46 protein-coding genes (1 of these 46 only partly in view) are annotated in these 57,671 nt (G+C 66.1%); 25 read left to right on the forward strand and 21 right to left on the reverse strand.

Translation table 11 applies throughout. The annotated features are described in order from the left end of the window. Positions 1 to 201: the final stretch of a hypothetical protein gene (locus tag HMPREF9710_RS08105; RefSeq protein WP_005665476.1), read on the forward strand. 657 nt of this gene lie to the left of the window's left edge; the window shows 201 of its 858 coding nt (coding positions 658-858); the start codon falls outside the window, past its left edge; its stop codon occupies positions 199 to 201. Between the two features lie 29 nt (positions 202 to 230). Here HMPREF9710_RS08105 and HMPREF9710_RS08110 read toward each other — a convergent pair whose 3' ends face one another. From HMPREF9710_RS08110 to HMPREF9710_RS08125, 4 genes are all read right to left on the reverse strand, one after another. Continuing rightward, entirely contained in the window at positions 231 to 1,004 is a 774-nt protein-coding gene (locus HMPREF9710_RS08110) for a Crp/Fnr family transcriptional regulator (RefSeq protein ID WP_005665477.1), read from the reverse strand. Positions 1,005 to 1,021: 17 nt separating this feature from the next. After that, the gene (locus HMPREF9710_RS08115; protein ID WP_229409744.1) at positions 1,022 to 1,330 is read right to left on the reverse strand and encodes a VanZ family protein; all 309 of its coding nucleotides are present in this window, start codon (positions 1,328 to 1,330) and stop codon (positions 1,022 to 1,024) included. Between the two features lie 65 nt (positions 1,331 to 1,395). Next, entirely contained in the window at positions 1,396 to 2,637 is a 1,242-nt protein-coding gene (locus HMPREF9710_RS08120) for a tetratricopeptide repeat protein (protein WP_005665481.1), read from the reverse strand. Continuing rightward, entirely contained in the window at positions 2,634 to 4,463 is a 1,830-nt protein-coding gene (locus HMPREF9710_RS08125) for a CHASE2 domain-containing protein (RefSeq protein ID WP_229409745.1), read from the reverse strand. The genes HMPREF9710_RS08120 and HMPREF9710_RS08125 overlap by 4 nt, the downstream gene beginning before the upstream one ends. Before the next feature lie 306 nt (positions 4,464 to 4,769). On the opposite strand from HMPREF9710_RS08125, the gene HMPREF9710_RS08130 reads away from it, so the two are divergent. From HMPREF9710_RS08130 to HMPREF9710_RS08155, 6 genes are all read left to right on the forward strand, one after another. Continuing rightward, positions 4,770 to 6,137 carry a FecR family protein gene (locus HMPREF9710_RS08130; protein ID WP_005665485.1) on the forward strand — a complete coding sequence of 456 codons (1,368 nt, stop codon included), beginning with the start codon at positions 4,770 to 4,772 and terminating at the stop codon, positions 6,135 to 6,137. Between the two features lie 376 nt (positions 6,138 to 6,513). After that, the gene (locus HMPREF9710_RS26490; RefSeq protein WP_005665487.1) at positions 6,514 to 8,805 is read left to right on the forward strand and encodes a DUF4214 domain-containing protein; all 2,292 of its coding nucleotides are present in this window, start codon (positions 6,514 to 6,516) and stop codon (positions 8,803 to 8,805) included. A 272-nt stretch (positions 8,806 to 9,077) separates the two neighbouring features. Then, complete coding sequence (locus HMPREF9710_RS26495; protein WP_005665489.1) at positions 9,078 to 11,348, forward strand: DUF4214 domain-containing protein; 2,271 nt, start codon at positions 9,078 to 9,080, stop codon at positions 11,346 to 11,348. 275 nt (positions 11,349 to 11,623) lie between these two features. Continuing rightward, positions 11,624 to 13,447, forward strand: coding sequence for a type I secretion system permease/ATPase (locus HMPREF9710_RS08145; protein ID WP_005665491.1), 1,824 nt, complete (start codon positions 11,624 to 11,626; stop codon positions 13,445 to 13,447). Positions 13,448 to 13,479: 32 nt separating this feature from the next. After that, entirely contained in the window at positions 13,480 to 14,832 is a 1,353-nt protein-coding gene (locus tag HMPREF9710_RS08150; RefSeq protein ID WP_005665492.1) for an HlyD family type I secretion periplasmic adaptor subunit, read from the forward strand. Between the two features lie 3 nt (positions 14,833 to 14,835). Continuing rightward, on the forward strand, positions 14,836 to 16,185 hold the full coding sequence (locus HMPREF9710_RS08155; protein WP_005665493.1) for a TolC family outer membrane protein: 1,350 nt from the start codon (positions 14,836 to 14,838) through the stop codon (positions 16,183 to 16,185). Here the strand turns inward: HMPREF9710_RS08155 and HMPREF9710_RS08160 are convergent. Beyond that, entirely contained in the window at positions 16,182 to 17,525 is a 1,344-nt protein-coding gene (locus tag HMPREF9710_RS08160) for an acyltransferase family protein (RefSeq protein WP_081589865.1), read from the reverse strand. The genes HMPREF9710_RS08155 and HMPREF9710_RS08160 overlap by 4 nt on opposite strands. Positions 17,526 to 17,585: 60 nt before the next feature. Here HMPREF9710_RS08160 and HMPREF9710_RS08165 point away from each other — a divergent pair, with 60 nt between their 5' ends. Next, positions 17,586 to 18,188, forward strand: a complete 603-nt coding sequence (locus tag HMPREF9710_RS08165; protein WP_005665495.1) for a DUF4214 domain-containing protein — start codon at positions 17,586 to 17,588, stop codon at positions 18,186 to 18,188. Positions 18,189 to 18,254: 66 nt separating this feature from the next. On the opposite strand, the gene HMPREF9710_RS08170 is transcribed toward HMPREF9710_RS08165, so the two are convergent. After that, the gene (locus HMPREF9710_RS08170) at positions 18,255 to 19,136 is read right to left on the reverse strand and encodes a sulfurtransferase (protein WP_005665496.1); all 882 of its coding nucleotides are present in this window, start codon (positions 19,134 to 19,136) and stop codon (positions 18,255 to 18,257) included. 304 nt (positions 19,137 to 19,440) lie between these two features. Between HMPREF9710_RS08170 and HMPREF9710_RS08175 the strand changes: the two genes are divergently transcribed. Together HMPREF9710_RS08175 and dnaE are read left to right on the forward strand one after the other, a co-directional pair. Next, positions 19,441 to 20,097 carry a PEP-CTERM sorting domain-containing protein gene (locus HMPREF9710_RS08175; RefSeq protein ID WP_005665497.1) on the forward strand — a complete coding sequence of 219 codons (657 nt, stop codon included), beginning with the start codon at positions 19,441 to 19,443 and terminating at the stop codon, positions 20,095 to 20,097. 438 nt (positions 20,098 to 20,535) lie between these two features. Beyond that, positions 20,536 to 24,030 carry a DNA polymerase III subunit alpha gene (gene dnaE / locus HMPREF9710_RS08180; protein WP_005665498.1) on the forward strand — a complete coding sequence of 1,165 codons (3,495 nt, stop codon included), beginning with the start codon at positions 20,536 to 20,538 and terminating at the stop codon, positions 24,028 to 24,030. Between the two features lie 34 nt (positions 24,031 to 24,064). Here dnaE and HMPREF9710_RS08185 read toward each other — a convergent pair whose 3' ends face one another. Continuing rightward, the gene (locus HMPREF9710_RS08185) at positions 24,065 to 24,892 is read right to left on the reverse strand and encodes a glycosyltransferase family 2 protein (RefSeq protein WP_005665500.1); all 828 of its coding nucleotides are present in this window, start codon (positions 24,890 to 24,892) and stop codon (positions 24,065 to 24,067) included. Positions 24,893 to 24,975: 83 nt separating this feature from the next. On the opposite strand from HMPREF9710_RS08185, the gene HMPREF9710_RS08190 reads away from it, so the two are divergent. Together HMPREF9710_RS08190 and msbA are read left to right on the forward strand one after the other, a co-directional pair. After that, positions 24,976 to 26,232, forward strand: a complete 1,257-nt coding sequence (locus HMPREF9710_RS08190) for an O-antigen ligase family protein (RefSeq protein ID WP_229409746.1) — start codon at positions 24,976 to 24,978, stop codon at positions 26,230 to 26,232. After that, positions 26,222 to 27,946: a lipid A export permease/ATP-binding protein MsbA gene (gene msbA / locus HMPREF9710_RS08195; RefSeq protein WP_005665503.1), complete on the forward strand. Its 1,725-nt coding sequence runs from the start codon at positions 26,222 to 26,224 to the stop codon at positions 27,944 to 27,946. The genes HMPREF9710_RS08190 and msbA overlap by 11 nt, the downstream gene beginning before the upstream one ends. A 27-nt stretch (positions 27,947 to 27,973) precedes the next feature. On the opposite strand, the gene HMPREF9710_RS08200 is transcribed toward msbA, so the two are convergent. Further along, positions 27,974 to 30,235, reverse strand: coding sequence for a family 1 glycosylhydrolase (locus HMPREF9710_RS08200; protein WP_005665504.1), 2,262 nt, complete (start codon positions 30,233 to 30,235; stop codon positions 27,974 to 27,976). A gap of 287 nt (positions 30,236 to 30,522) precedes the next feature. Here HMPREF9710_RS08200 and HMPREF9710_RS08205 point away from each other — a divergent pair, with 287 nt between their 5' ends. Continuing rightward, a complete protein-coding gene (locus tag HMPREF9710_RS08205; protein ID WP_040775231.1) occupies positions 30,523 to 30,759 on the forward strand; it encodes a hypothetical protein in 237 nt (78 codons plus the stop codon). A 39-nt stretch (positions 30,760 to 30,798) separates the two neighbouring features. On the opposite strand, the gene HMPREF9710_RS08210 is transcribed toward HMPREF9710_RS08205, so the two are convergent. Beyond that, entirely contained in the window at positions 30,799 to 32,298 is a 1,500-nt protein-coding gene (locus tag HMPREF9710_RS08210) for a class I adenylate-forming enzyme family protein (protein ID WP_005665506.1), read from the reverse strand. Positions 32,299 to 32,493: 195 nt separating this feature from the next. On the opposite strand from HMPREF9710_RS08210, the gene HMPREF9710_RS08215 reads away from it, so the two are divergent. From HMPREF9710_RS08215 to HMPREF9710_RS08230, 4 genes are read left to right on the forward strand one after another with little or no spacing between them, the layout of a single operon-like run. After that, entirely contained in the window at positions 32,494 to 33,378 is an 885-nt protein-coding gene (locus HMPREF9710_RS08215) for a formate dehydrogenase accessory sulfurtransferase FdhD (protein WP_051205034.1), read from the forward strand. Next, on the forward strand, positions 33,379 to 34,086 hold the full coding sequence (locus tag HMPREF9710_RS08220; protein ID WP_005665510.1) for an ABC transporter permease: 708 nt from the start codon (positions 33,379 to 33,381) through the stop codon (positions 34,084 to 34,086). Continuing rightward, complete coding sequence (locus HMPREF9710_RS08225; protein WP_005665511.1) at positions 34,083 to 34,736, forward strand: energy-coupling factor ABC transporter ATP-binding protein; 654 nt, start codon at positions 34,083 to 34,085, stop codon at positions 34,734 to 34,736. The genes HMPREF9710_RS08220 and HMPREF9710_RS08225 overlap by 4 nt, the downstream gene beginning before the upstream one ends. Positions 34,737 to 34,767: 31 nt before the next feature. Continuing rightward, positions 34,768 to 35,571: an ABC transporter substrate-binding protein gene (locus tag HMPREF9710_RS08230; RefSeq protein ID WP_005665513.1), complete on the forward strand. Its 804-nt coding sequence runs from the start codon at positions 34,768 to 34,770 to the stop codon at positions 35,569 to 35,571. A 7-nt stretch (positions 35,572 to 35,578) separates the two neighbouring features. Here the strand turns inward: HMPREF9710_RS08230 and HMPREF9710_RS27770 are convergent, their stop codons facing one another. The 11 genes from HMPREF9710_RS27770 to HMPREF9710_RS08285 all read right to left on the reverse strand — a co-directional run bounded on the left by HMPREF9710_RS27770 (position 35,579) and on the right by HMPREF9710_RS08285 (position 47,564). Next, complete coding sequence (locus tag HMPREF9710_RS27770) at positions 35,579 to 36,544, reverse strand: zinc ribbon domain-containing protein (RefSeq protein ID WP_005665514.1); 966 nt, start codon at positions 36,542 to 36,544, stop codon at positions 35,579 to 35,581. Between the two features lie 113 nt (positions 36,545 to 36,657). Then, positions 36,658 to 39,069 (reverse strand): catalase, encoded by a 2,412-nt coding sequence (locus HMPREF9710_RS08240; RefSeq protein WP_005665516.1) that lies wholly within the window; start codon positions 39,067 to 39,069, stop codon positions 36,658 to 36,660. Between the two features lie 322 nt (positions 39,070 to 39,391). Continuing rightward, positions 39,392 to 40,855 carry a ribonuclease G gene (gene rng, locus HMPREF9710_RS08245; RefSeq protein ID WP_005665517.1) on the reverse strand — a complete coding sequence of 488 codons (1,464 nt, stop codon included), beginning with the start codon at positions 40,853 to 40,855 and terminating at the stop codon, positions 39,392 to 39,394. 69 nt (positions 40,856 to 40,924) lie between these two features. Then, on the reverse strand, positions 40,925 to 41,542 hold the full coding sequence (locus HMPREF9710_RS08250) for a Maf family protein (RefSeq protein WP_005665518.1): 618 nt from the start codon (positions 41,540 to 41,542) through the stop codon (positions 40,925 to 40,927). 67 nt (positions 41,543 to 41,609) lie between these two features. Next, positions 41,610 to 42,080 (reverse strand): 23S rRNA (pseudouridine(1915)-N(3))-methyltransferase RlmH, encoded by a 471-nt coding sequence (gene rlmH, locus HMPREF9710_RS08255; protein WP_005665520.1) that lies wholly within the window; start codon positions 42,078 to 42,080, stop codon positions 41,610 to 41,612. An 8-nt stretch (positions 42,081 to 42,088) separates the two neighbouring features. Then, entirely contained in the window at positions 42,089 to 42,805 is a 717-nt protein-coding gene (gene rsfS / locus HMPREF9710_RS08260; RefSeq protein ID WP_005665521.1) for a ribosome silencing factor, read from the reverse strand. After that, complete coding sequence (locus tag HMPREF9710_RS08265; RefSeq protein ID WP_005665522.1) at positions 42,805 to 43,491, reverse strand: nicotinate-nucleotide adenylyltransferase; 687 nt, start codon at positions 43,489 to 43,491, stop codon at positions 42,805 to 42,807. The genes rsfS and HMPREF9710_RS08265 overlap by 1 nt, the downstream gene beginning before the upstream one ends. Continuing rightward, positions 43,488 to 44,399 carry an oxygen-dependent coproporphyrinogen oxidase gene (gene hemF, locus HMPREF9710_RS08270; protein ID WP_005665523.1) on the reverse strand — a complete coding sequence of 304 codons (912 nt, stop codon included), beginning with the start codon at positions 44,397 to 44,399 and terminating at the stop codon, positions 43,488 to 43,490. Before hemF ends, HMPREF9710_RS08265 begins: the two co-directional genes overlap by 4 nt. A 131-nt stretch (positions 44,400 to 44,530) precedes the next feature. Continuing rightward, entirely contained in the window at positions 44,531 to 45,796 is a 1,266-nt protein-coding gene (purD, locus tag HMPREF9710_RS08275) for a phosphoribosylamine--glycine ligase (RefSeq protein WP_005665524.1), read from the reverse strand. Between the two features lie 12 nt (positions 45,797 to 45,808). After that, positions 45,809 to 46,534: a YebC/PmpR family DNA-binding transcriptional regulator gene (locus tag HMPREF9710_RS08280; RefSeq protein WP_005665525.1), complete on the reverse strand. Its 726-nt coding sequence runs from the start codon at positions 46,532 to 46,534 to the stop codon at positions 45,809 to 45,811. Positions 46,535 to 46,736: 202 nt separating this feature from the next. Further along, positions 46,737 to 47,564: a DUF2182 domain-containing protein gene (locus HMPREF9710_RS08285; RefSeq protein ID WP_005665526.1), complete on the reverse strand. Its 828-nt coding sequence runs from the start codon at positions 47,562 to 47,564 to the stop codon at positions 46,737 to 46,739. Positions 47,565 to 47,941: 377 nt separating this feature from the next. Between HMPREF9710_RS08285 and HMPREF9710_RS08290 the strand changes: the two genes are divergently transcribed. From HMPREF9710_RS08290 to HMPREF9710_RS08310, 6 genes are all read left to right on the forward strand, one after another. Beyond that, the gene (locus HMPREF9710_RS08290; RefSeq protein WP_051205035.1) at positions 47,942 to 48,361 is read left to right on the forward strand and encodes a methylglyoxal synthase; all 420 of its coding nucleotides are present in this window, start codon (positions 47,942 to 47,944) and stop codon (positions 48,359 to 48,361) included. A 20-nt stretch (positions 48,362 to 48,381) separates the two neighbouring features. Further along, a complete protein-coding gene (locus HMPREF9710_RS08295; protein ID WP_005665529.1) occupies positions 48,382 to 49,359 on the forward strand; it encodes a quinone oxidoreductase family protein in 978 nt (325 codons plus the stop codon). Further along, positions 49,356 to 49,517: a hypothetical protein gene (locus HMPREF9710_RS28220; protein ID WP_005665531.1), complete on the forward strand. Its 162-nt coding sequence runs from the start codon at positions 49,356 to 49,358 to the stop codon at positions 49,515 to 49,517. Before HMPREF9710_RS08295 ends, HMPREF9710_RS28220 begins: the two co-directional genes overlap by 4 nt. Then, entirely contained in the window at positions 49,517 to 50,443 is a 927-nt protein-coding gene (locus tag HMPREF9710_RS08300) for a TIGR03571 family LLM class oxidoreductase (RefSeq protein WP_005665533.1), read from the forward strand. The genes HMPREF9710_RS28220 and HMPREF9710_RS08300 overlap by 1 nt, the downstream gene beginning before the upstream one ends. Before the next feature lie 63 nt (positions 50,444 to 50,506). Further along, positions 50,507 to 51,568, forward strand: coding sequence for a LacI family DNA-binding transcriptional regulator (locus HMPREF9710_RS08305; protein WP_005665535.1), 1,062 nt, complete (start codon positions 50,507 to 50,509; stop codon positions 51,566 to 51,568). An 85-nt stretch (positions 51,569 to 51,653) separates the two neighbouring features. After that, a complete protein-coding gene (locus HMPREF9710_RS08310) occupies positions 51,654 to 53,006 on the forward strand; it encodes an enolase C-terminal domain-like protein (protein ID WP_005665537.1) in 1,353 nt (450 codons plus the stop codon). A 115-nt stretch (positions 53,007 to 53,121) separates the two neighbouring features. Here the strand turns inward: HMPREF9710_RS08310 and HMPREF9710_RS08315 are convergent, their stop codons facing one another. Further along, positions 53,122 to 53,769 (reverse strand): DUF4136 domain-containing protein, encoded by a 648-nt coding sequence (locus tag HMPREF9710_RS08315; RefSeq protein WP_005665538.1) that lies wholly within the window; start codon positions 53,767 to 53,769, stop codon positions 53,122 to 53,124. Positions 53,770 to 53,954: 185 nt separating this feature from the next. On the opposite strand from HMPREF9710_RS08315, the gene pepN reads away from it, so the two are divergent. Together pepN and HMPREF9710_RS08325 are read left to right on the forward strand one after the other, a co-directional pair. Further along, positions 53,955 to 56,612 (forward strand): aminopeptidase N, encoded by a 2,658-nt coding sequence (pepN, locus tag HMPREF9710_RS08320; RefSeq protein ID WP_005665540.1) that lies wholly within the window; start codon positions 53,955 to 53,957, stop codon positions 56,610 to 56,612. Between the two features lie 28 nt (positions 56,613 to 56,640). Further along, positions 56,641 to 57,642, forward strand: coding sequence for a class 1 fructose-bisphosphatase (locus tag HMPREF9710_RS08325; RefSeq protein ID WP_005665542.1), 1,002 nt, complete (start codon positions 56,641 to 56,643; stop codon positions 57,640 to 57,642). Positions 57,643 to 57,671: the final 29 nt, after the last annotated feature.

A 57,671-nucleotide genomic window follows, 5' to 3' on the forward strand; every position in this document is an offset into this window, starting at 1 on the left:
CAGACGTCGGACGAGGCACGGGCCGCCAAGGCGCGGGAAAGCAGGATCGCACGGTTGAACGCGACGCTGACGACCTTGGACCTTGAGTACAAAAGCAAGAGCGACCCAGATAGAAGTTCGCCTGCTGGGCTCAAATTAGTAGAAAGAATTAACGCGGTGGCCGATGCGCTGGAGGCGGAAATCATCGCCAAGTCCCCGTGACACCGGCGCCGTGCCGACGAATCGGCCGGTCAAGCGCCCTGCGCCAGCCTCTGCAGCCCATCCGGATCGAGAATAACGAGCCGGTGCGCATCCTTCTGCACGATCCCCTGCTGGGCCAGCACCAGCAGCGCCCGGGTGACGGTCTCGCGGCTGGTATTGATCATATTGGCGATGTCCTGGTGGGTCGGCAGGTTCTCGACCACGCGCCGCCCATCCTTGTCCTCGGTCTGCTGCATCAGCGCGATATAGGTGTAGATGCGGCGCGTCGTATTGTTAATGCTGAGCAGGGCGCGGAATTCGGAATCGCGCTGGATCTTCTGCGCCAGGTGGCCGAGCATCTTGTGCGCCACCGAGGGAGAGTGCGAGAACAGGTGCAGGGCGGTCGAGGCCGGCAAGAAGGCGACCAGCACCTCGGTGGTGGCGACCACCGAGGCCGAGCGGGTCGAGCCGTTGATCAGGGCGATCTCGCCGAAGAAGTCGCCGGCCGCGAGCATGCGCAGGCCGACCGCGCGCCCGTCTTCGGTGACGTCGATCACCTGCAGCTGGCCCGACAGCAGGAACAGCAGGGCGTCGCCGGTGCCGCCCTTGTGCAGCACGACCGAGCGCTTCGGGAAGTGGCGGTAGCGCATCTCGCCCTTGACCTTGATGATTTCTTCGTCGCTCAGGTCCGACAGCAGGGGAATCTTGCGCAGGTGGACCTGGATCTGGCGTTCCTGGAGCTGGGGCGCGGCCCCGGCGGCCGCCTCGGAAGGCGGCGGCGGAGGGGCGGAGGCGCGGGTGGAAAGCTTGGTGCTGGAACTCATCGATTCGTACGGTCTCGTCAAAAATGCCCGGCCATGAGGACGGCCAGTGCGGCGCTGCCGATGCCGGCGGCATTGGCGCCGATATCGCGCCAGCAGAAGCGGCGGTCCGGCACCAGCGCCTGCAGGCACTCGATCAGCCAGCCGCCGACCAGCAGGCCGGCCAGCCACCATGCCGCCTCCACGCCGGTCTGCGCGATACGCAGCGCCAGCACGGTGAGCAGTGCATAGGCGGCGAAATGCAGGAATTTATCGTTGGGCAGGGGAGGCAACCAGCGGTTCGGCACCAGGCACCCGATGCACAGCCCGAGGGCCGCGCAGGCAAACAAGATCGCATCCAGGCCCATCTCTACCTACCGCTTCTACATTCAGGACAGCGATTGTACTGCCTGCGTCAGGGAATATGCCACTGCCAGCTCAGCTGTAACTGGCGGTTATTGTACTGAAAGAGCGAAATGTTCTCGCGGTTACGTACCGCGCGTGCTTCCAGCACAACACTCTGCTGCTTGCCGATCGGATAACTCAGCGTGGCGCGCATCACTTGCGTGCGCTGGGCGCGCACCTCGTCGATCAGCAGTTCGGGCGAGTATGGCGTGGCGCTGTTCCAGGTCTGGCGCGTGTACGCCAGTTCGGCCGTCACGCCCCAGGCGATCGGCTGGCGCAGGTTCAGGCTCAGGTAATTGCCATGGCGGTTGCCGCCCGGCCGGTCGTTGAGCGCGCGGTCGGTCAGCAGGCCGGCGCTGACGTTGGTGCTGAACGATCCCGTGTGGTGGCTGAGCAGGACGCGGGCCTCGAACATGCTTGAATCGAAGGCGTCCAGGCTGGCATAGTCGTTGCGGGTGGCGGCGCCGATCAGGTGCAGCTGGGTGCGCGGCGGCAACGGCAGGGGCGGGGTCACCCGTACCTGGGCCTGGGCCTGGCGCTGGTACAGGTGGCCGCCCATGCCGGACACGCCCAGCGAACCGGTGGTGCGCAGCAGCCACTGCCTGAAGCGCCAGGGCGATTCGACGCCGGCATACAGCGCCGCGGTATCGTAGTCGCGCAACTGGTCATAGCGCCGGCCCTGGAATTGCAGGAAACCCAGGGTGCCGTTGGCGGTCACGTCGCGCACGTAGTCGGCGCTCACTTGCGTGTACTGGTCGCGCTTGGGCAGGAAGTCTTCCAGCAGCGGCAGTTCGACCGCGCCATCCGGGCCTTCGACGATGAAGGACGAATTGCTGGCGCCCTGGTTGACGTTGTCGTCCACGCCGCGGGTGAGGCTGATCGCGGTGGAACTGGCCGGGGTCCAGCTCACGCAGCCGGTGTCGCGCGCCTCGGCGATCAGTTCCAGGATTTCACGCCGCGGGTTGAAACGGGTCTCGACGCTGGCGAACAGGCGCTCGGCCTCGTCGCCCTGGCCCAGGCTGCACTGGATCAGCGCCAGGTCGAGCCAGGCGCCGGCGTGCTGCGGCACCATGCCGATCAGGCGCGTCATCTGTGCCGAGGCGTCGTTCTTGCGGCCTTCGGCCAGCGATTGCAGGGCTTCCTGGTACAGCGCTTCTTCCGGTCCGGCGTCGGGCGCCGGGGCGTCGGACTGGGCCAGCGCCCAGCAGGGCGCCAGCGCCAGCGCCAGGCAGGCGGACAGGCGCGCGCTCATGCCGGCGCTCCCGGGGTGAGGTGGGCGCGGCTGCGCAGGTCGGAACGCGGCTGATCCGCAGTGATATCGAGGGTAAACAGAGGAGTTGCTCTTTCCTTGCCACGCAAGAGACGCTCGCCCAGGGCGAGAAAACGATGGCGCCGGCTGCGCTCGACCGTGCCGGGTCCGATGATGACGTCATGCGAAAAATCGCGCGCCACCTGTTCCAGGCGGGCGGCGGTGTTGACGCTGTCGCCGACCGCAGTATAAATGCTGCGGAACGAAGTGCCAAAGTCGCCCGCCATGGCGGCGCCGCTTTCGATGCCGATGCGCACCCGCAGCGGCTTGTGGCCGCGCGCCACGCGCGCGGCGCTGAGGGCGGCCACGCGGCGCGTCATCTCGTGGGCGGCGTCCAGCGCCAGGTCGGCGTGCTGCTCGAGCGGCAGCGGCGCGCCCCAGAAGGCCATCATGCCGTCGCCCGTGTACTTGTCGAGGGTGCCCTGGTGGGCGATCACGGGGCCGGTCAGGCAGTCGAGGAAGTCGCGCGTCAGGGTCGCTGCCTCTTCCACCGGCAGGGTCTCGACCTGGCTGGTATAGCCCTCCATGTCGGCCACCAGCGTGGTGACGTCGCGCCGGCGCGGCCGCAGCGGATCGTTCTCCTCGCTGCGCAGCAGTTGCTCGACCACGGCCGGCGCCACGTACTGGCGCAGGGTCTGCAGCAGATGGCGCGAACGGCGCTGGGCCAGCTGCCACTGGTAGGGCACGGCCACCGCCAGCAGGAACAGGTTGGTGCCAAGCGGGCCGACCGGCGCGAACACCGGGTCGTGCGGCGCCGCCGCATAGGCGACCAGGAGCCACAGCGCCGAACTGGCGCCCAGCAGGGCCACGCCGGCGGCGGCCGACAGGCGCGGGAACAGCAGGGTGCAGGCCACGCTCGAGCCCAGCGCGAACAGGCAGGCGATCAGGCGCCCCGGCCAGGGCGCGGGCAGCGTGCCCTGCTGGCGGTCGAGCAGGGCGGACAGGATCGTGGCCTGCACGCCCAGGCCCGGCCGGTTGGCGGCAAGCGGAGTGGAAACGCGGTCGCCCATGCCCAGCGAGGACGAGCCGACCAGCACCAGGCGGCCGCTGGCGCTCTCGGGGACGATGCGCTGCTCGAGGATGTCGGCGGCGCTCACCACGGTATAGGCGCGCCAGTCGCGCCGGTAGGGGATGCGCATCAGGCCGGTGTCGTCCAGCGCCAGCGGCGCCTGGCCGGTGCAGCAGTTGACCAGGGCCAGCCCCAGCGCCGGGTAGGCCTGGCCGCCGAAGCGGGTGACCAGGGGCACGTGGCGCAGGGCGCCGTCGGGATCGGGAATGAAGCCGATCGCGCCGATATGGGGCGCCGCGGCCAGCGCGGGGTAGTTGCCGATATAGCCGGTGGCCGGCACGCCGCCCGCATAGCCTTTGACCGCGCCGCCCAGCTTGCCGTCGAGGACGGGCTGGGGCCGGTTGCCGGCGAAATCGAAGTCGAAGGCCTGGGCCGGCACCAGCGGACCGTGGGCGGCCAGCAGCGCCAGGCGGGCATCGCCCGGCGCGTCGGTGGGCGCCGGCAGCAGGATGTCGAGCGCCACGCCGCGCGCGGCGTAATTGGCGAGCAGGATTTCGACCAGGTGGGCCAGGCGCTCGCGCGGCCAGGGCCAGGGGCCGAGTTCGGTCAGCGAGGCTTCGTCGATGTCGACCACCAGGATGCGCGGCTCGGGGGCATCGCTCACCTGCAGCCGCAGGAAAGCGTCGCGCAGCCATTCGTTGGGTAGAAACGACACCTGGTTGAGCGCAACCCGCATCCAGCTGTTGTCGGAAAGCGACAAAGGAGCCTGGATACCGTATTGCGACCATACGGTCACGGCGAAGGCAAGCGCAGCGATGACCCAGCGGCCGCGGGGTCGTGCTTGTGTTCTCGGGTCAGCCACGCACTGCGCTCTTGAAATGGATGGGTCGGTCGTCGGAAAAGTGATCAAGTATAACGTTAGGGTTGCCCGATTGCATTGTTTTTATTGAAATGTCACGAACTGTATCCCCGATGGGTAGCCGAGGGTCTTTGCGCTAAAATGTGATAGTTGTCACAGAACCCTGTCTTGACGGCAAGGTACAGTGAAAGCGAAAGGGGACCCATCTTGCAAAAATTACTCATCACCGCAACGCTCGCATGCGCGGCGCAGTTCGCCCATGCCGCCGACGCGGGCAAGATCATTTTCGTCGCCGGGGCCGCCAAGGCCGGCGACCGTCCCGCCGTGGAAGGCAGCCAGGTGCAGGAAGGGCAGATGCTCAGCACCGGCGCGGATGGCTATATCTATGTGAAGACGGCCGACAACGGCCTGTTCATCCTGCGGCCGCAGACCGAGGCGCGCATCGTCACCTACCGCATCGACCAGCGCAACCCGGCCAACACCCGCGTCAAGTTCGAGCTGATCAAGGGCACGGCGCGCAGCAAGTCGGGCGAGGCGGTCAAGCACGCGCGCCAGAACTTCCGCTTCAATACGCCGGTCGCGGCCATTGGCGTGCGCGGCACCGATTTCACCGTCGTCACCGACAACGACACCTCGCGCATCTCGGTGTTCTCGGGCGGCGTGGTGGTGAGCGGCTTTGCCGGCGCTTGCCGTCCGGACGGGGCCGGACCGTGCGAAGGCGCGACCAGCCGTGAACTGAGCGCGGCCCAGCGCGGCCAGCTGGTGCAGGTGACGCGCGGGCAGGCGGCGCAGGTGGTCGAGGAAAGCGCGCCTGGCGCCGGTCATCCGGCGCCCGCGCGTCCGGACGAGCCGCTGAGCAAGAATGACGGCGACGAGGCGAAGGTCAGCGTCGAGGTGGCGAAGAACCTCGGACTGAATACGGCCATCGATGCGGTCGTGAAGCCGGGGCCCGGCATTCCCATCGACCCGGGCACGGGCAATCCCGGCACTGGAACGCCGGTGCCGGTCCCTGAGGATCCGGTCGTCAAGCCGCCGGTGGTCGTGGTGCCGGAACTCCCGGAGCGCCAGGCCATCTGGGGCCGCTGGCAACAGGTCGGCCTGTCGGCGCCGACGCTGGATTATTCGGCCGAAGGGAAAAAGAACGAGCTGATCGCGCTGAACGGTTATTTCGCGCTATTTCGCACGCCTGGCAAGGAATATGTCGCGCCGAATAACGGCGTCATCGGATTCAGTTTGCGCGGCAGCGAGGCTTATCTCATTACGGAATATGGCGGCGGTGCGGTAACCACCAGTAAGGCGAGCCTGGCGAATGGCGTGCTCAACGTCGATTTCGGCAAACGCAGTTTCATGACCGGGATGGACGTGATTACCAAGGACGATACCGTCAGGATGCGTGGCGAGGGCACGGTGACCGCCGATGGCCGCATGTACGGCAGCGCCGATGGCCGCCGTGGCTACCTCAACCTGCAGGGCCTGCTGAGCAACGAGCGTGGACCGTCGGGCAGCGCCGCGACGATTTTCGACGGACGGATCGACGACCACAGGACCGTGAACGGCGCCGCCACCTGGCGTTGAATCCGTATTAATGAGTTAATCGCGAAAACCCCGGAGATTCCGGGGTTTTTTATTTTCCGCATATCCATATGAGGTATACGCCGCATCCATGGAATACATATGGATGAGATGTGGGCGGATGGGCGGCTGATTCAGTGAAACCTGTTTTTATTGTGAGAATCTTAGAGAATTGCCGGGGGAAATGCCGGGGGCGGATGAATTTGTCCTGATTCTGTAAATTTTTCTGGAAACTTTGTCAGTTATGTGACGGCCATCACACAACACATGAGTCCGCTTCTGTCATGATGCGGTCCGTTGGGCTTACAGGGGTGCACGGCACTCTTGCAATATTGAATCAACACTATCGATCGATCGATCTATCTTTTTGGAGTTATACATGGCAATCGTCGCTACCCACGTCGCAGCAGTTCAAGAACTGTACGTCGCATACTTCGGCCGTCCAGCTGACCCAGCTGGCCTGGACTACTGGACCAACATCGTCGAAGCTCAGAAATCGACCGCTGCTGTGTCGGCAACCTTCGCTGAGTCGGACGAGTACCAGGACGCCTTCGAAGGCATGACCAACACCCAGATCGTCAACAAGATCTACATGAACATGTTCGGCCGCGAAGCCGAAGCCACCGGCCGTGACTACTGGGTCAAGCTGCTGGACGCAGGCACCATCAGCGTCGACAACATCGTTGCTGACGTTGCCAAAGCTGCCGTGGGCACCGATGGCGAAGCCGTCGAAAACAAGGTTGCTGCCGCTACCGCCTTCACCGCTGCTCTGGACACCGAAGCTGAAGTCGCCGGCTACGCAGGCCCAGACGCCCTGGCCCTGGCCAAGGCATTCATCACCAGCGTCACCACCGACGCAACCCTGGCAACCCAGACCGCACCAGCAGCCCTGAACGCCACCGTGGCAGCTGTCGTTGCCGCTGGCACCGAGTTCACCCTGGAAAGCGCTGTCGCTAACCTGACCGCTGCCAACGCAGCAAAATCGGCTGTCCTGGCTGACCTGGCTGAAGACGAAGCCGTCGCTGCCCAGCTGGAAAAGAACGGCGTGACCGAGACCCCGACCGACGCACAAGTCCTGAAGGCAATCGCTGACATCGATACTGCTGGCGACAACGGCATCAACGGCTTCATCACCGGCTTCTCGGGCCTGAACGCTGCCCAGCAATCGGCACGTATCGCTTCGCTGCAAGCTGACAACGCCGCTGAACTGCGTGCTGCTACCGTCACCGCCACCACCGGCCTGAACGCTCGTACCGCCGCTGTCAACGCCGTGGAAAACCTGGGCGCCGCCTACGCTGACTACCAGGCAGCCATCGAAGCCGAAGAAGCTGCTGAAACCGCAGCCGCCCTGGCAAGCACCGCTGCCAGCGCAGCCCTGCAAAACTTCGGCACCCTGGCCAAAGGCACGGTTGCCGCAGTTCCGGCTGTCGGCGAGCCGACCAGCTACACCTTCACCCCGGCCGCTGGTGGCGCCGCTGTGACCGTGATCACCATCAATGCCGATGGCGAAGCAGTCCTGGCCGCTAACACCGTGACCGAAGCCCGCTACCCAGGCGTCACCGCTGCCCTGACCGCAATCAACGCATCGCTGGTTGCCGACGCATCGTACGACGACGCAGTGGAAGCCCTGGAAATCGCTACCATCGCTGCCGACATCCTGGACGCAGCGGATGACGGTTCGAACCTGGCAGCCGTTGGCGCGACCTTCCAGTTCGTGCAACTGGGCGACGACGAACTGCCGACCTACCAGCAGATCCTGGCTGAAGACGAGTTCTTCACCAACCAACTGGCGGCGCAGGATGCGCTGGTCGGCGGCGGCGAAGGTAGCTATACCACCGCGATCAACCAACTGGCGACCGATGTGGATGCTGTTATGACCGGCCCAACCCCAACCGCAGCCGCTCTGAAGGTTGTGCTGGACGAGGCAGTTGCTGACCGCGTGATCACCGCAGCGCAAGCTACTTCGATCTCGGGCAAATTCGCCGCCACCACTGCTGGTACCGAAGCTGTCAACAAGGCAGTGGCCGACATCAACTGGGCTGCCAAGTATGAAGCCTTCACCGATGCACGCGACGCCCTGCTGGCTGCTGAAACCGGTCCTACCGGCGACACCGACATCGGCGCCCTGGTCAACGCACTGATCGACCAGCAAGATACCGTCGACGGCATCAACGAGAAGATCGAAAACTTCGCTGACGCAGTCGCTGCCTACAACGCTGCTCAAGAACTGAACGGCGCCGTGACCGCTGCTAACACCGCGATCACCAACGCAACCAAAGTGATCACCGACGCTGGCTACGCTGCTCCGGTCTTCCTGTCGCAGAGCGTCACCCTGGCAACTGCCAAGGACGACCTGTTCCTGGCTAACAAGACCGACCTGCAAGTGCGTAACTTCGGCGCCCAGGGCGACGACGTCCTGTACGTCGGCTCGGGCCTGACCTACAACGATACCGAAATCGGTACCGGCACCGGTCAAAGCTCGCTGCGCGCCGCTGGCGACAACAGCGTGCTGGAGTTCTTCCTGCAGCAAAGCGGTAACAACGTCATCGTCCACATCGAAAACAAAGCTTTCGGTTCGGATTCGGGCGCTGCTGCCGACATCACCAAGATCACCCTGGTCGGCGTCGACCTGGAAGACCTGGTCATCGACAACGGCTTCATCTCGATCTAATCGCTGTCCGGATCGTGAACGTGCCTCGCAAGAGGCACCGAGCTGATAAAACCCCCGCTGCCGTATGGCAGCGGGGGTTTTTTTATTCCAACTGGACTCGAAACTTTACTTTTGATGAATAGAGAATATTTTTTGGAAACTTTTATCCGTTTGTGACGGTTATCACGTGTCTGTACGGTAACTTTCTGTCATCATGCGCTCCGATGGCCTTGCTTGCGTACTGACAATGCCGGCATGGGCCTGGACCCCCGATTCATCTACTGGAGCTTTCCATGGCAGTTGTCGCTACCCACGTCGCAGCAGTTCAACAACTTTACGTTGCCTATTTCGGCCGCCCGGCCGATCCGAGTGGCCTCGACTACTGGACCAATATCGTCAAGGCGCAGGGCAAGACCGATGCCGTGTCGGCCACCTTCGCGACGTCTCCCGAATACAAGGCCGCGTTCGCCGGCATGACCAATACCCAGATCGTCAACAAGATCTATTCGAACCTGTTCAACCGCGCTGCCGATCCGGTTGGCCGCGACTATTGGGTCGACCTGCTGAACAAGGGCACGATCAAGGTCGACTTCATCGTCGCCGACGTCGCCCGCGCCGCGCTGACCACCGACAAGGAATCCATCGAGAACAAGGTCGCCGCCGCGACCGCATTTACCAACGCGCTGGATACCGCGGCCGAAATCGCCGGCTATAGCGGCGACAAGGCGCTGGCCCTGGCCAAGGCATTCATCTCGAGCGTGACCACCGACGCGAGCCTGAAGGCGGCGATCGCAACGGCCGCGCTGAACGCATCGGTGGCGGCGGTCGTCGAAGCCGGCACCCCGTTCTCGCTGCAAGGCGCGCTGGCCAAGCTGGTGGCGGCCCAGGACGCCAAGTCGGGCATCCTGGCCGACCTGGCCGACGACAACGCGGCCGTTGCCGATCAACTGGATGCCTCTGGCGTGACCGGTACCCCTACCACGGCGCAGATCCTGGCCGCCATCGCCGCCATCGACAAGGCGGGCGACACCGGCATGAACGGCCTGATCGCCGGCTTCGCCAGCCTGACCGCCGCCCAGCAAACCGCCCGTATCGCGTCGACCGAAGCCGATAACACCGCCGCTCTGCGTACCCAGGCCACCACGCTGGATACCCGCACCAAGGCGCTCGACGCGGTGAGCAACCTGAGCACCGCATACAAGAACTACAAGTCCGCCGTCGCGACCGAAGATGCGGCCAACAAGGCCGCCGCCCTGAGCCTGACCGCGGAAACCAAGGCGATCAAGGACGTCGGCACCCTGAATGGCGGCGCGCTGGCCAGCATCGTCGAAGCGGGCGCCGTGACCGGCTACGAATTCACGCCGGCCACCGGCGCCGCAGTCGGGCTGATCGAGTTGAACAGCGCCGGCACCGCATTCGTCCTGGCCTCCGGTGTGACCGAAGCCAAGTACAAGGGCGTGACGGTGGCCCTGGCCGCCATCAACAAGAGCGTGACCACCCACAAGACGCTCGACAAGGCGCGCGAGGACCTGTCCACCGCGACCCTCGCCGCCGACATCCTCGATTCGGCCGATTCGGGCGCGCGCCTGAAGGCCGTCGGAAGCGCCTTCGTGTTCGCCAAGCTGGGTACCGACGCGCTGCCGACCTACCAGCAGATCCTGGCGGAAGACAAATCGTTCCAGTCGCAACTCGACGCGCGCGATGCGCTGGTTGGCGGCGGCAAGGGCAGCTACGCCACCGGCATCACCGCGCTGTCGACCGACGTCGATACGCTCATGAAGACCGGGACGCCGACCGTCGAGGCGTTGAAGGCGCGCCTGGATACCGCCGTGACGGCCAAGCTGATCACCGCCGCGCAGGCGACCGATATCGCCGGCAAGTTCGGCACCACCACCGAAGCGATCGCCGCGGTCAACAAGGCGCTGGCTGGCGTCAATGTGGCCGCCCAGTACAAGACCTTCGACGACGCGCGCAGCGCGTTGCTGTCGGCCGAAGCGAGCGAAACCGGCATCGGCACGCGCGTCGGCCAGCTGGAAGCCGCCCAAGGCGCGCTCGACGCGACCAATGCCAAGATCAAGGCATTGGCCGAGGCAGTAGTCGCCTATGAGGCCGCCCAGTCCCTGAACAGCGTGGTGGAAGCCGCCGACGCCACGATCGCCGCCGCGCGCAAGATCATCACCGACAAGGGCTACGCCGCACCGGTGACCCTGGAGCAGAGCGTCACCCTGGCCACCGCCAAGGACGACGTCTACCTGGCGGGCGCCACCAAGGTGAGCGTGCACAACTTCGGCTCGCAAGGCGACGACTATCTGTACGTCGGCGCCGGCCTGACCTACAACCGCACCGAGATCGGTTCGGGCACGGGCCAGACCGCGCTGAACAAGGCGGGCGACGACAAGGTGCTGGAATTCTTCCTGCAGCAAAGCGGCAACGACGTCATCGTCCATATCGAAAGCAAGGCCTTCGGCTCGACTTCGGGCGCGGCAGCCAACATCACCGCCATCACCCTGGTCGGCGTGGACCTGGACGACCTGGCCATCCGCGACGGCATCATCTCGATTTAATGTAGCCGCCCGACGCCCTGCTGAGGGCGTCCCGCGGTGTAAAACCGAAACACCTCACCGCCGATGGCCGTGGGGTGTTTCTTTTTTGCGAGATCGTTTGACAAAAAGTTGTCGTCAAGAAGCAACTCCCTTACCGGCCGTTCAAAATTTGTGACCCACATCACAAAAAACTCTTGTTCTAGCGCATAATACGGCCCAGTGAGCAATTTCCCCCGAGTTAGGCACTCTCATGTGAGGTGCCGGAATTGCTGGCTTGTATCCCACTACTCGCATCCATGAAACCATTGCTGAACAAAAAGAACGAGATCGAACAGGCGCTGGCCGCCTTCAAGAGCACCTTCATCACGGTCGGCGTCTTCAGCGCGATCATCAACATCCTGATGCTGACGCCGTCGATCTACATGCTGCAAGTCTATGACCGCGTGCTGGCCAGCCGCAACGAGATCACGCTGCTGATGCTGACCCTGCTGATGCTGGGCGCCTACGCCTTCATCGCCGGCCTCGAGCTGATCCGCTCCTTCGTGCTGGTCCGGGTGGGCGCGCGCTTCGACATGATCATGAACAAGCGCGTGTATACCGCCGCCTTCGAGCAGAACCTGAAGCAGGCCGGCGGCAATGCCGGGCAGTCGCTGAGCGACCTGACCAACCTGCGCCAGTTCCTGACCGGTAACGCGCTGTTCGCCTTCTTCGACGCGCCCTGGTTCCCGATCTACCTGCTGGTGATCTTCCTGTTCGAACCGACCCTGGGCCTGTTCGCGTTGGGCGGCACGGTGGTCCTGATCATCCTGGCCGTGGTCAACGAGCGCATCACGCGTAAGCCTTTGTCGGAAGCGAACACCATGTCGATCCAGGCCGGCACCCTGGCCACCAACAACCTGCGCAATGCCGAAGTCATCGAGTCGATGGGCATGCTGCCGAACCTGATGGGCCGCTGGTTCAAGATGCACGGCAAATTCCTGTCGCTGCAGGCCGACGCCAGCCAGAAGGCCGGCAAGATCGGTTCGGCCACCAAGTTCGTGCAGACCGCCCAGCAGTCGCTGGTGCTGGGCCTGGGCGCGCTGCTGGTGCTGGAGAACAAGATCACCCCGGGCATGATGATCGCGGCCTCGATCCTGGTCGGCCGCACCATGCAGCCGGTGCAGCAGGTGATCGGCGTGTGGAAGAACTGGAGCAGCACCCGCATGGCCTACGAGCGCCTGACCAAGCTGCTGGAAACGAATCCGGCGCGCGAAGCCGGCATGGCCCTGCCGAAGCCGCAAGGCCACCTGACCGTGGAAGGCGTCACCGCCGCGCCGCCGGGCGCCAAGAACCCGATCGTGCGCAATGTGAGCTTCGGCATCAAGCCGGGCGACGTGCTCGGTGTGATCGGCCCGAGCGGCTCGGGCAAGTCGACCCTGGCGCGCCTGCTGGTCGGCGTCTGGCCGTCGATGATGGGCAAGGTGCGCCTGGACGGCGCCGACATCTACCAGTGGAACAAGGCCGAACTCGGCCCGAACATGGGTTACCTGCCGCAGGACATCGAACTGTTCGCCGGCACCGTGAGCGAAAACATCGCCCGCTTCGGCGAAGTCGATGCCGAGAAGGTCGTGCTGGCGGCCAAGCGCGCCGGCGTGCACGACATGATCCTGCACCTGCCGAACGGCTACGACACCCAGCTGGGCGACAGCGGCGCCGGCCTGTCCGGCGGCCAGAAGCAGCGCCTGGGCCTGGCCCGCGCGATGTACGACGATCCGGCGCTGATCGTGCTGGACGAGCCGAACTCGAACCTCGACGAGGCGGGCGAGCAGGCCCTGGTGAACGCGGTGCTCGACCTGCGCAGCCGCGGCAAGACCATCGTCCTGATCACCCATCGTCCGAGCGCGATCAGCGTGACCACCAAGCTGCTGCTGATGCGCGAAGGCCAGGTCCACATGTTCGGTCCGACCGCCAAGGTGCTGGAAGCCCTGAAGGAACAGCAGAAGCAGGCGGCCCTGCCGGGTCCGGGCGCCACCGCCGGCGCCAAGCCGCCCGCGCCGGCCGCTCCGCCGGCGCCGCCGGCGCCGCCGGCGCCGCCAGCCCCTGCGCCAGCCCCGAACGACCAGCCCCAAGCGAGCGTTTGACCGACGACGGTCATTATTGGAGAACCGAATAGATGAAGTTGTTGAAGAGTAATACTACGGACGTGGTCGTGCACGACGTCGAGCCGACCGAAGTCAAGACCGATCCTAATCCGTACAGCAAGCTCGGCTGGCTGATCGTGCTGGCCGGTTTCGGCGGCTTCCTGCTGTGGGCGCTGCTGGCGCCGCTCGACAAGGGCGTGCCGCTGTCCGGCACCGTGGCCACCGAATCGAACCGCCAGGCCGTGCAGCACCAGGCCGGCGGCACCGTCCAGGAACTGCTGGTGCGTGACGGCGACGTGGTCAAGAAGGGCCAGGTGCTGGTGCGCATGAACCCGATCGTGGCCCGTTCCGCGGTCGAGGTCACCGACGCCCAATACCTGTCGGCGCTGGCCAACGTCGCCCGCCTGACGGCGGAACGCGATGGCGGCCGGACGATCAAGTTTTCGGAAGAACTGGAAAAGCGCCGCACCGAACCGCGCGTGATGGAATTGATGAGCACGCAGAACCAGCTGCTGATGGCGCGCCAGAGTTCGCTGCAAAATGAACTGGCCGGCATCGACGCCAGCATCGAAGGCCTCAAGATGCAGATCAGCGGCCTGCAGGAATCGCGCGACAGCAAGAAGGAGCAGGTCGAATTCCTGAAAGAACAGCTGGGCGGCATGCGCGACCTGGCCAAGGAAGGCTACGTCGCCCGCAACCGCCTGCTCGACCTCGAGCGCACCTATGCCCAGCTGGGTGGCGCCATCTCGGAAGACATCGGCAATATCGGCCGCTCGCAGCGCCAGGTGATCGAGCTGACGATGCGCCGCGCCCAGCGCGTGCAGGACTACCAGAAGGAAGTGCGCACCCAGCTGGCCGACTTCCAGCGCGAGGCCGACGGCCAGGGCGCGCGCCTGCAGGCGCAGCGCTTCGAGCTGTCGAACGTCGAAGTGAAGTCGCCTGCCGACGGCGTGGTGGTCGGCCTGGCGGTGTTCACCAACGGCGGCGTGGTGCCGGCCGGCTTCAAGATGATGGACATCGTCCCGAGCAACGCCCCGCTGATCGTCGACGGCCAGCTGGCGACCAACCTGGTGGACAAGGTGCACCCGGGCCTGCCGGTGGAGCTGATCTTCTCGGCCTTCAATACCAACAAGACTCCGCACATCGACGGCGAAGTGCTGTACATCTCGGCCGACCGCAGCGTCGACGAAAAGACCGGCGCGCCTTACTACAAGGTCCACGTCAAGGTGACCCCGGAAGGCCAGAAGAAGGTCGCCGCGCACAATATGGACATCCGCTCCGGCATGCCGGTCGAGCTGTTCGTGAAGACCGGCGAGCGCACGATGATGAGCTACCTGCTCAAGCCGATCATGGACCGCGCCCACTCGGCGCTGAGCGAGGAGTAAGCCATGGCGCGCATTCACGCATTTCGTCTGCGCACCCTGGCGGCCGGCGCGCTGCTGGCCGCGGGTTTCTGCGGCAGCGCCGGCGCGATCTCGCTGGAAGAAGCCTACCAGGCCGCGCTCAAGAACGATCCGACCTTCCGCATGCGCGAGTTCGAGGCCGAGAGTGGCAAGGAAAACCGCATCCTCGGCCGCGCCCAACTGCTGCCGCAGGTGTCGGCCAGCTATTCGTACAACCAGAACGTGACCGACCGCGAGACTTTCCAGGGCGTTAACCGGCCGCCGTCGATCGACCATCCAAAGTACGATAGTCGCTCGGCAGTGGTTCAGCTGCGTCAGCCGCTGTTCAATATGGACGCCATCCAGCGTTATCGCCAGGGCAAGGTGCAGAGCGCCCAGGCCGAGCAGGCCTATGAAGCCGGCGTCGACGAGGTGTCGGTGCGGGTGGTGAGCGCCTATATGGACGCCCTGTTCGCCGAAGACCAGCTGGCGCTGGCGCGGGTGCAGCGCGATATGTATGCCGAGCAGCAGAAGGTCAATGATTTCCTGTTCCAGAAGGGCGAGGGCACCAAGACCGATTCGCTGGAAACCCGCGCCCGGCTCGACCTGGCCGAGGCCCAGCTGGTCGAGGCGCAAGACAATGTGGTCGCGGTGCGCAATACGCTGGCCGGCGTGATCGGCATGGATCCGGGCACGCTCGACCAGCTCGGCCCGAACTTCCGCCCGGTCACGCTCGACGTCGCGAGTTTCGAGGAATGGCGCAAGCTGGCCCTGGAGCGCAACAACACGCTGGCCGCGACCCGGCTTGGGGTGGAGAACGCGCGCCTGGACATCAACCGCAACCGCGCCGGCCACCTGCCGCGGGTGGACTTCGTCGCCGCCTACAGCAAGAGCGACAGCGAGACGCTGAATCTGCTCGGTACGGAGTCGACCAACCGCTCGCTCGGCGTGCAGGTGAACATCCCAATCTATTCGGGCGGCGCGATCAATGCCCAGACGCGCCAGGCGGCGGCCACCTACGGTCGCGCTCAGGCCGAACTCGACGCACGCACCAACGAGACCCTGATCGAACTGCGCCGCGCCCACGACCTGGTCATGAGCAGCGGCCGCAAGATCGACGCCCTGGCCAAGGCCGTCGAGTCGAGCAAGGAGCTCATGAGGGCCACCGAGCAGAGCATCAAGGGCGGGGTGCGCATCAACCTCGACCTGCTTACCGCCCAGCAGACGCTGTTCACCAGCCAGCGCGACCTGGCCCAGGCACGCTATTCTTACCTGGTCGGCCTGATGCGCCTGCGCGCGGCCTCCGGCACCATGGCGCCGGATGCGGTGCGCGAGATCGGCGCTTTCTTCCGCTAGGAATGATGGCGGGCCCTGGCAACCGGGCTCGCCGCTGCCTCTTCTTCAAACGGCGCCGATTGTGCGCCGTTTCTTTTTTCATCACCACACAGCATGGACCCGAAACGGCGCGACAGCGCGATCGCGGGCCGGTCGACCCAGCGCTCGAACAGCCATGCCGCGCCCACACAGGCGGTCATATACAGGACGAAGCCGATCCCGAGATGCAGCGCATCGCGCGGGAAGCGCGCATAAAACGCTGCCGACAGCGAGCACAGCACGATGAAATGCAGCAGGTAGATCGAAAACGAGATCCGCCCCAGGAACTGCACCAGCGGGCGGTTCAATAATCCTTGTCCCCAACCCGACAGCACCGCCGCGCACACGCAGACAGCGCCGATGGCGTTATAAAAACTCTTGACGTCCCAGATCTGCGGGTCGGGCAAAAAGCCGTACATGGTGCGGAAATGCTGGTAGGCGCCGAAATACAGGCCGGCGGCGAAGACCGCGAACTGGCCCGCGCGCGTCAGGCGCACGCGGTGCAGCGCGGCGCCCGCGAACAGGGCGATGTAATAGATCGACTGCTCCGCATGAATGGCGTGCAGCAGCAGGCACGCCAGCGCCATCGGCAGCAGCAGGTGGCGCGCAGGCTTGGCAAGAAAGAACAGCAAGATATAGATCGAGCCAATGAATTCGATCTTCAGTGTCCACAACGGCGGCAGGAACGACGCGCTGCCCAGCACGATCGACCCGAACAGCGCTTCCTTCAAGGCATCAAGGCCGGTCAGGTCCGCCGGGTAAAAGCTGGCCAGCCAATTCGTGGAGCCGGACAATTGCGCCGCCTGTCCCGTGTGCAGCAATCCGGTGGAATAAGCAAGCCAGGCCAGTCCGATCGCGGCCATGATCGGCAGGTTCAGGCGCAGATAACGCGACCACAGGCGGCGCTGCAATACGGGGCCGGCATTGTCGTGCTCGAACCAGGGTAGTGTCAGGACATAACCGGACAGGACGAAGAAAATCAGTACCGGAAAATGGCCGTTATAAAACAGGGTCAATGCCGGCGAGCCAAGTACGTCGACAAGCGGACCCGGCTCCACGGGACGGGGAAACAGCGCGCCATAGTTATAAAACAGCAGCGATGGCAGGAACGCGGCGATAAAGTGGGTAATCGTGACGCTCAATGCCGCCAGGCCGCGCAGGCCGTCCGCGCTCGTATTCTTCATATGGTTATCATCGGTGAGGCTGTTCCTCCCGTTCGGTAGAACGCAACAGCTTGGTAGTCCTGCAAAGGCACGATTATCCGACAATCGGCGCCGATCGGGCGATAAACCATCGAGTTCCCGTGTTCGATGACGAAGCATGCGCTGCCATTCATCTCGCTGGACTAAGATGAGTTATCCAATCAATAACGGAGGTAGAAAATGGCAGTGGAAGCTATCGAGGTCCAAAAACTGTATGTCGCGTATTTTGGACGTCCGGCCGATCCGAATGGCATGGAATACTGGACCGATGCGCTCGACACAGGGGCGATCTCGTTGGCGGATGTCTCGGATTCGTTCGCCGCTTCGCAGGAATACCGTGACACCTATGCCGGATTGGGTAACCGCGCCATCGTGAGCGAGGTCTACGACAACCTGTTCGGCCGTGCGGCCGACGAAGCCGGTTTGAATTATTGGGCCGACCTGATGGATCGCGGCATCGTCTCGATCGACGATGTGGTGAGGGATGTCTCCGAGGCCGCAGTGGGCGCCGACGACACCGCCTTCAACGGTAAGGTAGCGGCCGCCAGCATGTTCACCCTGCGTCTCGACGAAGCTGATGAGGTTGCCGCCTACCAGGGCGATGCGGCAAAAGAGATTTCGATGGAGTTCCTGGCGACAGTCAAGGATATAGAGAGCGCAGCCGACGCGCTGGATCCGGACGTCGTCGACGCGTGGATCGACCGCATCGTCGCTGCGCATACTGCCGAGGCCGTCCAACTTGTCGGCCAGGCGCCGGTAGCGGAAGCGCCGCCGCTCGGCTAAGGCAGCCGGGCGCGCTGCAGGCTTGCGCAGCCAGGCCGCGCACGCGCGGCCGCTGCGCAGGAACGGTCAGGCGGCAGGCTGAACCGCGGCGGCTTCGTCGGGCCTGTGCGCACCGGCGCAATGCGGGCACGACACGCCCACGACATAGCTCGGCGACAGCTGCTGGCGCGGCGTGACCACGGCGCGGCACGCGAAGCATTGCGCGGTCTCGGTCGGTTCCAGCTTCGGATTGAGGGCGGTGCGGTAATCGAACACGAAGCAGTCGCCCGTGTAGTGGTCGCCGCCGACTTCCTCGAAATACTTCAGGATGCCGCCCTCGAGCTGGTACACGCGTTCGTAGCCGATATTCTTCATGTGGATCGCGGCCTTCTCGCAGCGGATGCCGCCGGTGCAGAAGGTGACCACGGTCTTGCCGTTCAGCTCATCCTTGTGCTGGGCCGCGACGGCCGGGAATTCGGTGAATTTATCGATGCGGTAATCGAGCGTGTTGTCGAAGGTGCCCACGTCGACCTCGAAGGCGTTGCGGGTTTCCATCATGACGACTTCGACGCCGTCGTCGTCGTGGCCCTGGTCGAGCCAGCGCTTGAGGGTATGGGCATCGACCGCAGGCGCGCGGCCCAGTTCCGGCTTGATCAGCGGCATGCGCATGGTAATGATCTCTTTTTTGATCTTCACCAGCATGCGCTTGTGCGATTGCTCGCCCGACAGGCTTTCTTTCCACTCCAGGTCGGCCAGGCGCTCGTCGCTGCGCACCCAGGCCAGGTACTGGTCGATGTGCTCGCGCGTGCCCGACAGGAACATATTGATGCCTTCCGGCGTCAGCAGCACGGTCCCCTTCAAGCCAAGCTCGTTGCACAGGGCCTGGTATTGCGGGCGCAATTCCTCCAGGTTGTCGAGCGTGATGAACTTATAGGCGGCGATGTTGACGTACTGGTTTTGGGAGGACATGGTCGATGAGCCTTGCAAAGGCGGTTGGAAAGACAGGGCGATATTATAAGTCAGCAAGCGCGCCCGACCACATGGCGCTCCCGATTTGCGACGGAGTTGCGCCGCTCCTTCCCGCTGCTCATTCATGAAGAAGCGTCAGGAAGCGCGAGGGAGCACTCTTGTGTCGAAAAATCTTACAGTAAATACAATCCGATATTGCGAAAAATCAATTAAGTTGTTGATTATTAACACTAATGCATTGCTGGCATCTTAATTGCTTTATGGATCATGTTCTGTTTTTAATTACCATAACTAGGGATAAACAATGATTCGTAAATTTGCCTTCATCACTCTGGCACTCGCGACCGGCTTCGCATCGGCTGCGCAAATTCTGCCTTCGAAATCGTTCAGCACCAACGCCAATGATATCTACACTTACAGCTTCGACCAGGCGCAAACCGGCAGCTACATCCTGGACTTCACGTTCAGCTTCGACGGCAAGGTGCAGAACAACGATTTCCTCGGTGTATGGTTCGGCAATGCAGGCGTCGCCAAGAACTATGAAGGCCCGAATTTCGGATTCAAGGCCAACTGCAACGAACAAGGCACCTGCACCGACGATCTTTTCGTGCGTACGCAAGGAACCGGTGGTCATTTCATCGCGGGCAGCGACCTGAAGGAAGGCGAGACCTATCACCTCTTCGCACATCTCTACAAAAGCACTGCGAACGGCTTTTATGACCGCTTCGACCTGTGGCTGAACCCGACTGCAACCGAGATGCAAACGCTGACCGGCGCCGACGCTTCGGCCACCGAAAAGTCCAGCCTCAAGTCGTTCGACACCATTGGCATTCGCACCGCCAATGTCGACAACGGCCTGACGCTGAACGTCAACCCGGCCGAAGTCCCGGAGCCGGGCAGCGTTGCGCTGATGGGCCTCGCCCTGGCCGGCTTGGGCTTCATCCGCCGCAAGCGCGCCTGATCCGAAGGAGCCGATGTCGATAAAACCGCTGCTTCGGCAGCGGCTTTTCGGGTGCTCACAGTGCAAGCGCCAATGCCAGCGGACTTTCCTGGCGGCGTTGCAAGATATGGTCGCTGGACAGCGGTGGCCTGCTGGCCGTCGTCGAGGTCGTGTAAGCGAGCGTACCGGCGAACCGACACCGATGCGGGTGGCATGATGCTGTTCGACCCGATGGCACGGTCAGCTGTATGGACGATATCGTGGTGGTTGGTTCGACCGCAGCCTGATCGTAGCGTGTCACCTGGCTGGCGCCTCTGGCGACGCTCTTGCGCGTGCAGTCGGCAGGCCGAAGAACGACTACCTCTCGCCGTTTCCGGGTGCGCTGGATTGTCGGCCTTGGTCGCACCACCCCCATACTCCGCCTTCATCAGGTTGTCCGGCTCGCGGTAAAATACCCGGATGACTTCCCCGACTTTCACCCACCTGCGCGTCCACTCCGAATACTCCATCGTCGACGGCCTGGTCCGCATCGACGACCTGGTCAAGGCGGCCGTCAAGGACAACCAGCCGGCGCTGGCCGTGACCGACCTGGCCAACACCTTTTGCCTGGTGCGTTTCTACAAGGCCGCGCGCGGCAAGGGCATCAAGCCGATCGTCGGGGTCGACGCCTGGATCACCAACGACGACAACCGCGACAAGCCGCACCGCCTGCTGATCCTGGCCAAGAACCATACCGGCTACCTGCAGCTGTGCGACCTGCTGGCGCGCGCCTGGCTCACCAACCAGCACAAGGGCCGCGCCGAGATCCGCACCGAGTGGCTGGAGGCGCTGGCGACGTCCGTCTCGACCCTGCATCCCGACGAGCCCCAGGCCAACGCCCTGATCGTGCTGTCGGGCGCCCATTTCGGCGACATCGGCCAGGCGATCGAGAACGGCGATTTGCCGAAGGCCGAGGCGAACGCCCAGCGCTGGGCGCGCATCTTCCCGGGCCACTTCTATATCGAGATCCAGCGCGCCGGCCAGCCGAACCAGGAACAGCAGGTGCGCCACTCGGTGGCGCTGGCCGGCCGCCTGGGGCTGCCGGTGGTGGCCACGCACCCGGTGCAGTTCCTGGACAAGAGCGAGTTCATCGCCCACGAGGCGCGCGTCTGCATCGCCGAAGGCGAGATGCTGGCGAACGCCAAGCGCGTGCGCCGCTTCAACGAGAACATGTGCTTCAAGTCGCAGGCCGAGATGCTTGAATTGTTCAAGGACTTGCCGGGCGCGCTGGCCAACTCGGTCGAAATCGCCAAGCGCTGCAACGTCACGCTCACCCTGGGCAAGCCGCAGCTGCCGAACTTCCCGACCCCGGGCATGACGATCGACGAATTCCTGGTCGCGGAAACGAAAAAAGGCCTCGAGGAGCGCCTGGTCCAGCTGTATCCCGACCCGGCCAAGCGCGAGCAGGAACGGCCGCGCTACGAGGCGCGCCTGGAGTTCGAGAACAACACCATCATCAAGATGAAGTTCCCGGGCTACTTCCTGATCGTGGCGGAGTTCATCCAGTGGGGCAAGAACAACGGCGTGCCGATCGGCCCGGGCCGCGGCTCGGGCGCGGGTTCCCTGGTCGCCTACGCCCTCAAGATCACCGACCTCGATCCGCTGAAGTACAACCTGCTGTTCGAGCGTTTCCTGAATCCCGAGCGCGTCTCGATGCCCGACTTCGACATCGACTTCTGCCAGGAAAAGCGCGAACTGGTGATCCAGCACGTGAAAGACCTGTACGGCCGCGACGCGGTGTCGCAGATCGCCACCTTCGGCACCATGGCGGCCAAGGGCGCGATCCGCGACGTCGGCCGCGTGCTCGACTTCGGCTACAACTTCTGCGACGGCATCTCCAAACTGATCCCGTTCAAGCCGGGTAAACCAGTTTCGATCGCCGAGGCGATCGAGGAAGAGCCGCTGCTCAAGGAGCGCCTCGAGAACGAGGAAGAAGTGAAACAGCTGCTCGACCTCGCGCAGCAGGTCGAGGGCATCACGCGCGGCATCGGCATGCACGCCGGGGGCGTCCTGATCGCGCCGGGCAAGCTCACCGACTTCTGCCCGCTGTACACCCAGGGCGGCGACGCCGGCGTGGTCTCGCAGTACGACAAGGACGACGTGGAGGCCGTGGGCCTGGTCAAGTTCGACTTCCTGGGCCTGACCACGCTCACGATCCTCGACCGCGCCGTCAACTACATCAAGGATCTCGATCCGGCCGAGGCGGATTTCGACCTGGCCGCGCTGCCGCTGGACGACCGCGCGTCGTACAAGCTGCTGTCCGAGGCCAAGACGGTCGCGATCTTCCAGCTGGAATCGCGCGGCATGCAGGGCATGCTGAAGGACGCGCGTCCCGACCGCTTCGAGGACATCATCGCGCTGGTGGCGCTGTACCGTCCGGGTCCGATGGACCTGATCCCCGACTTCTGCAAGCGCAAGCACGGCGAAAAGTTCGACTATCCCGACCCGCGCACCGAGTCGATCCTGTCCGAGACCTACGGCATCATGGTCTACCAGGAGCAGGTGATGCAGATGGCGCAGATCGTGGGCGGCTACTCGCTGGGCGGCGCCGACATGCTGCGCCGCGCGATGGGCAAGAAGAAGGCCGAAGAGATGGCCGAGCACCGCGAGATCTTCCGCGCCGGCGCCGCCAAGGACGGCCTGTCGACCGAGAAGGCCGACGAGATCTTCGACCTGATGGAAAAGTTCGCGGGCTACGGCTTCAACAAGTCGCACGCAGCCGCCTATGCGCTGCTGTCGTACCACACCGCCTACCTGAAGGTGCACCATACCGCCGCGTTCATGGCAGCCAACATGTCGCTGGCGATGGAAGACACCGAGAAGATCAAGATCCTGGTCGAGGACGCGAAAGAAGTCTGCAAGCTCGTGATCCTGCCGCCGGACGTCAACGAATCGCAGTTCCGCTTCACGCCGGAAGGCGAGCCGAGGTCGAAGACCGGCAAGCAGGTGACCAATATCCGCTACGGCCTGGGCGGCGTGAAAGGCGCGGGGCAGGGCGCGATCGAAGCCATCATCGCCGCGCGCAAGGAGGGCGGCAAGTTCAAGGACCTGTTCGATTTCTGCAAGCGGGTCGACCGCAAGCAGATCAACCGCCGCACCATCGAGTCCCTGATCCGCGCCGGGGCGATGGACGCCTTCGGCGTCGACCGCGCCGTGCTGCTGGCGTCGGTGGCGTTCGCGATGGAAGCGGCCGGCCAGGCGGCGGCGGCGGCCAACCAGGTCAGCCTGTTCGGCGGCGACGATTCCGACCTCGTGGCGCCGCCCGAGTACGTCAAGGCCACGCCCTGGACCGACCGCCAGAAGCTGTCCGAAGAAAAGATCGCGCTCGGCTACTACCTGTCGGGCCATATGTTCGACTCGTACGCGCAAGAGGTGCGGCGCTTCGCCAAGACCAAGCTGAAGGACCTGGAGCCGTCGCGCGACCCGCGCATGATGTGCGGCGTGATCACGGGCGTGCGCACCCAGATGACCCAGCGCGGCAAGATCCTGATCGTGGCGCTGGACGACAAGACCGCGGTGCACGAGGTGACGATCTACAGCGAGGTGGCCGAGGCCAACAAGCACGCCCTCAAGGAAGACGAGTTCCTGCTGGTGGTCGGCAAGGTGTCCGAAGACCGCTTCAACGGCGGCCTGCGCATCACGGCCGAGAAGGTGTTCGACATCGCGGCGTCGCGCATCCAGTACGGGCACAAGCTCGAGATGGACCTGAGCACGTCGATCGACCCGGCGAAGATCGCCGACGTGCTGCAGCCCTACCGGGTGCAGGACGGGATGCCGGTCAGCCTGCGGCTGGAGACGAATGGCATTCCCTACGTCATGCAGCTGGGCGACGACTGGCGCGTGGCGCCATCCGACACGCTCAAGCAGGCGCTCGAGCTGACGCTGGGGGCGAAGGACGTGGCGGTCGAATACTGATCGGGTGTTGGCGCGTCCTTGAACCCTGCCGTCGTCAAGACTGCGGGTGTTCGCGCAACCCGATCGTGGCCTGGGTCGTGCCGTTCGCGGCCCGCTCCAGCACCACCTTGCGGTTGCTCGATTCCTGGTCGCGCTGCGCCTCGCGGTGCCACAGGTGCAGCACCTCGGTGGCCAGCGCGCCGTCCTTGCGCAGCACGCCGGCGTGGAACAGGCGCACCACCAGGTCCGAATCCTCGTGGCCCCAGCCGGTGAAGCTCTCGTCGAAGCCGTTCACCTTCACCAGGTCCGATTTCCACACCGCCAGGTTGCAGCTCTTGATGCGGCGCCAGCTGAACTTGCGCCGCACACGGCCGAGGTCGGGCCAGCGCAGCATGGTCTGGATCACCTTGTTCATGTCGCCGGCGAGGCGGTGACGCAGGCGTTCGCCCACGCTCATGCCGGCGACGTCGATGTGCTCGCGCAGCGCACGTTCGGTCAGTCCCTGGCTCAGGAGGATGCGGCTGCCCGACACCAGGAAGCCGGGCTGGGCCAGCGCGCGGTGGCGGCGGATGAAGTCGCGTTGCGGGACGCAATCGCCGTCCAGGAAGATGATATAGTCGCCTGTTGCCGCCAGGGTGCCGCGGTTGCGCGCCATGGCGGCGCGAAAGCCTTCGTCCGGCTGCCACACGTGCCTGACGGGCACCGGCGCCCCGGCCGCCAGGCGCTCGATGCAGTCCCGCGTGTTGGCAGTCGAGCCGTCATCGGCGATAATGATTTCGAAATTCTTGTCGTCCTGTAAAAAACAGGCTTCCACCACCGCCTCCAGGGCGTCGGGCCGGTTGTACGTGGTGATCACGACCGAAATTGTCTGTGTTTGCTGCATTGCTGTCCGATTTTAGGCCTAGGCCGCAAGAATATCCCACAAGAACCTGAATGAACAATAAGCCGATGATGTCCCGGGAGCCAATGCAGGTTTGGATCGGCTTCCAGGTGTTCCTGTTTCCCTTCCTTAGCCTGACCACGCCTTCCGGCATCGGATTTTCCAGCCTCCTGTTCCTGCTGACGGCCCTGTGCGTGCCGCGCAAGGCCTGGGCGGCCTTGACGCCGCACTGGAAAGAGATCCGCTGGGTGGTCGCCGCCTTCTGGTTCCAGTTCGCGCTGGCCATCGTGGCCGTGCTGGTCCGGCCCGAAGCCGGCCTCGATTTCCTCGACAAACCCTCGCGCATGCTGCTCGGCCTGAGCTGCATGGCCCTGGTCCTGCTGGCGCGGCCTTCGCCCGCCACCCTGTGGTGGGGCGTGGTGGCCGGCAGCGTGGCCGCGTTGCCCTTCGTCGCCTGGCAGCGCATCGTGCTGCAGGTCGAGCGCCCCGGCGGCTTCCTGAACGCGATCACCTTCGGCGACCTGGCGCTGGTGCTGGGCCTGGTGGCGCTGACGGCGGCGATCGACTATCGCCACCATACCCGCAAGGCGATGCTGGCCGGGATCGGGGCGCTGGCCGGGCTGGCCGCCTGCATGCTGACCGGCACCCGCGGCGCCTGGGTCGCGCTGGCGCTGGCCGCGCTGCTGTTCCTGAGCTATGCCCAGCTGCTGAAGAGCCGCAAGGTGCGCCTGCTGCTGGCCGGCAGCTTCGCCCTGGTCGGCGCCGCCTTCTTCGTGCCGGCCACCGGCATGCAGGAACGCGCGCTGCAGGGCGTGGACGACGTCCAGACCTGGGTCGACGGCGGCAACGTCTTCACCAACGTCGGCACCCGGCTCGAATTGTGGAAGGGCGCGGCGATCCTGATCGAGGAGCGGCCGCTGTTCGGCCTGGACCGCAACACGGTGCGCGCCGAGATCCGCCGCCTGGTGGAAGAGGGCACGCTCGATCCGGCGATCCTGTCGCTCGAACACCTGCATAATGACGCCCTGCAGGCGCTCGCCACCGGCGGCGTGTTCGGGCTGGCGGCCTGGATCGGCATCCTGGCGGCGCCTTTCGTTTTCTTCGCGCGCCAGCTGGGCCGCAGCAGCGCGGACCGCGCGCTGGGCGCCAGCCTGCCGCAATTCGCGCCGGCGCTGGCCGGCATGCTGGTGGTGCTGTGCTACTTCAGCTTCGGCCTGACCGAAGTCATTTTCTGGTCCCTCAAGGGCAGCATGTTCTATGCGCTGATGGTGTTCCTGCTCATGGGATTCTGCCTGGCCGCCCGGCCGGCAAGGGAAGCAAAGGTTGAACAACGTGGAAACTAACCTCATCGTCCGGCGCCTGCTCGCGCTGGTCAAACCGTATCAGTCGCGCGCCTGGATGGCGCTGCTGTCGATGGCCATCACGGCCGCCACCCAGCCGCTGCTGGGCGAGGCGCTCAAGGTCCTGCTCGACGACGGCTTCAAGGAGAACATCGACTTCAGCCTGTGGTGGATCCCGGCGATCCTGGTGTCGATCTTCATCCTGCGCGGCATCGGCACCTTCGGCACCGCCTACTTCAACAACTGGGTGCTGTCTCGAGTTCTTAACGACATGCGCGCACTTGCTTTTGAACGTGTTTTGCGCCTGCCGGTGGCGCGCTACCAGGACGAATCGACGGGCAAGATCATCAACACCGTGGTCAACGACGTGCGCCAGGTGGTGGACATGATCCAGTCGGTGTTCGTGGCCTGCGTGCGCGACGTGCTGGTGGTGATCGGCCTGCTCGGCACCCTGCTGTACCTGAACTGGAAGCTGACCCTGGTCGCCATCATCGTGATCCCGCTGACCGCCGTCATCGTGCGCACCACCACCAAGCGCCTGCGCAACCTGAACCGCGAGAGCCAGCGCGTCACCGCCGAGATGACCGGCGTGGTCGAGGAAGCCGCGCGCGGCCACCAGGTGATCCGCGTGTTCTCGGGCGAGAAGTACGAGCGCCAGCGCTTCCACAAGCGCAGCGAAGCCCTGCGCGGCTTCTCGCAGCGCATGACGGTGGCCTTCGCCGCCACCACCCCGGTGACCCAGATCGCCACTTCCCTGGCGTTGTCGCTGGTGATTGTGCTGGCGATCCAGGCCGACATGACGGTGGGCGAGTTCACCCAGTTCGTGACCATGATGCTGATGCTGCTCACGCCCCTGAAATCGCTGGCCGAGGTGAACGGCCCGATGCAGCGCGGGATGGCGGCGGCCGAGACGGTGTTCGGGATCATCGATTCGGAGCCCGAGGCCGACACCGGCAGCCGCGAACTGGGTCGCGCCAAAGGCCACCTGGTGCTGGAGAACGTGGTGTTCCGCTATCCGAACGCGCTCAATCCGGCCATGAATGGCGTCTCGCTGGAGGTCAAGCCGGGGCAGACGGTGGCGCTGGTGGGCGTGTCGGGCGGCGGCAAGTCCACTTTCGTGAACCTGGTCACGCGCTTCTACGATCCGGAAGCCGGCCGCCTGCTGCTCGACGGCGTGCCGTACACCGACATCAGGCTGGCCTCGCTGCGCGGCCAGCTGGCGATGGTGAGCCAGAACGTGGTGCTGTTCGACGATACGCTGGCGGCGAATATCGCCTACGGCGCCGAGCAGGTCGACTACGAGCGCCTGGCGGCGGCAGTCCGGGCGGCTCATTTGACCGACGTGGTGGCGCGCCTGCCGGACGGCATCGACACCCGCATCGGCGAGAACGGCTCGCGCCTGTCGGGCGGCCAGCGCCAGCGGGTGGCGATCGCGCGCGCGATCTACAAGGATGCGCCGCTGCTGATATTGGACGAGGCCACGTCGGCGCTGGACAACGAGAGCGAACGCGCGGTGCAGGCGGCGCTCGACACGCTGATGGCCGGCCGCACCACGATCGTGATCGCGCACCGCCTGTCGACGATCGAACGCGCCGACCGGATCGTGGTGATGGAGGCCGGGCGTATCGTGGAGCAGGGGACGCATGACGAACTGCTGGCGATGAAGGGCATGTATGCCAATCTGTATCACCTGCAGTTCACGGCCGAGGCGAAATAACCACCGCCGCCCCACGTGCCGGCGCGCTCAGCGCGCGTAATGCGCCGCTTCCCCCGCCTGCTCGTGGCCAAGGCTGACGCCATTGGCCCTTTCCTGCACCGCTTCCACATACCGCTTGAGCGCATCGTCCAGCGACGGCAACAGCAGGCCGCGCTCGCTGCTCAGGGCGCTGTAGCCCGGCCGGCGCGCGGCGTAGCCGCACTCCTCGACCGAGACTTCCTGAAGCCGCTCGCTCGAGACGCCGGCCGCCGCGCAGGCGCGCCGGGCCAGCTCGAACCAACTGACCGCCTCGCCGTTGGTCAGGTGCCAGATCCCGCGCTCGCGGTCGATCAGCAGGTCGAGCGACACGTTGACCAGGTCGGGCACGTAGGTCGGCGACACCGTCACGTCGCTCGCCGCCTGGAACGGCAGGCCGACGTCGAGCGCGTTCAGGGCCTGGGTCACGAAGTTTTGCTGGTCCCAGGGGCCGAAGAAGGAACTGGTGCGGATCACCAGCGCCTGCGGATCGGCGTCCAGCACGCGCTGCTCGGCCTCCAGCTTGCTGCGGCCGTACACGCCGAGCGGGTTGGCCAGGTCGGACTCGACATACGGCTGTTCCCTGGCGCCGTCGAACACCAGGTCGCTCGAGAAGGTCATGAAGCGCAGCGCATGGCGGATGCAGGCCAGCGCCAGCACGGTCGGGCCCAGCGTGTTCTCGCGCATGCAGCGGTCGAAGTCGGCTTCGGCCTCGTCGACCCGCACGTAGCCGCCGGCATTGACGATCGCCCACGGCTTGAAGCGCACGATCGCCGCTTCCACCGAGGCCGGGTCGGTGATGTCCATCTCCTGGCGCGTCAGCACGTGGCAGGCCAGGTTGCGCTTTTCGCAGATGCGCTTGAAGCTTGAGCCCAGGGTGCCGCTGGCGCCCGAGATCAGGATCGGCTGCACGGGGCTCGACTTGAACTGGCTGCGCACGGCGATGTCGGCCACCGCGGTGCGGGTCGCGACTGGTTTGCACAGGAAGCGGCCCGGCCGGCGCCACCAGCCTTCGCCCTGCAGCACCGGATTCGATAGCGGCCGCTTGCTGGCCAGCTCGCGCATCAGGGTGGCGACCGCGGTCGGCCGCGGCGCCGGGCCGCGCACGTCGAACGGGCCCGGCTCGTAGTAGCCGCGGCATTCGGTCACCAGGCAGTTCCAGTCGAAGGAGCCGAGCAGGGCCCACACCGTGACCGCGCGCACGTCGGCGCCTTGCTGGCGCGCCTTGAGCGCGGCATTCCAGATCTCGAGCAGCCAGCGCATCTGGTCTTCGCGGTTGGCGTCGATATGGGCTTCGGTGATGGCGATCGGCAGCCCATAGCGTTCCCAGGTCTCCATCAGCAGCGGGGCGATCCCCGGCGTGGGCGTGGCCAGCGCGCGCGGCGCCTCGACGTCGGCGTGCGGCACGCCGCGAAACACGTGGCGATGGGTTTCAGGATAGCGCTCGGGACGATGGTCGAGCCAGCGCTCGCTGGTGATGTAGTAGTTCACGCCAACGACGTCGGGCGGGCAGGGGTTGTCGCGGAACCAGCGCAGCTCTTCCTCGCCGGCGCCGGAGTCGAGCAGGTAACGCCACAGCTTGTGGTTCTCGTCGATCATCCCGCACAGCAGGTCCCAGGCCAGCCAGCGGCGCTCGTTGAAGAAGCCGGTGATCTCTTCCATCTCGGGGGTGCCGTAGGTCTTCGACAGGTCGTCGGTCTGGACCAGTTTGGCCTGCGGATTGACGGCGCGGATCGCGCGCATCGACAGCACGGTGGCGCGGCATTGCACCAGCAGGGCGCGGATGAAGGTGGCTTCGTCGCCGCCGTGCGGATACCAGACCCCGGCCAGGCCCGAAAAGCGCGCCGTGGTGCAGATCTCGTTGACCGGCGTGTAGTACTCGATCCAGGGATAGCGCGCCGCCACCGCGCCGGCGTATTCGGCCAGCAGGTCGGGGAAGGCGGGATCGATCAGGCTGGTGTGGCGCGGGCCGCTGCCGTGGTGGACCAGGCCCACGATCGGCGTGACGCCCAGCTGGCGCAGCGCCGGCAGGCGTTCGTCCGGCCACGACCAGTCGGCCTTGTCGACGCCGTCGGGAGCGGTGCGTTCCCACAGCACCGGATAGCGGATCGCCCCGATGCCGAGGGAAGCGAAGCGTTCGATGTCCTGCAGGCGCCCGGCGTGGCCGTTGCGGTCCATCTGGCTGAAGTAATTGTCGCGTACGCGGTTGACCGTGCATTCGAGACCGCCCCAGAGGGCGAGGTCCGGCGTGGAAGAGTCGGTGTGAATATTCATGAAGTCCGTACCTGCGTAATGAACACAGATCCCAGCCTAACGGCCCGGTGCAACGGGCTATGTGAAGTAGCCAACACAATTCGGACTTTTCGGACAAATCCTACTTTCTGTAGGCATTTCTTTATTTACCCTTTATAAGTCAAAGACTTACAGCTATTTACCCGAAGCTTGTGACATCCAGGCACCGCCGTCGGGTCCGGCATGAACCGCTACTGCACCGTTGGCGCGCCGCCGGCCCGCGGTTCGGGAGACAATGTGCGCCAGGATGATATGGAAGGGAACGAGGCATGTACATGGTGTACTGGACGGTCGTGGATGACGAGGGGGCGCAGCCGCATTCCGAATCGTTCGATACCAGCGAGATGGTGGCGGCGATGCAGTTCATGGAAGCGCTGCGCGCGCGCCAGCGCGCCGGCGAAGGCGTGCGCTTCATCACCATGTGCTCGGAGCATCCGGACGTGGTCGGGCATCCGGGCGTGGACGTCACCGGCCCCGATTACAACTGGAAGAAGCGGCGAAGGTAAGGAACTTGGGGGGATAGCGCCAGTGGCGGGAATGACGTGTCACGGCAGGCGGCTCTTCAGGATCTTGCCGCTCGGCGCCGCCGGCAGCGCGTCCATGAACACGATGCGCGCCGGGCGCTTGTAGGGCGCCAGGCGCGGGCGCAGCCAGGCCTGCAGCGCCGCCTCGTCGACCCCGCGCGCCTCGACGAAGGCCACCACTTCTTCCTCGGCCGCCGGCAGCGGCCGGCCCACCACGGCCGATTGCACGACCGCCGGATGCGCGTTCAGCGCCGTCTCGACTTCCAGCGGATAGACGTTGAAGCCGGAGCGGATGATCAGCTCGCGCGTGCGGCCCAGCAGGAACAGGGCGCCGTCGGGATCCTGGCGCGCCAGGTCGCCGGTCGCCAGCCAGCCTTCCGCACGCAGTGCGGCGCTGCTCGCGGCCGGGTCGCGGTAGTAGCCGCGCATGCGTCCCGGACTGCGTATCCACAGCTCGCCGGCCTCGCCCTGCGCCACGTCGAGACCATCGCGCGCCACGATGCGCACCTCGACGCCGGGGATCGGCAGGCCGACCGACGTGTCGGTGCGCGGGGCGTCCAGGCGGGTCTGGCTGACGGTCGGACCGCCCTCGGTCAGGCCGTAGCCGTTGTGCAGCGGCAGGCCGAACGCGGCTTCGACCGCGCGCTTGAGGCTTGGGTCGAGCGGCGAGCCGCCGGCGTAGCAAAAGCGCAGGCGCGACGACAGCGGCCTGGCCGCGTCCTCCACGATCGCCAGCAGGCGGGCATACATCGCCGGCACGCCCTGCACGATGGTCAGCTCGCCGGCGCGGATCGCGGCCAGCAGGGCCCGGGCATCGAAACGCGGCGCCAGCTGCAGGCAAGCGCCCGCGTACAGGGTGCCGAGCAGCACCGAGGTCAAGCCATAGACGTGGGAGATCGGCAGGCCGCCCCAGGCGCGGTCTTCCGGGTTCAGGCCGCGCAGCCGGCTCGAGGTCGCGGCCACGAACAGCAGGCCGGCGTGGCTCAGCATCACGCCCTTGGGCTGGCCGGTGGTGCCGGTGGTGTACATCAGGGCCGCGACCTGGTCGGCGCCCGCGTCCGCCGGCTCGGGCGCGCAGGCGGTGTCGAGCGGGCCGGCCAGCAAGCCGTCAGTCACGCGGCCCGCGCCCGCGCAGGGCAGGGCGCCGCTGCGCGCCGCGTGACGGGCGGCGTCCGGCGAGTTGGCCGTGAGGTAGAGCGCGCGCCGCGCGCCGCTGTGCGCGCGGATGGTGTCCAGTTCGCCCTCGCTCAGGCGGGCGTTGACGATGACGCTCCAGGCGTCGATGGCGGCGGCGGCGAACAGCAGCGCCACCTGGGCCACGCAGTTCTCGGCCACCAGCAGCACGCGGTCGCCGGGGCGCACGCCGAGATCGCGCAGCAGCGCCGCATACGCATCGGCGGCGCCGGCCAGCTGCGCATACGACCAGGTGCGGCCGTCCTCGACGAGGGCCGGGGCGTCCGGGCGACGGGCGGCGCCATGGCGCAGGATGTCGCTGATGCGGCGAAATTCGGTGGACTGCATGACGGTGAGTGGATCGACGGGCAGACTTTATACCGCCTGGCGCGGCGCATCGCAAGCGAACTTGCATAAAAGTAAATGATTTCAGCCGTGCGCCGGCCCTGGAGGTTTATACTATTTTTGTAAAACCGCCAACAACCAACAGGAGACAGTGTCTTGGCCAGGAAGGACGCAAGCGGCAACGGGTTGCACAGCGTGATGCGCAGGGATGCGCGCCATGGGTCTGCGGCCGGCCGGCCGGTGCTGTCCGAGGCGCGCGCCGTCCTGACCCACGAGGTGCTGGCCATCGACGAACGCGGGCGCCGCTCCGGCATCGCCATCCCCGCCGAACGGCCGCTGACGATCTACGTCGACCGGCGCGAGCTGGTCACCCTGATGACGCTGGGCGGCGCGCCCGAGGCGCTGGTGCTGGGCTACCTGCGCAACCAGCGCCTGGTGCGCGCGCTGGAAGACATCGTGTCGATCCAGGTCGACTGGTCGGTGGACGCGGTGGCCGTGGTCACGCGCCACGGCATCCAGGACGTCGAGGCGCGCACCGCGAAGAAGGTGGTCACCACCGGCTGCGGCCAGGGCTCGGTGTTCGGCGGGCTGATGGACGAAGTGGACCAGATCGCGCTGCCTGCCGACGCGCGCCTGGCGCAATCGAGCGTCTACCGCATCGTCGACACCATCCGCACCCAGCAGTCGGTGTACAAGCAGGCCGGCTCGGTGCACGGCTGCGCCCTGTTCACGGAGGGCGGCGAATTGCTGTACTTCGTCGAGGACGTGGGCCGCCACAACGCGGTCGACGCCATCGCCGGCCTGATGTGGCTGGACGGCGTGGAGGGCGCCGACAAGGTGTTCTATACCACCGGCCGGCTCACGTCCGAGATGGTGATCAAGGGCGCCCAGATGGGCATTCCCTTCCTGCTGTCGCGCTCGGGCACGACGCAGATGGGCCAGATGGTGGCCGAGCGGGTCGGCATGTCGCTGCTGGCGCGCTGCAGCGGGCGCCATTTCCTGCTGCTGGCCGGGCATGAACGCCTGGTGTTCGAGCCGCAGCTGCTGGATACGCCCTACGTTCGTCCCGACCTGCGCGATTAGATGGCCCTGCTGGACGCCACCGCGCACGCCTTCGCGCTGCTGTTCAGCGGCGACGCGGCCCTGTGGCACATCGTCTGGGTCTCGCTCAAGACCAGCCTGCTGGGGCTGATGCTGGCCACGCCGCCGGCGGTGCTGCTCGGCTACCTGATCGCCATGCACCGCTTTCCGGGGCGCCGCATCGCGGTCTGGCTGGCCCAGGCCGCGCTGTCGCTGCCCACCGTCCTGATCGGCCTGCTGCTCTACCTGATGCTGTCGCGGCGCGGGCCGCTGGGCGGGCTCGAATGGCTGTTCTCGCAGCCGGGCATCGTGCTGGGACAATGCATCATCGGCTTGCCGGTGCTGCTGGCCTTCACGCTGGCGGCGGTGCAGGCGCTCGACCCGCGCTACGCCGAGACCGCGCTCGCCCACGGCGCTTCGCGTGTGCGCGTGATGTTCACCGTGCTGCACGAGGCGCGCTACGGCGTGATGGCGGCCGTGATCAGCGGCTTCGGGCGCGTGATCTCGGAAGTCGGTTGCGCGCTGATGGTGGGCGGGAATATCGAGGGCGAGACGCGCACCATCACCACCGCGATCGCGCTCGAGACCAGCAAGGGCGAATTCGCCCAGGGCATCGCGCTGGGCATCGTGCTGGTGACCCTGGCGCTGCTGATGAACGGCGTGCTGGTGCTGCTGCAGGGCGAGGCGCACAACCCCGGGGCCCGGCTATGACGGCACTACTCACGGTGCACGGCCTGCGCAAGGCCTACGGCGAGCGCCTGCTGTTCGACGTCGCCCGGCTCGAGATCGAGAAGGGCGGCGCCTACGTGCTGACCGGCGCCAACGGCACCGGAAAAAGCACGCTGCTGCGCATGCTCGGCGGCCTGGAACGTTGCGACGCCTGCACGGTCGAATTCGAAGGCAGCCGCCTGCCGCTGTACCCGTATCCGCGCCAGCTGCGGCGCGGCATCGTCTACGTGCACCAGCACCCGATCATGTTCTCGACCAGCGTCGGCCACAACATCGCCTACGGCCTGCTGGCGCGCGGCGTGGACCGGCAACTGGTGCGCGGCCTGGTCGACGAGGCGATGGCCTGGGCCGGCGTGCTGCACCTGCGCGACAACGATCCTGCGCGCCTGTCGGGTGGCGAGAAGCAGCGCGTCGCGCTGGCGCGCGCGCGCGTGCTGCAGCCGCGCCTGTTGCTGCTGGACGAACCCACGGCCAACCTCGACGGCGCGGCGCGCGAGCAGGTGATCGGGCTGATCCCGACCCTGGTCGAGCAGGGGGCCAGCGTGGTGATGGCCTGCCATGACCGCGACCTGATCAACCTGCCCGGTGTGCGACGGCTCAAGCTGCGCGAGGGGCGATTGGAAGTACGCTGAACCACGTCCCATTACAACAAGGAGAAAGACCATGCAACGCCGTTCACTGCTCGCCGTCCTGCTGTGCGCCACCTTCGCCTCGCCTTCGCTGCTGGCGCAGGAGGTGATCAAGCTGTCCACCACCACCAGCACCGAGAACTCGGGCCTGCTCAAGCACCTGCTGCCGGTGTTCGAAGCCAAGACCAATACCAGGGTCCACGTGATCTCGGTCGGCACCGGCAAGGCGCTCGAACTGGCCAAAAACGGCGACGTCGACGTGACTCTGGTCCACGCGCGCGAGATGGAAGACAAGTTTGTCGAAGAAGGCTGGGGCGTGGACCGGCGCGACGTGATGTACAACGACTTCATCGTGGTCGGCCCGGAATCCGACCCGGCGCGCATCAAGGGCTCGAAGGACGTGGTCGACGCCTTCAAGCGCATCGCCGGCGCGAACGTCAAGTTCATCTCGCGCGGCGACAACTCGGGCACCGACGTGATGGAAAAGGGCTACTGGCAGCGCGCCGCCGTCAAGCCGCAGGGCGCCAACTACGTGTCGGCCGGCCTGGGCATGGGAGAAGTGCTGAACATGGCCGCCGAGATGCGCGCCTACACGCTGACCGACCGCGCGACCTATGGCGCCTACAAGGCGAAGACGGGGCTGGCCATCGTGGTGGAAGGCGACAAGCGCATGTACAACCCCTACGGCATCATCGCGGTCAATCCCGCGAAGCACGCGGGCGTGAACTACAAGGGAGCGAAACAGCTGATCGAGTGGATCACCTCGCCCGAAGGGCAGGCGCGCATCGCCTCGTTCAAGCCGGCCGGCGAGCAGCTGTTCTTCGCGCCGCTGCGCTAAAAGCCTGTCAGCGCGCCGGGTCGTTCATGCCGGTCAGGCTGACCACCTGGCCGTCCTTGACCACGACGCCATCCTCGAGCACGAACGTCGAGGCGCCGTTGACGTCCGGGAGTTCGAGCTCGATCGTGTCGCCGCGCTGCACGAAGCTGCCGCGCGCCGCGCAGGTGCCGAACATCGGCGTCGGCTTGAGCCCGGACGCGTCGGCCAGCAGGAAGAAGAACAGGGTCTCGCAGCTGGCGCCGCGCCCGCCGCTGCTGGCCATCAGGATCGCCTCCTTGCCGCCCGAGAGCGTAAAGCTGCGCAGCGGGAACTGCCAGCCGGCGTCCTCGCCGCTGAACAAGACCCTGCCGCCCAGGGTGACGGCGCGGCTGCCGTCGGCATTCGTGCGGCGGTCGAGCAGGCCGGCGACGGTCGACAGCGAGGCCGGCAGGTTGTCGGCATTGCTGTCGACGAGGCCGCGCGCGGTGACGGCGGCGTCGTTCGCCCGCGCCGGCGCTTCGTCCTGATCGCGCTGCACCGTGACCGCGCGGCCGGCCTCGTCGACGTCGGGCGCGAGCATGGCGGCCAGCACGCCCAGGACGATGGCGGCGATGGTGATGCCGATCCCCCACTGCGACCACTTTCGCTGGACCCGGTTGAAGTGTTCCAGGCTGTCCCACTGCTTGTTCTTCCAGGCCATCTCGCGCCCCTTGAAGCCGAGCCAGAACGCCATGATCCAGCCGACATAGGGAACCATCGCCAGCAGCCCGATCCAGCTGCGGTTGCCGATCGCCCAGATCCAGTTGAGCAGGAAGGCGCCCCAGCTCCAGCCCTTTACTCCTTCCGGAATGCCGTCCGGGATGTCGCCATCCATGCGCGGCGCCGGCGCGGAAGGCTTGTCCAGGTTGACCGGGCTCGTGCCGGCGGCCTTGCCGCACACGGAGCAATAGGCGGCGTCGGGCGCCATCTGCGCGCCGCAATGTGAACAGAACATCGGAAGTCTTTCCTGCAGGTTAAAAAAACGGCGCCGCGAACTGCGCGGCGCCGCTGGACGATTATAACGATCGGCGCGGGTGGGAAACTAACTCTTTCCCACCGTGGCCGGGATCAGACCGATGGCGGATCGGTCTCGCGCGCGAACACGCGGTGCGCGCTCAGGGCCGTCTTGAAGGCGTCGAGCGCCGCGTCGGCATTGGCCGGGTCGCCCAGGATCAGTCCCGGATCGGCCGAACCGTCGGGCAGCTTCTGCGGGATCATGGCTTTCGTCAGCAGGTCGGAACCGCTGCCGTAGGCCAGGATCGGCTTGCCGTGACGGTACTGCTCGCGCAGGAATTCCAGCACCTGGGCATTCTTCGCCAGCGCCTCGGCGGCCGCGGCGCCGTCCGGCACGATCACGCCGTCATACATCACCGACGGCCCGGCCTCGACCGAGATCTCGACGTCGATCGGATCGCCATCGACTGCCGTCACCTTGCCCAGCATATTGCCGACCATGCGCGGCACGGCGCCGTCCTTGAGCAGGCTGGCGTATTGCTTCTTGACCGCCTTGTCGTCCACGCCGCTCGCGACCAGCACCGCGACGCGGCGGCCCTTGATGCCGACCTGGCCCGGGCGGCTCAGCAGCGACAGCGCGGGCGACGGCGGGTACGTTGGGATCGGCGCATCGGTCGCCAGCGGCAGCGGCTCCGGCACTTCCAGGCCCAGGCCCTCGGCCACGCGCGCCACCAGAACCGCGTCGACGTTCGCCAGCAGGGCCAGCGTGCGGATGCGCACCGCCGGCGTCTGCACCCGGGTCAGCTCGAAGCGGAAGGCGTTGACGATGTGGTTCTGCTCGGCCGGCGTCTGGCTTTGCCAGAACAGGCGCGCCTGCGAATAGTGGTCGGCGAACAGCTCGGGCTTGCCGCGCACCTTGTCCTCGCTGATGCGCTCGGGGAAGCTCATGAAGCCCATGCGGCCGGCCTGGAACGGACAGCCGCCGCCCAGCGAATTCGGCTCGTAGTTCACGCGGCCGCGGTTGATCGCCTGGCGGTGGAAGCCGTCGCGCTGGTTGTTCTGGATCTGCACGATCGGCGAGTTGATCGGGATCTCGTGGAAGTTCGGGCCGCCCAGGCGCGTGAGCTGGGTATCCTGATAGGAGAAGTTACGGCCTTGCAGCAGCGGATCGTTGGTGAAGTCGATGCCCGGCACCACGTGCGAGGTGCAGAACGCCACCTGCTCGGTCTCGGCGAAGAAGTTGTCGGGGTTGCGGTCCAGGACCAGCTTGCCGACAGGGCGCAGCGGCACCATTTCTTCCGGCACGATCTTGGTCGGGTCGAGCACGTCGAACGGGAAGCTGGCGGCCTGCTCTTCGGTGAAGATCTGCAGGCCCAGTTCGTACTCGGGGAAGTTGCCGGCTTCGATCGCTTCCCACAGGTCGCGCCGGTGGAAGTCGGGATCGGCGCCCGAGATGCGCACCGCCTCGTCCCACACCAGCGAGTGGGTGCCGGCCAGCGGCGTCCAGTGGAATTTCACGAAGCGCGATTCGCCCTGCGCGTTCACCAAGCGGAAGGTGTGCACCCCGAAGCCCTGCATGGTGCGGTAGCTGCGCGGGATGGCGCGGTCGGACATCGTCCACAGCAGCATGTGCGCGATCTCGGGCGACAGCGAGGCGAAGTCCCAGAAGGTGTCGTGGGCGGTGGCCGCCTGCGGCATGGCGTGGTGCGGTTCCGGCTTGGCGGCATGCACCAGGTCGGGGAACTTCATCGCGTCCTGGATGAAGAACACGGGGATATTGTTGCCGACCAGGTCCCAATTGCCTTCCTCGGTATAGAACTTGACGGCGAAGCCGCGCACGTCGCGCGCGGTATCGGTCGAGCCGCGCTCGCCGGCCACGGTCGAGAAGCGCACGAACACCGGGGTACGCTTGCCCTTCTTCGAGAACGGCACCGCCCGCGTCAGGTCGCTCAAGTCTTCATAGGCCTCGAAATAGCCATGGGCGGCCGAGCCGCGCGCATGCACCACGCGCTCGGGAATGCGCTCATGGTCGAAGTGCATGATCTTTTCGCGCAGGATGAAGTCTTCCAGCAGCGTCGGGCCGCGTAGGCCGGCCTTGAGCGAGTGCTGGTTGTCGGCGACCGGCACGCCCTGGTTGGTCGTCAGGTGGCGCTTGGCAGGGTCGACGCGCACGCGGTCGAGCGGGTCCGTGGTCGGGTTCTCGCCCTCCGGCGGATTGCCGTCGCCCACCTTGTCGTTGGCGATGATCTCGCTGGCGGTGCTGCCGGTGGCGGCATGCGTCGACGGCTTGAACTGCTCGCCTTCAGTCGGCGTGCGCGCCGCCTCGCCGTATTCGCTGGCCTTGGTGGCGTTATAGGGGCGGTCGGCCGCCAGTTCCTGCTCGGACGGGATCTTGTCGAGCAGGCGGTCGGCGACCGGGTTGCTGACACCCAGGCTCTTCGGTGGATCGGCGTCAGAGGGACCGGAAACGGTGCTCAGGATCGAGCCGGCGCCATCGACAGGGCTGGAATGGTTGGAAGTGGTCATTCTTGTCCTCGCTGGTTGTAGGGTTATGAAATAACCTCAACAACATAGCTCAGCAAGAAAACCTATCTCTGTGAGATGACACACACAATGCAATAAATGCATCAAATTATTTCTATCGGGTTGATAGTGGATGGCTATTGCAAGCTCGGTCCACGACCTGGCGCACCTCGAGCGAGCGCAGCCATTTGACGTAGCGAAGGCGAGGGCAACGGCGAAATGCGGCAGGATGGGGTGACGCAGGCCCTGCATGGGTTTACCCTTCGGTTGGCCGTCGCGTCGTGAACTACGCGGCCCCGGCCGAACCGGATGCCCGGCACCGGACCTACATCAGGATGACGTCGTACTGTTCCTGGTGATACCCCTTCTCGACCTGCAGCGAAATGCGCTTGCCGATGAAGTCGCCCAGCATGGCGAGATGCTGCGATTCTTCTTCCAGGAACAGGTCGACCACCTCCTGCGAGGCGACGATGCGGAATTCGCGCGGGTTGAACTGCTTGGCTTCGCGCAGCAGTTCGCGCAGGATCTCGTAGCAGATCGTGCGGCTGGTCTTCACCTGCCCCTTGCCCGAGCAGGCCGGGCAGGGTTCGCACAGGATGTGGGCCAGCGATTCGCGGGTGCGCTTCCTCGTCATCTCGACCAGGCCCAGGGCCGAGAAGCCGCTCACCGAGACCTTGGTGCGGTCGCGCGCGAGGGTTTTCTTGAGCTCGGCCAGCACCGCGTTGCGGTGCTCGTTGTTCTCCATGTCGATGAAGTCGAGGATGATGATGCCGCCCAGGTTGCGCAGGCGCAGCTGGCGCGCGATGGCGTGCGCCGCTTCCAGGTTGGTCTTGAAAATCGTGTCGGCGAAGTTGCGGCCGCCGACGTAGCCGCCGGTGTTGACGTCGATGGTCGTCATCGCCTCCGTCTGGTCGACGATCAGGTAGCCGCCCGATTTCAGGTCCACGCGCCGGCCGAGGGCGCGCAGGATTTCCTCTTCCACGCCGTACAGGTCGAACAGCGGCCGCTCGCCGGTATAGTGCGCCATGCGCGACAGCACGCTCGGGGTGTAGATTTGGGCGAATTCGGCCAGCTTGAGGAAGTTCTCGCGCGAGTCGACCTGGATGCTGGCCGTCTCGTCGTGCACGAAGTCGCGCAGCACGCGCTGGGCCAGGCTCAGGTCCTGGTACAGCAGGGTGGTGGGCGGCAGGGTGCGCGCGCCCTGGACGATAGCGCCCCAGGTCTTGCGCAGGTAGTCGACGTCGGCGGCGATGTCGTCGCTCGAGGCTTCCTCGGCCATCGTGCGCACGATGTAGCCGCCTTTTTCCTCGGCCGGCAGCAGGCTTTGCAGGTGCGCGCGCAGGCGTTCGCGCTCGGCTTCCTTTTCGATCTTCTGCGAGATGCCGATGTGGTGGTCCTGCGGCAGGTACACCAGCATGCGGCCGGCGATCGAGATCTGGGTGGAGAGGCGCGCGCCCTTGGTGCCGATAGGGTCCTTGATGACCTGCACGGTCAGCACCTGGCCGTCGAACAGCAGCTTTTCGATCGGGGTGGGCGGGGCGTTGCCGCCGTCGTGGCTGCGCGCTTCCCAGATGTCGGCCACGTGCAGGAAAGCGGCGCGCTCCAGGCCGATGTCGATGAAGGCCGACTGCATCCCCGGCAGCACGCGCACCACCTTGCCCAGATAGACGTTCCCCGCCAACCCGCGCGTGAGCGTGCGCTCGATGTGCAGCTCCTGTACCGCGCCCTGCAAGACCAGCGCCACGCGCGTTTCCTGCGGTGTGATGTTGATGAGGATGTCTTCGTTCATGGACCCTGCCGTGCGTATTGTTCAGGGTGACATGATACACGCGCCGGCCCTGGGGCCGAAGCGGTGGAATCAGATTGCCAGGCCCGCCTTGCGCAGCAGGTTGGCGGTCTCGAACAAGGGCAAGCCCATGATGCCCGAATGGCTGCCCTCGATGTGCTCGATGAACAGCGCCGCCGGACCCTGGATGCCATAGCCGCCGGCCTTGTCGTAGGGTTCCAGCGTGGCGCAATAGGCCCTGATCCGGGCCGGGGTGAGGGTGGCGAAGCGCACGTTCGACACTTGCGTGACCTGCTCGGCCACGTGCTGGGAATGCACCGCTACCGAGGTCAGCACCTGGTGGGTGCGGCCGGACAGGCGCTCCAGCATGGCGACCGCCTCGCGGTTATCCGCCGGCTTGCCGAGGATCTCGCCGTCGATGGTGACCGTGGTGTCGGCCGTCAGCACCGGCCGCAGCGGCTGGCGCCGCTGCAGCAGGAGGTTGAAGGCGAAGGCGCCTTTGGCCCGCGCCACGCGCGCCACGTAAGCGTGGACGTCTTCGCCCGGCAGCACATCCTCGCTGACGTCCACCATGCGGCCCGGGTCGCTGCGCAGCAGCATCAGTTCGAAGTCGACCCCGATCTGGCGCAGCAGTTCGCGCCGGCGCGGGCTCTTGGAAGCGAGGTAGATTTTATTGTGCTGGTTTTTCATCGCTGTTCTTGACCGCTGTTCTTGATCGCTGTTCTTGACCGCTGTTATTGATCGCTACTGGGCCGCTTCAGACCCTATGGTAAGGATGGTTCTGGGTGATCGACCAGGCGCGGTAGAGCTGTTCCGCCAGCATGACCCGGACGATTCCGTGCGGCAGGGTCATGCTGGAGATGCGGATCAGCCCTTCGGCGCGCGCCTTCAGCTCGGGATCGAGGCCGTCGGCCCCGCCGATCAGGAAGGCGGTGTCGCGGCCGTCGCGCTGCCAGGTTTCCAGTTGTTGCGACAGACCGACGCTGGTCAGGTCCCTGCCGCGCTCGTCCAGGGCGATGATGCGCACGCCCTTCGGCAAGGCCGCCTCGATGCGCTCGCGCTCGAGCGCCATCGCGGTGGCCGCGGTCTTGCTGCCGGAGCGCTCGACCGGCTTGATCTCCTTGAGCACGATGCGCAGCTCGGGCGGCATGCGCTTCGTGTACTCGGTGAAGCCGGACTCGATCCAGGCCGGCATCTTGTGGCCGACCGCGGCAATGATCAACTGCATGAGAACCCTTACTCAGCGTCCTTCTTGATGCGGCGGATCACCTTCTTGACCGGCGCATCGGCGGCCGGGGCGGCCTTCGGTGCGGCAGCCTTGCTCACGCGCTTCGGCGGCTTGGCCTTGGTCGCTTCGACGGCGGCGACTTCGGTCTTGCTCGGTGCGACCTTCACGGTCTTGCCGGTCGGGACTGCCTTGGCGGCGGCTTTCTTGGCGGCCGGTTTCCTGGCGGCGGTCTCGGTCGTGGCCGCGGCCTTGGTCGCGCGCTTGGCGGCCGGCTTGCGTTCGTTGACCGGCTTGGCTTCTTCCTGCGCCTGGTTGGCAGCCAGGTGCTTCGACTTCGGCTTGACGGCGTCGGCTTCGATGCCTTCAGCGGTCGACTTGCGCTTGGCGGCGCCCAGCTTGACCGGCTTCTCGCCCCAGATTTCCTCGAGGCGGTAGTATTGGCGGATGGCCGGCTGCATGATGTGGACGATCATGTCGCCCAGGTCGACCAGCACCCATTCGCCGGTGTCTTCGCCTTCCAGGCCGACCACGTCGCCGCCCGCCGCCTTGACCTTGTCGCGCACCGAGGCGGCCAGCGCCTTGGTCTGGCGGTTCGACGTACCCGAGACTACCGCGATGCGGTCGAACAGGCTGGTCAGGTGGGTCGTGTCGAACAGGACGATGTCCTGGCCCTTCACATCTTCCAGGGCGTCGACGACGAGGGTTTGCAGTTTCTTGATATCCATTAGTTTTTGTACAGGTTATGTTGTTGAATATAGTCTAGCACTTGCGCCATCCCGAGCGCGCTTGCATCCGCGCCGGATTGCAAGGCCGCGCGCAGCTGGCTGGACGAGAGATCCACGTCCAGCGTCGGCGCAAGGCAGACTTTTCCGTGCGCCAGCAGGCGCACGGTGTCGGGCGTTGCAAGCCGCGTCGACAGTTCTTGGGCCACCACCGGCGGCAATGCTTCCTGCGCCAGGTCGTAGCCGGGGCGTGTCGCCACGCCCAGGTTGGCAAGGGCGAACAGTTCGCGCCACTCGTTCCAGCTGTCGAGCTTGCGCAACTGGTCGGCGCCCATCAGGAACACGATCGAGGTGCGCGGGCCCAGTTCCGCGCGCAATGCGCGCAGGGTTTCGACCGTATACGTTGGCGTTCTACGTTCGATTTCCTGCAGGTCGATCGTGACCGGCAGGCTCGTGCTCCTCAGCGAAGCGAAGGCCAGTTCGAGCATCGCGACGCGGTCGGCATCGCTGGCCTCGAGGCCGTTCTTCTGCCACGGCTGGCCGGCCGGCAGGATGCGCAAGGCGTCCGGCCGCAACAGGCTGGCGAACAGCTGCGCCAGTGCGACGTGGCCCTGGTGCACCGGATCGAAACTGCCGCCGAGGACGGCGACGCAGGGGTTGCGCCCGGACGCGCCGGCGGCCAGGGTCACGGCGCCAGCCAGTCCCGGTGCACCAGGAAGTCGGAGTACAGCCGTGCCTCGGGGCTGCCGGGTTCGGGATGCCAGTCGTAGCGCCATTTGACGATCGGCGGCATCGACATCAGGATCGCCTCGGTCCGCCCGCCCGACTGCAGGCCGAACAGGGTGCCGCGGTCCCACACCAGGTTGAACTCGACGTAGCGGCCGCGCCGGTAGGCCTGGAAGTCGCGCTCGCGTTCGCCATAAGCCTGATCTTTGCGGCGTTGCAGGATCGGCAAATAGGCGTCCAGGAAGCGCTCGCCGACGGTCCTCACCATGGCGTACGATTGCTCGAAGCCGAGCTCGTTGAAATCGTCGAAGAAGATGCCGCCCACGCCGCGCGGTTCCTTGCGGTGCTTCAGGTAGAAGTAGTCGTCGCACCAGGTCTTGAAGCGCGGATGCAGTTCGTCTCCGAACGGCGCCAGCGCGTCGCGGCAGGCCTGGTGGAAGTGGCGCGCGTCCTCGACTTCGCCGTAATACGGGGTCAGGTCCATGCCGCCGCCGAACCACCAGACCGGTTCCTTGCCGGGCGCGGTCGCTTCAAAAAAGCGCACGTTCATGTGCACCGTCGGAGCGTAGGGGTTACGCGGATGCAGCACCAGCGACACGCCCATCGCTTCCCAGGCGCGGCCGGCCAGTTCCGGACGCACGGCGGTGGCCGACGCCGGCAGCGTGGCGCCGCGCACATGCGAGAAGTTGACGCCGCCCCGTTCGAGGACATTGCCTTCCTCGACCAGGCGCGAGATGCCGCCGCCGCCTTCGGGGCGCTGCCATTCTTCGCGCAGGAACGGTTTGCCGTCGACCTGTTCGAGACCGTGGACGATGCGCGCCTGGAGCTCGAGCAGCCAGGCCTTGATGGCGGCGGGATTGGGGGAAGACATGAAGAGTGACCGACTGGGAATGAAAAGTGGGCCGATTGTACACCGGCCCACGAAATAGCTACATCTGGCGTTGGTTGCGAAAGGCGTGGAGCCTGCCGGGGCAGGCTCGGAAAAGCCTTCTGAGGGCGGCTTTACTTGACGCCGCGCCAGCCAATGTCGCGCCGGTACTGCGCGCCATTGAAGTGGATCCTCTCGACGGTTTCATACGCCTGCTTCTGCGCCATCTTGACGCTGTCGCCCAGGCCCACCACGCACAGCACGCGGCCGCCGCTGGTCTGCAGCTTGCCGTCCACCAGGCGGGTGCCGGCGTGGAAGGTGATGCATTCCGGCGCTTCTTGCGGGATGCCGTCGATGACGTCGCCCTTGCGCGGGCTGTCCGGATAGCCGGCGGCCGCCATCACGACGCCCACGGCGGTGCGGCGGTCCCATTCCAGCTCGACCGTGTCGAGGGTGCCGTTGCAGGCGTGTTCCAGCACGGTCGCGAAGTCGCTCTTCAGGCGCGCCATGATCGGCTGGGTTTCCGGGTCGCCCATGCGGCAGTTGAATTCGAGCGTGCGCGGGTTGCCGTCGCTGTCGATCATCAGGCCGGCGTACAGGAAGCCGGTGAACGGGATGCCGTCGCGCGCCATGCCCTGGATGGTCGGGTTGATAATCTCGCGCATCACGCGCGCATGCATCGACGGCGTCACGATCGGCGCCGGCGAGTAGGCGCCCATGCCGCCCGTGTTCGGGCCCTGGTCGTTGTCCTTCAGGCGCTTGTGGTCCTGGCTGGTGGCCAGCGCCAGCACGTTCTTGCCGTCGCACATGACGATGAAGCTGGCTTCCTCGCCGGCCAGGAATTCTTCGATCACGATGCGGGCGCCGGCGTCGCCGAAGGCGTTATCGGACAGCATGTGGTCGACCGCAGCGTGGGCTTCGTCCAGCGACATCGCGACCACCACGCCCTTGCCGGCCGCCAGGCCGTCGGCCTTGATGACGATCGGCGCGCCGTTGGCGTCGATGTAGGCGTGGGCCGCGGCGGCATCCGAAAACGTTTCGTACTTCGCGGTCGGGATGCCATGGCGGTGCATGAAGGCCTTGGCGAAGTCCTTCGAGCTCTCGAGCTGGGCCGCCTCGCGGGTGGGGCCGAAGATCTTGAGGCCGCGCGAGCGGAACAGGTTGACGATGCCCGCCGCCAGCGGCGCTTCCGGACCGACCAGGGTCAGGGCCACGCCTTCACGCACCACGAAGTCGGCCAGCGCCTCCGGCTCAAGCACGTCGACCGTCACCAGGCGATCGTCGAGCGCGGTGCCGCCGTTGCCGGGCGCGACGAAGACCGTCTGGATGCGTTCCGATTGGGCCAGTTTCCACGCCAGCGCGTGTTCGCGGCCGCCCGAGCCGACTACGAGGATTTTCATATTCGCTACCAATTATTCTTCGATCACGGCGTTGGTGAAGACTTCCTGGACGTCGTCCAGGTTTTCCAGCGCATCGAGGAGTTTCTGCATCTTGACCGCGTCCTCGCCCGTGAACACGGTCTCGGTGGCGGGCTTCATGATGACTTCGGCCACTTCGGCCTTGAAGCCGGCGGCTTCCAGGGCTTCTTTCACGGCGGAGAAGGCGTGCGGATCGCACAGCACCTCGAAGCCGCCTTCTTCGTCGGCCATGACGTCGTCGGCGCCGGCTTCGAGCGCGGCTTCCATCAGTTTGTCTTCGTCGACGCCCGGCGCGAACAGGAACTGGCCGGTGTGCTTGAACATGAAGGCGACCGAGCCTTCGGTGCCCATATTGCCGCCGAATTTGCTGAAGGCGTGGCGCACTTCGGCCACGGTGCGGACACGGTTGTCGGTCAGGCAGTCGACGATGATCGCCGCGCCGCCGATGCCATAGCCTTCGTAGCGCACTTCCTCGTAGTTGACGCCTTCGAGCTCGCCCGAGCCTCGCTGGATCGCGCGGGTGACGTTATCCTTCGGCATATTCGCGTCCGCGGCCTTCTCGACCGCCAGGCGCAGGCGCGGGTTGGAAGCGATGTCGCTCCCGCCCATGCGCGCGGCCACGGTGATCTCCTTGATCAGGCGCGTCCAGATCTTGCCGCGCTTGGCGTCGGTAGCGGCTTTCTTATGCTTGATATTGGCCCATTTGCTGTGTCCAGCCATGTCGAGAATTCCTTAGACGGTATGCAAGAGTGGCCGATATTCTAGCATAGGCCCCCCTTGCAAATTCGTCGCCGGGCACGTCGAAAAACCTGCTGCGCGTTGCATTTTCGGTCTGCGATGCTCGCTGTACTATAGTACAGCTGCGCTTCTCGACCGAAACTGCTGCCGCTCGCGACGGTTTTTCGAGGTGCCCGTTGGAATGTCACGGAAACAACAGTCTGGTTCCCAGGGCGAGCAGCGCCAGGCCGCCCGCACAGGCGATCCAGTGGCCGCCGACGAGGCGGATCTCGGCCAGCACGAACAGGCCGACGACGGCAATCGCGGCCGGGTTGTCCGGGCCGGTGGCCAGCAGCAGGAGCATCAGGAGCCAGCAGCAGCCCAGGCACTGGCGGGCGTGGGCGGCGCCGCGCCAGAACGCCCCGGGCAGACCGTCGCGCCAGCCGGCCAGGATGCCGGGCAGGGGCGCCCGACAGTGCTCCAGGCAGGCATGCTTGGTGGGTGTCCACTGGTAGACGCCGGCCGCCACCATGGCCAGGCCGAGCAGAAGCGGGTGGCGCACGGCGCCGCCGTGGTCGGACTCGTGCAGCGTCCATTGGGCGATCGCGGCCAGCAGCGCGAAACCGGTCCAGGCGCCCAGGTAGCCGAGCACGAACAGGCCGGTGCGCAGGCGCGCCCGCTGGGCCGCATGCTCGCCGGCGAGGCGCGCGAACAGCACCGTGGCGCGACTGGCCAGCGGCAGCATCATGGCCGTGCACAGGCCGGCCCAGGTCAGGAAGACCAGCGCCAGCTGGCCGGCCTGGTAGGCCAGGGTGGGCGCGGCCATGGCTGCGCTGGCCCCACCCGCGCTGGCCGCACCCGCGGTGCGCGCGGCGCCGGCTGCCGCGTCCGCAGCAAGAGGCTGGCTGCTGAGCACCAGGCCGCCCAGCACGAGGCCGGCCCAGCACAGGCTGGCCAGCAGCGATACGACGATCAGGACCAGCAGCACGAATCGGTCGCGGCCAAGCCGTGCTTCGATGTCACTCAGGTTCATTGCGGCGCTCCCGGTGGACCCGTGCGCTCGGTCTTGCAGGTCATGATGGATTCTCCTTTTGGTTGAAATGCATGGGTTCGACCGCGCGCGCGTCAAACCCGTTCGGCGGGCGCGGCCGGATGCGTCTTGACGCCGAGGCCGCCGTCGCCGGATGAGCCCTGGCGATGACGCCAGCGGTGCAACTCCCTTGCCACAGGCGCGATGCTGCACCGCCGCGATCGCCCCGTCGTGACGGCGAACTTCGGCGTTGCCGCCACAGCCTTGCGCCGATCTTGATCTCTTTCAGAACGTCATCGCTCCGTCGGTGGTTTATGTGACCGCGTGGTCGAATGCGGTATTCTTATGAGGTCCCGACCACACCGACCGCCGCCCTCGACATGACCATCACGACCCCGACCGCTGCAGCTCCGAACATGCCTCGCATCGCCCTGATCGCGCACGACAAGAAGAAGGACGACATGATCTCGCTCGCCGCCGAGTACCGCGCCTTCCTGCAGGGCTGCGCCCTGTCGGCCACCGGCACCACCGGCGGGCGCCTGATCAACGAGCTGGGCCTCTCCGTCGAGCGCAAGCATTCGGGGCCGGTCGGCGGCGACCTGCAGATCGGTTCCCTGCTGGTCGACGGCCTGATCGATTGCGTGATCTTCCTGCGCGACCCGATGACGCCGCAGCCGCACGAACCCGACATCAACGCCCTGGTGCGCGCCTGCGACGTGCACAATATCCCGTGCGCGACCAACGTCTCGACCGCGCGCCTGGTGCTGTCGCAACTGATGGGCGTGCGCAGCGCCGTTTGACCCACCTGACAGGAGGAGCCATGCTCGCCAAAGCGATCCGGATCGCCGCCACCGGCGGCCCAGAAGTGATGGAATACGTCGACGTCGAGGCGCCCGCGCCCGGGCCGGGCGAGGCGCGCATCGTCCAGCACGCGATCGGCCTGAACTTCATCGACGTGTATTTCCGCACCGGCCTGTATCCGCAGCCGCTGCCCGGCTTTCTCGGCAAGGAAGGCGCGGGCGTGGTCGAGGCGGTGGGCGAGGGCGTGACCCACGTGCGGCCGGGCGACCGCGTGGCCTATGCCGGCGGTCCGCTGGGCGCCTATGCCAGCGTGCGCACCGTGCCGGCCCGCTTCCTGGTCAAGCTGCCCGACGCGATCGGCTTCGAAACCGCGGCCGCCATGATGCTGCAGGGCCTGACGGTGCAATACCTGCTCCGTCAAACCTACCGGGTCGAGGCCGGCGACACGGTCCTGTTCCACGCCGCGGCCGGCGGCGTCGGCCTGATCGCCTGCCAGTGGGCGCGCGCGCTCGGCGTGCGCCTGATCGGCACCGTGGGCTCGAAGGAAAAAGGCGAGCTGGCGCTGCGCCACGGCGCGGCCCACGTCATCAACTACAACGACGAAGACATCGTGGCGCGCGTGCGCGAGCTCACCGGTGGCGAGGGCGTGCCGGTGGTGTACGACTCGGTGGGCAAGGACACCTTCACCGCTTCGCTCGACTGCCTGCGCCGGCGCGGCCTGATGGTCAGCTTCGGCAACGCCTCGGGCGCGGTGGAGCCGTTCGCGCCAGCCGAGCTGTCCAGGCGCGGCTCGCTGTTCCTGACCCGTCCGACCCTGTTCGACTACATGCACACCCAGGAAGAGCAAGAGGCGATGACGGCCGAGCTGTTCGACATGGTCGCGAGCGGCAAGGTCGAGGTCGGGGTGCGCCAGACCTTTGCCCTGGCCGAGGCAGGCGAGGCGCACCGCGCGCTGGAGGCGCGCCGCACGACCGGTTCGACGGTGTTGTTGCCATGAGGGATACGCGCGACGACGAGCCGCTGCCGCCGTTGCCGCCGTCGGCGCAGCCGTCGGGCGACGGCGCGCCGAAGTTCGGGCGCCTCTTGATCGTGCTGGCGCTGGCCATGCTGCTGGTGGTGGCGCTCACCTTCGGGTCCGAAGCCTATTTCACCTGATGGCTCACTTCAACCGCGCCTACGCGCAGGTCTTCGTTCCCGGCCGCCTGACGGTGGGGTTGATGACGCCCATGGCAGGCAGTCCCGGCGCCCTGGCCGACCTCGCGCTGGCGCAACAGCATGCGCGCCTGGCGGACGTGCTGGGCTTCGCCGCCCTCTGGACCCGGGACGTGCCCCTGATGATCCCGCAGGGCAGCGCCAACGAGACCGCGGCGCTGGACGATCCCTTCCTGTGGCTGGCCGCGCTGGCGGCGGTGACGGAGCGGATCGCGCTCGCCACCGGGGCCGTCGTGCTGCCGCTGCGCCATCCGCTGCACGTGGCCAAGGCGGCCCTGAGCCTGGACCGGATCAGCCATGGCCGCCTGCTGCTGGGCCTGGGTTCGGGCGACCGGCCCGAGGAATTCGCCCGTTTCGGGGCCGACCTGGACACGCGCGACGTGGCCTTCCGCGATCATTGGGAAACCGTGCGCGCCGCGCTCGAACCGGCGCCGGCTGCCGGGGCAGAGGATGGGCAATACCGCGTGCTGCCGCCGCCACACACGCGCATCCCGATGCTCGCGGTGGGCAGCGCGCGCCAGTCGCTGCAGTGGATCGCCGGGCATGCCGATGGCTGGACCAGCTACCACCGCGAGGAAGACCGGCAAAAAGGCCGGATCGCCCTGTGGCACATGGCGCAGGACCAGCGCGCCCCAGGACTGCGCAAGCCCTTTATCCAGTCGGTGCAGCTGGACTTGCTGGACGATCCGGCGGCGCCGCTTGATGCGATCGAACTCGGCCTGCGCACCGGCCGCCATGCGCTGGCCGCGTATCTCGAACGCATGCGCGGACTCGGCGTCGCGCACGTCCTGTTCAACCTGCATCGGGGCGCGCGGCCGGCCGGCGAGGTCCTGCATGAAATAGGGGCGGAGATCCTGCCGCGGATATAGGGCGCGCCCTGCGCGGCGCGGCCGGCATCATCCGCCGCCGGACCCGGATGCTAGAATCGCCTCATGGAAACCCCCGCCAAGAAGGACGCCCCAGCCCATCCCCGCAAGAGCCGCAAGGGCGCCACGCCCACGGTGCGCGACGTTGCGCGCCTGGCCGGGGTGGCTCCGATGAGCGTCTCGCGCGCGCTGAACAATCCCGATTCGGTTTCGCCCGAGATCCTGCAGCGCGTGCGCGAGGTGGTGGACCGGGTGGGCTACGTGCCGAACCTGCTGGCCGGCGGCCTGGCCTCCAAGAAGAGCCGCATGGTGGCGGCCGTGGTGCCGACCATCAGCGGCTCGGTGTTCCTTGAGATGGTGCAGGCGCTCACCGACGGCCTGGCTGCGCGCGGCTACCAGCTGATGCTGGGCCAGGCCGGCTACGAGAACTCGCGCGAGGACGCGCTGCTCGAGGCCATCATCGGACGCCGTCCGGACGGCGTGGTGCTGACCGGGATCATGCGCTCGGAGCAGGGCCGGCGCCGCCTGCTGGCCAGCGGCATCCCGGTGGTCGAGACCTGGGACCTGACCGACAGCCCGATCGACATGCTGGTGGGCTTCTCGCACGAACAGATCGGCAAGGCGGTGGCCGAATACCTGCACGGACGCGGGCGCCGCAAGATTGCCGCCATCAGCGCCGACGACGAGCGCGCGGTACGCCGCAACCGGCAGTTCGCCGACACCGTGCTGACGCTGCAGCCGGGGCTGGGCACGGATCGAAAGGCGGTGCCGACCTGCGTCGTGCCGGCGCCGACCTCGCTCGGCAGCGGTCGCACCGGCCTGCGCGAGCTGCTGGCGCGCGACCCCGGCATCGACGCCGTGTTCTGCAGCTCCGACATGATGGCCCAGGGCGTGCTGCTCGAAGCGTTGGCGCTGGGCATCGAGGTGCCCGGGCAGCTGGCCGTGGTCGGCCTGGGCGACCTGGCGTTCTCGCGCGACCTGCATCCGCCCTTGACCACGGTGCGCATCGACGGCACCGCCATCGGTTCCATCGCCGCCTCGCTGATCATCGACCGCGCCGAAGGTCGGCCAGTGGAGGCGCCGGTGCGCGACGTCGGCTTCGTCATCGTCGAACGCGGCAGCAGCTGAACACTCCTCCAGCGGATTGACCTGGTCATCAAGATACCGGTATCATCGGCTCATCTTGATACCGGTAACATCGCTTTAGGGAAAAATGATGACCATGGAATCTTCGACACTGGGCAGCACGCCAACGATCACCGCGATGCGCGTGGTGCCGGTCGCGGGCCGCGACGGCATGCTGCTCAACCTCAGCGGCGCCCACGCGCCGTGGTTCACCCGTAACCTGGTGATCCTCACCGACAGCAGCGGTCAGCAGGGCGTCGGCGAAGTGCCGGGCGGGGAGAGCATCCGCCAGACACTCGAGGATGCGCGCGCGCTGGTCGTCGGCCAGCCGATCGGCGCCTGGAACGGCGTGCTGCGTTCGATGCGCACGGCGTTCGCCGGACGCGATGCGGGCGGGCGCGGCCAGCAGACCTTCGACCTGCGCGTGACGATCCACGCGGTGGCCGGCGTCGAATGCGCCGTGCTCGACCTGCTGGGCAAGTTCATGGGCGTGCCGGTGGCCGACCTGCTGGGCGAGGGCCGCCAGCGCGACCAGGTCGAGATGCTGGGCTACCTGTTCTACGTGGGCGACCGCAGGGCCACCGACCTGCCGTATGCGAGCGAGCCCGATGCCGACGACGAGTGGCTGCGCCTGCGCCACGAGCCGGCCATGGACGCCGACGCCATCGTGGCCCAGGCGCGCGCCGCGCAGGCGCGCTACGGCTTCAGGAGCTTCAAGCTCAAGGGCGGCGTGCTGCGCGGCGAACAGGAAATCGAGGCGGCGCGCGCGCTCAAGGAAGCCTTCCCGCAGGCTGGCGTCACGCTCGACCCCAACGGCTGCTGGCTGCTGCAGGACGCGATCCGGCTGTGCCGCGACATGAAGGGCGTGCTGGCCTATGCCGAGGACCCGTGCGGACCCGAAGGCGGCTATTCGGGCCGCGAGACGATGGCCGAGTTCCGCCGCGCCACCGGCCTGCGCACCGCCACCAATATGATCGCCACCGACTGGCGCCAGCTGGCGCACGCGGTGCAGCTGGGGGCGGTGGACATCCCGCTGGCCGACCCGCATTTCTGGACCATGCAGGACACCGTGCGCGTGGCGAAGATGTGCGAAGCCTGGGGCCTGACCTGGGGCTCGCATTCGAATAACCACTTCGACATTTCGCTGGCGATGTTCACCCATTGCGCGGCGGCGGCGCCGGGCGACATCACGGCGATCGACACCCACTGGATCTGGCAGGACGGCCAGCACCTGACCCGCAATCCGCTGCGCATCGTGGACGGCATGGTGGCGGTGCCGACCGCGCCGGGACTGGGCGTGGAACTCGACATGGAGGCGGTGGAGGCCGCGCACCAGCGCTATCTGGCGATGGGACTGGGCGGGCGCGACGATGCGGTGGGCATGCAGTACCTCGTCCCGAACTGGAAGTTCGACAGCAAGAAGCCGTGCATGGTGCGCTGACCCGTTGTCTCCCATTGACCCGTCACGCGGCGCGCGTGACGGGTCTTTTTTCATCCTGCGTTCCCATGAAAAAAGCCGGGCAATGCCCGGCTCCATGAGCGGCGAACGGCGCCGGTCAGCCCTTCGGTTCCTGCGTCACCTCGACCCGCCGCGCCACGCCCGACGGCCCCGGGAAGCCCTCGAAGGCGCTGTGCACCAGCGCCGGCATGATCTCCGGCGTCGACATATTGCGGCTGGTGTTGTGCACCGTGACGTCGAACAAACGCTTGCCGTCGCGCGCCGACTTGATCGACACCTGCAGCTCGCGCCGGTAGTGGTGCTCGACCGAGGTCTGGTAGGCCGGATACGGACCCCAGAACGGATCGTAGAACGGGCTGTACCAGCCGCCCCAGTAGCGGCGGTGGAAGCCGCGGTAGCCGTAGCCGAAGCGCGCGCTCGGATAGAAATACGGCGTCATGATCGGCTCCAGCACGCGCACCGGCAGGTCGGTGGTGGTGAAGCGCATCGCCACCGTCAGCGCCGGCGTGGCGCCCTCGGCGTCGCGGAAGCCCTGGCGCGCCAGCTGGGCGCGCACCAGTTCCTGGTAGCTGCGCCATTCCAGCGTGTCGTCCTGCGGCGCCGGCACCTCGAAGACATAGCTCTTGTCTTCCATCTGGGCCGGCCATTGGTGGAAGGTCGTGACGTCGCTGCGGATGGTGGTCGCGCAACCGCCCAGGAGCAGCGCAAGCGCCGTGCCGGCGGCGACCATGATGAGGCGTTTCATACCAATCTCCAAAATATTTATGCGGAATTTCCCCGATGATCAAGCTTACCGCTTGTTCAAAATCAATGAACCGGTTTTTACACCCCGTTACCGTACATACACTGCGATACATGGAATCGTACGAAGCGCCGGAAAAGCTTGTTGGTAAAATAAGCACTTCTCCACTGTGTTCTTGGACTCTTCCTATGCGCACCGATACGCCCCAGACCGTTTACCGGAAAGACTATACCCCGCCGACTTACCTTGTGGATACTGTCGAGCTCGGCTTCGACCTGGATCCCGCGCGCACGGTCGTGGCCAACCGCCTGACCTTGCGTCGCAACCCGGCGGCCAGCGGGCGCGCCATCGAACTGCATGGCGAGGACATCGAACTGGTGGCGCTGCGCCTGAACGGCAAGGCCCTGGTCGGGGCTGACTATACGCTGGCAAACAATCTCCTGGTCATCCACGAGGCGCCCGACGAGGTGGTGCTCGAGATCGAATCGGTCTGCGTGCCCGAGCAGAACACGACGCTCAGCGGCTTGTATGTATCGAATGGCAACTTCTTCACCCAGTGCGAGGCCGAAGGCTTCCGCCGCATCACCTATTTCCCGGACCGCCCTGACGTGATGGCCAAGTACACCGTGATGCTGCGCGCCGACAAGGCGCGCTATCCGGTGCTGCTGTCGAACGGCAACCTGATCCAGGAAGGCGACCTCGACGACGGGCGTCACTATGCGCTGTGGGAAGACCCGTTCAAGAAGCCCTCTTACCTGTTCGCGCTGGTGGCCGCCAGGCTGGTGTGCCAGGAAGAGACCTTCCGCCTGGCCGACGGCCGCGACGCGCTGCTGCAGGTGTGGGTCGAAGACGGCAACCTGGACAAGACCGACTATGCGATGCAGTCGCTCAAGCACAGCATCCGCTGGGACGAGGAAAAATACGGCCTCGAGCTCGACCTGGACCGCTTCATGATCGTCGCCACCAGCGACTTCAACATGGGCGCGATGGAGAACAAGGGCCTGAACATCTTCAACACCAAGTTCGTGCTGGCCAACCCGCGGGTGGCCACCGACGTCGACTTCCAGGGCATCGAGGCGGTGGTAGCGCACGAATACTTCCACAACTGGACCGGCAACCGCGTGACCTGCCGCGACTGGTTCCAGCTGTCGCTGAAAGAAGGCCTGACGGTGTTCCGCGACCAGGAATTCACGGCCGACATGATCGGCACCGACACCGGCCGCGCCGTGACCCGCATCGACCAGGTGCGCACGCTGCGCCAGCACCAGTTCCCCGAGGATGCCGGCCCGATGGCGCACCCGGTGCGTCCCGACTCCTTCGTCGAGATCAACAATTTTTATACGGTGACGGTGTACGAGAAGGGCGCCGAAGTGGTGCGCATGTACCACACCCTGTTCGGCGAGGAAGGCTTCCGCAAGGGCATGGACCTGTACTTCGCGCGCCATGACGAGCAGGCGGTCGAGTGCGACGATTTCCGGCGCGCGATGGCCGACGCCAACGGCCGCGACCTGACCCAGTTCGAACGCTGGTACAGCCAGGCCGGCACGCCGGTGCTGCGCTTCGAGGGCCGCTGGGACGAGGCCGTCCACACCTACACGCTCAAGCTGATCCAGTCCTGCCCGCCGACGCCGGGACAGCCAGAGAAACTGCCGTTCCACATCCCGGTCGCGGTCGGCCTGCTCGACGCCGCCGGCAACGACATGCGCCTGGTCGAGGGCGGCGTCGACCGCGGCACGACGGCGGTGCTCGAGCTGACCCAGGCCGAGCAGACCTTCGTTTTCACCGACGTGAAGGAGCAGCCGGTGGCGTCGGTGCTGCGCAACTTCTCGGCGCCGGTGATCCTGCAGGGCAGCTATACCGATGCCGACCTGCTGCACCTGTTCAGCCATGACAGCGACCCGGTCAACCGCTGGGAAGCGGGCCAGCGCCTGGCCATGAGCCGCCTGCTCAAGCTGACCGGCGAGGCCGCGGCCAAGGGCAATAGCGGCGCCAGCCTGAACCTGGACGAGACCTTCATCGAGGCGATGCGCAAGGTCCTGGTCGACGAGACCCTCGACCCGGCCTTCCGCGAACAGGCGCTGCTGCTGCCGTCCGAGAGCATGGTGGCCGAGCAGATCGACGGCGTCGACCCGCTGGCCGTGCACATCGCGCGCCAGTTCATCCGCGCCGACATCGGCGCGCGCCTGCGCGCCGAGCTGCTGGCGCAGTACGAAGCCAACCTGACGCCGGGGCCGTACAGCCCGGACGCGGCGTCCGCCGGCAAGCGCGCGCTCAAGAACATCGCGTTGTCCTACCTGAACGCGGCGCCCGACGATGAGAGCGTGGCGCTGGCCCAGCGCCAGTTCGACGAAGCCGACAACATGACCGACCGCGCCGCCGCGCTGGGCGCGCTGATCGCATCGCGCGTGCCGGAAGCCGCCGACGCGCTGGACGCGTTCTACCAGGAGTTCCAGAACGAGGCCCTGGTGGTGGACAAGTGGTTCATGATGCAGGCTGCGGCGCCGACCACCGACGTGGCGGCCGTGCGTGCGCTGATGCGCCATCCGGCCTTCACCCTGCGCAACCCGAACCGCGCGCGCAGCCTGGTGGCCGCCTTCTGCATGAACAATCCGGTGCAGTTCCACGCGCCGGACGGCAGCGGCTACGCCTTCTGGGCCGAGCAGGTGATCGCGCTCGACGCGCTCAACCCGCAGGTCGCGAGCCGCCTGGCGCGCGCCATGGACCGCTGGCGCCGTTACGCGCCGGCGCTGCAGGAGCAGATGCAGGCCGCGCTGCAGCGGGTGGCGGGGCAGGGCAAGCTGTCGAACGACGTGCGCGAAGTGGTCACCAAGGCGCTCGCCAATTAAAAGAATTCACACCCAACCTGAGGAAGTCATGAAACGCGTAAGTCTGACGCAATACCTGGTCGAAGAGCAGCGCCTGCACCAGAACATCAACGCCGAGCTGCGCCTGCTGATCGAGGTCGTCGCCCGCGCCTGCAAGCGCATCAGCTATTCGGTGAGCAAGGGCGCGCTGGGCGAAGTGCTGGGCAGCGCCGAGACCGAGAACATCCAGGGCGAAGTCCAGAAGAAGCTGGACGTGATCTCGAACGAGATCCTGCTGGAAGCGAACGAGTGGGGCGGCCACCTGGCGGCGATGGCGTCCGAAGAGATGGAAACCATCCGCCAGATCCCGAGCCGCTATCCAAAGGGCGAATTCCTGCTGCTGTTCGACCCGCTGGACGGCTCGTCGAACATCGACGTCAACGTCTCGATCGGCACCATCTTCTCGGTGCTGAAGGCGCCGGAAGGCATGACCCAGCCGACCGAGCAGGACTTCCTGCAGCCCGGCACCGCCCAGGTGGCGGCCGGCTATGCGGTCTACGGCCCGCAGACCATGCTGGTGCTCACCACCGGCAACGGCGTGCACTGCTTCACCCTGGACCGCGAGATGGGTTCGTGGGTGCTGACCCAGAGCGACATGCAGATCCCGGTCTCGACCAAGGAATTCGCCATCAATATGTCGAATAAACGCCACTGGCATCCGCCGGTGCAGCGCTACGTGGACGAGCTGCTGGCCGGCAGCACCGGCCCGCGCGGCAAGGATTTCAATATGCGCTGGATCGCCTCGATGGTGGCCGACGTGCACCGCATCCTGAACCGCGGCGGCGTCTTCATGTATCCGGCCGACCTGCGCGACCCGCAATCGCCGGGCAAGCTGCGTCTGATGTACGAGGCCAACCCGATGGCGATGATCGTCGAACAGGCCGGCGGCGCCGCCACCGACGGCCAGGGCCGCATCATGGACATCCCGCCGACCAAGCTGCACCAGCGCGTGCCGGTGTTCCTGGGCTCGAAGGAAGAAGTCGCGGTGGTGACGGGCTATCACCAGGGCTGAATTCCCTGTTTTTGGCCGATAATGCGGCA

The sequence above is a fragment of the Massilia timonae CCUG 45783 genome, from assembly GCF_000315425.1.
Classification (GTDB): domain Bacteria; phylum Pseudomonadota; class Gammaproteobacteria; order Burkholderiales; family Burkholderiaceae_D; genus Telluria; species Telluria timonae.

Excerpts from the sequence above, each read along its gene's own strand:
- HMPREF9710_RS08110 (WP_005665477.1), bottom strand. The coding sequence starts at position 1,004 with ATGAGTTCCAGCACCAAGCTTTCCACCCGCGCCTCCGCCCCTCCGCCG.
- HMPREF9710_RS08120 (WP_005665481.1), bottom strand. The coding sequence starts at position 2,637 with ATGAGCGCGCGCCTGTCCGCCTGCCTGGCGCTGGCGCTGGCGCCCTGC.
- HMPREF9710_RS26490 (WP_005665487.1), top strand. The coding sequence starts at position 6,514 with ATGGCAATCGTCGCTACCCACGTCGCAGCAGTTCAAGAACTGTACGTC.
- HMPREF9710_RS26495 (WP_005665489.1), top strand. The coding sequence starts at position 9,078 with ATGGCAGTTGTCGCTACCCACGTCGCAGCAGTTCAACAACTTTACGTT.
- HMPREF9710_RS08145 (WP_005665491.1), top strand. The coding sequence starts at position 11,624 with ATGAAACCATTGCTGAACAAAAAGAACGAGATCGAACAGGCGCTGGCC.
- HMPREF9710_RS08150 (WP_005665492.1), top strand. The coding sequence starts at position 13,480 with ATGAAGTTGTTGAAGAGTAATACTACGGACGTGGTCGTGCACGACGTC.
- HMPREF9710_RS08155 (WP_005665493.1), top strand. The coding sequence starts at position 14,836 with ATGGCGCGCATTCACGCATTTCGTCTGCGCACCCTGGCGGCCGGCGCG.
- HMPREF9710_RS08160 (WP_081589865.1), bottom strand. The coding sequence starts at position 17,525 with ATGCTTCGTCATCGAACACGGGAACTCGATGGTTTATCGCCCGATCGG.
- HMPREF9710_RS08165 (WP_005665495.1), top strand. The coding sequence starts at position 17,586 with ATGGCAGTGGAAGCTATCGAGGTCCAAAAACTGTATGTCGCGTATTTT.
- HMPREF9710_RS08170 (WP_005665496.1), bottom strand. The coding sequence starts at position 19,136 with ATGTCCTCCCAAAACCAGTACGTCAACATCGCCGCCTATAAGTTCATC.
- HMPREF9710_RS08175 (WP_005665497.1), top strand. The coding sequence starts at position 19,441 with ATGATTCGTAAATTTGCCTTCATCACTCTGGCACTCGCGACCGGCTTC.
- dnaE (WP_005665498.1), top strand. The coding sequence starts at position 20,536 with ATGACTTCCCCGACTTTCACCCACCTGCGCGTCCACTCCGAATACTCC.
- HMPREF9710_RS08185 (WP_005665500.1), bottom strand. The coding sequence starts at position 24,892 with ATGCAGCAAACACAGACAATTTCGGTCGTGATCACCACGTACAACCGG.
- HMPREF9710_RS08190 (WP_229409746.1), top strand. The coding sequence starts at position 24,976 with ATGCAGGTTTGGATCGGCTTCCAGGTGTTCCTGTTTCCCTTCCTTAGC.
- HMPREF9710_RS08200 (WP_005665504.1), bottom strand. The coding sequence starts at position 30,235 with ATGAATATTCACACCGACTCTTCCACGCCGGACCTCGCCCTCTGGGGC.
- HMPREF9710_RS08205 (WP_040775231.1), top strand. The coding sequence starts at position 30,523 with ATGTACATGGTGTACTGGACGGTCGTGGATGACGAGGGGGCGCAGCCG.
- HMPREF9710_RS08210 (WP_005665506.1), bottom strand. The coding sequence starts at position 32,298 with ATGCAGTCCACCGAATTTCGCCGCATCAGCGACATCCTGCGCCATGGC.
- HMPREF9710_RS08215 (WP_051205034.1), top strand. The coding sequence starts at position 32,494 with ATGCGCAGGGATGCGCGCCATGGGTCTGCGGCCGGCCGGCCGGTGCTG.
- HMPREF9710_RS08220 (WP_005665510.1), top strand. The coding sequence starts at position 33,379 with ATGGCCCTGCTGGACGCCACCGCGCACGCCTTCGCGCTGCTGTTCAGC.
- HMPREF9710_RS08225 (WP_005665511.1), top strand. The coding sequence starts at position 34,083 with ATGACGGCACTACTCACGGTGCACGGCCTGCGCAAGGCCTACGGCGAG.
- HMPREF9710_RS08230 (WP_005665513.1), top strand. The coding sequence starts at position 34,768 with ATGCAACGCCGTTCACTGCTCGCCGTCCTGCTGTGCGCCACCTTCGCC.
- HMPREF9710_RS27770 (WP_005665514.1), bottom strand. The coding sequence starts at position 36,544 with ATGTTCTGTTCACATTGCGGCGCGCAGATGGCGCCCGACGCCGCCTAT.
- HMPREF9710_RS08240 (WP_005665516.1), bottom strand. The coding sequence starts at position 39,069 with ATGACCACTTCCAACCATTCCAGCCCTGTCGATGGCGCCGGCTCGATC.
- rng (WP_005665517.1), bottom strand. The coding sequence starts at position 40,855 with ATGAACGAAGACATCCTCATCAACATCACACCGCAGGAAACGCGCGTG.
- HMPREF9710_RS08250 (WP_005665518.1), bottom strand. The coding sequence starts at position 41,542 with ATGAAAAACCAGCACAATAAAATCTACCTCGCTTCCAAGAGCCCGCGC.
- rlmH (WP_005665520.1), bottom strand. The coding sequence starts at position 42,080 with ATGCAGTTGATCATTGCCGCGGTCGGCCACAAGATGCCGGCCTGGATC.
- rsfS (WP_005665521.1), bottom strand. The coding sequence starts at position 42,805 with ATGGATATCAAGAAACTGCAAACCCTCGTCGTCGACGCCCTGGAAGAT.
- hemF (WP_005665523.1), bottom strand. The coding sequence starts at position 44,399 with ATGTCTTCCCCCAATCCCGCCGCCATCAAGGCCTGGCTGCTCGAGCTC.
- purD (WP_005665524.1), bottom strand. The coding sequence starts at position 45,796 with ATGAAAATCCTCGTAGTCGGCTCGGGCGGCCGCGAACACGCGCTGGCG.
- HMPREF9710_RS08280 (WP_005665525.1), bottom strand. The coding sequence starts at position 46,534 with ATGGCTGGACACAGCAAATGGGCCAATATCAAGCATAAGAAAGCCGCT.
- HMPREF9710_RS08285 (WP_005665526.1), bottom strand. The coding sequence starts at position 47,564 with ATGAACCTGAGTGACATCGAAGCACGGCTTGGCCGCGACCGATTCGTG.
- HMPREF9710_RS08290 (WP_051205035.1), top strand. The coding sequence starts at position 47,942 with ATGACCATCACGACCCCGACCGCTGCAGCTCCGAACATGCCTCGCATC.
- HMPREF9710_RS08295 (WP_005665529.1), top strand. The coding sequence starts at position 48,382 with ATGCTCGCCAAAGCGATCCGGATCGCCGCCACCGGCGGCCCAGAAGTG.
- HMPREF9710_RS28220 (WP_005665531.1), top strand. The coding sequence starts at position 49,356 with ATGAGGGATACGCGCGACGACGAGCCGCTGCCGCCGTTGCCGCCGTCG.
- HMPREF9710_RS08300 (WP_005665533.1), top strand. The coding sequence starts at position 49,517 with ATGGCTCACTTCAACCGCGCCTACGCGCAGGTCTTCGTTCCCGGCCGC.
- HMPREF9710_RS08305 (WP_005665535.1), top strand. The coding sequence starts at position 50,507 with ATGGAAACCCCCGCCAAGAAGGACGCCCCAGCCCATCCCCGCAAGAGC.
- HMPREF9710_RS08310 (WP_005665537.1), top strand. The coding sequence starts at position 51,654 with ATGATGACCATGGAATCTTCGACACTGGGCAGCACGCCAACGATCACC.
- HMPREF9710_RS08315 (WP_005665538.1), bottom strand. The coding sequence starts at position 53,769 with ATGAAACGCCTCATCATGGTCGCCGCCGGCACGGCGCTTGCGCTGCTC.
- pepN (WP_005665540.1), top strand. The coding sequence starts at position 53,955 with ATGCGCACCGATACGCCCCAGACCGTTTACCGGAAAGACTATACCCCG.
- HMPREF9710_RS08325 (WP_005665542.1), top strand. The coding sequence starts at position 56,641 with ATGAAACGCGTAAGTCTGACGCAATACCTGGTCGAAGAGCAGCGCCTG.